Annotated in this window: 48 protein-coding genes (1 of these 48 only partly in view); 30 read left to right on the forward strand and 18 right to left on the reverse strand. The window is 67.9% G+C overall.

All coding sequences use genetic code 11. The features are described from left to right. From AWB94_RS23990 to AWB94_RS24020, 7 genes are all read right to left on the reverse strand, one after another. Positions 1 to 17: the 5' end (the start) of an endonuclease/exonuclease/phosphatase family protein gene (locus AWB94_RS23990; RefSeq protein WP_062658120.1), read on the reverse strand. It extends 907 nt beyond the left edge of the window; the window shows 17 of its 924 coding nt (coding positions 1-17); it begins with the start codon at positions 15 to 17; the stop codon falls past the left edge of the window. Then, on the reverse strand, positions 17 to 1,219 hold the full coding sequence (locus AWB94_RS23995; RefSeq protein ID WP_062658119.1) for an RNA polymerase sigma factor: 1,203 nt from the start codon (positions 1,217 to 1,219) through the stop codon (positions 17 to 19). The genes AWB94_RS23990 and AWB94_RS23995 overlap by 1 nt, the downstream gene beginning before the upstream one ends. A gap of 13 nt (positions 1,220 to 1,232) precedes the next feature. Further along, a complete protein-coding gene (locus AWB94_RS24000) occupies positions 1,233 to 1,928 on the reverse strand; it encodes a YciI family protein (protein WP_062658118.1) in 696 nt (231 codons plus the stop codon). Positions 1,929 to 2,019: 91 nt separating this feature from the next. Next, positions 2,020 to 2,916 carry an alpha/beta fold hydrolase gene (locus AWB94_RS24005; RefSeq protein ID WP_062658117.1) on the reverse strand — a complete coding sequence of 299 codons (897 nt, stop codon included), beginning with the start codon at positions 2,914 to 2,916 and terminating at the stop codon, positions 2,020 to 2,022. After that, positions 2,913 to 4,271, reverse strand: a complete 1,359-nt coding sequence (locus AWB94_RS24010; protein ID WP_062658116.1) for an ABC1 kinase family protein — start codon at positions 4,269 to 4,271, stop codon at positions 2,913 to 2,915. Before AWB94_RS24010 ends, AWB94_RS24005 begins: the two co-directional genes overlap by 4 nt. A 115-nt stretch (positions 4,272 to 4,386) precedes the next feature. Continuing rightward, a complete protein-coding gene (locus tag AWB94_RS24015) occupies positions 4,387 to 4,986 on the reverse strand; it encodes a DinB family protein (protein ID WP_062658115.1) in 600 nt (199 codons plus the stop codon). Positions 4,987 to 4,988: 2 nt separating this feature from the next. Next, complete coding sequence (locus AWB94_RS24020) at positions 4,989 to 5,519, reverse strand: DinB family protein (RefSeq protein WP_062658114.1); 531 nt, start codon at positions 5,517 to 5,519, stop codon at positions 4,989 to 4,991. A 61-nt stretch (positions 5,520 to 5,580) separates the two neighbouring features. Here AWB94_RS24020 and AWB94_RS24025 point away from each other — a divergent pair, with 61 nt between their 5' ends. The 11 genes from AWB94_RS24025 (at position 5,581) to AWB94_RS24075 (ending at position 24,353) form a co-directional block, all read left to right on the forward strand. Then, the gene (locus AWB94_RS24025) at positions 5,581 to 6,531 is read left to right on the forward strand and encodes a helix-turn-helix transcriptional regulator (protein ID WP_062658161.1); all 951 of its coding nucleotides are present in this window, start codon (positions 5,581 to 5,583) and stop codon (positions 6,529 to 6,531) included. A 10-nt stretch (positions 6,532 to 6,541) separates the two neighbouring features. Beyond that, positions 6,542 to 10,696: a glycoside hydrolase family 38 N-terminal domain-containing protein gene (locus AWB94_RS24030; protein ID WP_062658113.1), complete on the forward strand. Its 4,155-nt coding sequence runs from the start codon at positions 6,542 to 6,544 to the stop codon at positions 10,694 to 10,696. Further along, positions 10,693 to 11,256, forward strand: coding sequence for a DUF7158 domain-containing protein (locus tag AWB94_RS24035; protein ID WP_062658112.1), 564 nt, complete (start codon positions 10,693 to 10,695; stop codon positions 11,254 to 11,256). The genes AWB94_RS24030 and AWB94_RS24035 overlap by 4 nt, the downstream gene beginning before the upstream one ends. Before the next feature lie 16 nt (positions 11,257 to 11,272). Then, complete coding sequence (locus AWB94_RS24040; RefSeq protein ID WP_062658111.1) at positions 11,273 to 12,175, forward strand: ROK family protein; 903 nt, start codon at positions 11,273 to 11,275, stop codon at positions 12,173 to 12,175. 268 nt (positions 12,176 to 12,443) lie between these two features. Continuing rightward, positions 12,444 to 12,980 (forward strand): 50S ribosomal protein L10, encoded by a 537-nt coding sequence (gene rplJ / locus AWB94_RS24045; protein WP_062658110.1) that lies wholly within the window; start codon positions 12,444 to 12,446, stop codon positions 12,978 to 12,980. 32 nt (positions 12,981 to 13,012) lie between these two features. Further along, the gene (rplL, locus tag AWB94_RS24050) at positions 13,013 to 13,405 is read left to right on the forward strand and encodes a 50S ribosomal protein L7/L12 (RefSeq protein WP_062658109.1); all 393 of its coding nucleotides are present in this window, start codon (positions 13,013 to 13,015) and stop codon (positions 13,403 to 13,405) included. Between the two features lie 181 nt (positions 13,406 to 13,586). Continuing rightward, on the forward strand, positions 13,587 to 14,675 hold the full coding sequence (locus AWB94_RS24055; protein WP_062658108.1) for an ABC transporter ATP-binding protein: 1,089 nt from the start codon (positions 13,587 to 13,589) through the stop codon (positions 14,673 to 14,675). Between the two features lie 454 nt (positions 14,676 to 15,129). Next, on the forward strand, positions 15,130 to 18,624 hold the full coding sequence (rpoB, locus tag AWB94_RS24060; protein ID WP_084395325.1) for a DNA-directed RNA polymerase subunit beta: 3,495 nt from the start codon (positions 15,130 to 15,132) through the stop codon (positions 18,622 to 18,624). A gap of 59 nt (positions 18,625 to 18,683) precedes the next feature. Continuing rightward, positions 18,684 to 22,637, forward strand: a complete 3,954-nt coding sequence (locus AWB94_RS24065; RefSeq protein WP_062658107.1) for a DNA-directed RNA polymerase subunit beta' — start codon at positions 18,684 to 18,686, stop codon at positions 22,635 to 22,637. Positions 22,638 to 22,786: 149 nt separating this feature from the next. Beyond that, positions 22,787 to 23,536, forward strand: coding sequence for a deoxyribonuclease IV (locus tag AWB94_RS24070; RefSeq protein ID WP_062658106.1), 750 nt, complete (start codon positions 22,787 to 22,789; stop codon positions 23,534 to 23,536). 4 nt (positions 23,537 to 23,540) lie between these two features. Further along, the gene (locus AWB94_RS24075; protein WP_062658105.1) at positions 23,541 to 24,353 is read left to right on the forward strand and encodes a CE1 family esterase; all 813 of its coding nucleotides are present in this window, start codon (positions 23,541 to 23,543) and stop codon (positions 24,351 to 24,353) included. Here the strand turns inward: AWB94_RS24075 and AWB94_RS24080 are convergent. Next, the gene (locus tag AWB94_RS24080; RefSeq protein ID WP_062658104.1) at positions 24,338 to 24,670 is read right to left on the reverse strand and encodes a cupin domain-containing protein; all 333 of its coding nucleotides are present in this window, start codon (positions 24,668 to 24,670) and stop codon (positions 24,338 to 24,340) included. The genes AWB94_RS24075 and AWB94_RS24080 overlap by 16 nt on opposite strands. Positions 24,671 to 24,715: 45 nt before the next feature. Between AWB94_RS24080 and AWB94_RS24085 the strand changes: the two genes are divergently transcribed. From AWB94_RS24085 to AWB94_RS24100, 4 genes are read left to right on the forward strand one after another with little or no spacing between them, the layout of a single operon-like run. After that, a complete protein-coding gene (locus AWB94_RS24085) occupies positions 24,716 to 26,368 on the forward strand; it encodes an acyl-CoA dehydrogenase family protein (RefSeq protein ID WP_062658103.1) in 1,653 nt (550 codons plus the stop codon). Beyond that, positions 26,365 to 27,291 carry a crotonase/enoyl-CoA hydratase family protein gene (locus AWB94_RS24090; protein ID WP_409365983.1) on the forward strand — a complete coding sequence of 309 codons (927 nt, stop codon included), beginning with the start codon at positions 26,365 to 26,367 and terminating at the stop codon, positions 27,289 to 27,291. The genes AWB94_RS24085 and AWB94_RS24090 overlap by 4 nt, the downstream gene beginning before the upstream one ends. A 1-nt stretch (position 27,292) precedes the next feature. Then, positions 27,293 to 28,000: a PaaX family transcriptional regulator C-terminal domain-containing protein gene (locus AWB94_RS24095; RefSeq protein WP_201029578.1), complete on the forward strand. Its 708-nt coding sequence runs from the start codon at positions 27,293 to 27,295 to the stop codon at positions 27,998 to 28,000. Continuing rightward, on the forward strand, positions 27,997 to 28,794 hold the full coding sequence (locus tag AWB94_RS24100) for a crotonase/enoyl-CoA hydratase family protein (RefSeq protein WP_062658101.1): 798 nt from the start codon (positions 27,997 to 27,999) through the stop codon (positions 28,792 to 28,794). Before AWB94_RS24095 ends, AWB94_RS24100 begins: the two co-directional genes overlap by 4 nt. On the opposite strand, the gene AWB94_RS24105 is transcribed toward AWB94_RS24100, so the two are convergent. From AWB94_RS24105 to AWB94_RS24115, 3 genes are all read right to left on the reverse strand, one after another. Next, on the reverse strand, positions 28,791 to 29,195 hold the full coding sequence (locus AWB94_RS24105; protein WP_062658100.1) for a DUF3060 domain-containing protein: 405 nt from the start codon (positions 29,193 to 29,195) through the stop codon (positions 28,791 to 28,793). The genes AWB94_RS24100 and AWB94_RS24105 overlap by 4 nt on opposite strands. Positions 29,196 to 29,240: 45 nt before the next feature. Next, entirely contained in the window at positions 29,241 to 29,861 is a 621-nt protein-coding gene (locus AWB94_RS24110) for a M15 family metallopeptidase (protein ID WP_062658158.1), read from the reverse strand. 70 nt (positions 29,862 to 29,931) lie between these two features. After that, positions 29,932 to 30,303, reverse strand: a complete 372-nt coding sequence (locus tag AWB94_RS24115; protein ID WP_409365982.1) for a DUF3060 domain-containing protein — start codon at positions 30,301 to 30,303, stop codon at positions 29,932 to 29,934. A gap of 125 nt (positions 30,304 to 30,428) precedes the next feature. Between AWB94_RS24115 and AWB94_RS24120 the strand changes: the two genes are divergently transcribed. The 7 genes from AWB94_RS24120 to tuf all read left to right on the forward strand — a co-directional run bounded on the left by AWB94_RS24120 (position 30,429) and on the right by tuf (position 36,806). Continuing rightward, entirely contained in the window at positions 30,429 to 30,962 is a 534-nt protein-coding gene (locus AWB94_RS24120) for a DUF3558 domain-containing protein (RefSeq protein WP_062658099.1), read from the forward strand. A 1-nt stretch (position 30,963) separates the two neighbouring features. Continuing rightward, positions 30,964 to 31,488, forward strand: a complete 525-nt coding sequence (locus tag AWB94_RS24125) for a DUF3558 domain-containing protein (protein ID WP_062658098.1) — start codon at positions 30,964 to 30,966, stop codon at positions 31,486 to 31,488. A gap of 59 nt (positions 31,489 to 31,547) precedes the next feature. Next, a complete protein-coding gene (locus AWB94_RS24130) occupies positions 31,548 to 32,114 on the forward strand; it encodes a TetR/AcrR family transcriptional regulator (RefSeq protein ID WP_062658097.1) in 567 nt (188 codons plus the stop codon). 309 nt (positions 32,115 to 32,423) lie between these two features. After that, positions 32,424 to 32,798, forward strand: coding sequence for a 30S ribosomal protein S12 (rpsL, locus tag AWB94_RS24135; protein WP_019514018.1), 375 nt, complete (start codon positions 32,424 to 32,426; stop codon positions 32,796 to 32,798). Continuing rightward, entirely contained in the window at positions 32,798 to 33,268 is a 471-nt protein-coding gene (gene rpsG, locus AWB94_RS24140) for a 30S ribosomal protein S7 (RefSeq protein ID WP_062658096.1), read from the forward strand. The genes rpsL and rpsG overlap by 1 nt, the downstream gene beginning before the upstream one ends. Before the next feature lie 75 nt (positions 33,269 to 33,343). After that, positions 33,344 to 35,446 (forward strand): elongation factor G, encoded by a 2,103-nt coding sequence (gene fusA / locus AWB94_RS24145; protein WP_062658095.1) that lies wholly within the window; start codon positions 33,344 to 33,346, stop codon positions 35,444 to 35,446. 169 nt (positions 35,447 to 35,615) lie between these two features. Further along, positions 35,616 to 36,806 (forward strand): elongation factor Tu, encoded by a 1,191-nt coding sequence (tuf, locus tag AWB94_RS24150; protein ID WP_024454172.1) that lies wholly within the window; start codon positions 35,616 to 35,618, stop codon positions 36,804 to 36,806. Positions 36,807 to 36,942: 136 nt separating this feature from the next. On the opposite strand, the gene AWB94_RS24155 is transcribed toward tuf, so the two are convergent. After that, positions 36,943 to 37,635: a LuxR C-terminal-related transcriptional regulator gene (locus tag AWB94_RS24155; RefSeq protein WP_062658094.1), complete on the reverse strand. Its 693-nt coding sequence runs from the start codon at positions 37,633 to 37,635 to the stop codon at positions 36,943 to 36,945. A gap of 145 nt (positions 37,636 to 37,780) precedes the next feature. Next, positions 37,781 to 40,018, reverse strand: coding sequence for a sensor histidine kinase (locus tag AWB94_RS24160; protein WP_165605359.1), 2,238 nt, complete (start codon positions 40,016 to 40,018; stop codon positions 37,781 to 37,783). Positions 40,019 to 40,232: 214 nt separating this feature from the next. Between AWB94_RS24160 and AWB94_RS24165 the strand changes: the two genes are divergently transcribed. The 3 genes from AWB94_RS24165 (at position 40,233) to AWB94_RS24175 (ending at position 43,585) form a co-directional block, all read left to right on the forward strand. Next, positions 40,233 to 41,072 (forward strand): hypothetical protein, encoded by an 840-nt coding sequence (locus AWB94_RS24165; protein WP_062658092.1) that lies wholly within the window; start codon positions 40,233 to 40,235, stop codon positions 41,070 to 41,072. 353 nt (positions 41,073 to 41,425) lie between these two features. After that, positions 41,426 to 42,676 (forward strand): arginine deiminase, encoded by a 1,251-nt coding sequence (locus AWB94_RS24170; protein WP_062658091.1) that lies wholly within the window; start codon positions 41,426 to 41,428, stop codon positions 42,674 to 42,676. A gap of 54 nt (positions 42,677 to 42,730) precedes the next feature. Then, complete coding sequence (locus tag AWB94_RS24175) at positions 42,731 to 43,585, forward strand: mycofactocin-coupled SDR family oxidoreductase (RefSeq protein ID WP_062658090.1); 855 nt, start codon at positions 42,731 to 42,733, stop codon at positions 43,583 to 43,585. 4 nt (positions 43,586 to 43,589) lie between these two features. On the opposite strand, the gene rocD is transcribed toward AWB94_RS24175, so the two are convergent. Together rocD and ddaH are read right to left on the reverse strand one after the other, a co-directional pair. Continuing rightward, positions 43,590 to 44,792, reverse strand: a complete 1,203-nt coding sequence (gene rocD / locus AWB94_RS24180) for an ornithine--oxo-acid transaminase (protein WP_084395322.1) — start codon at positions 44,790 to 44,792, stop codon at positions 43,590 to 43,592. Further along, positions 44,789 to 45,634, reverse strand: coding sequence for a dimethylargininase (gene ddaH / locus AWB94_RS24185; RefSeq protein WP_062658088.1), 846 nt, complete (start codon positions 45,632 to 45,634; stop codon positions 44,789 to 44,791). Before ddaH ends, rocD begins: the two co-directional genes overlap by 4 nt. 113 nt (positions 45,635 to 45,747) lie before the next feature. On the opposite strand from ddaH, the gene AWB94_RS24190 reads away from it, so the two are divergent. After that, complete coding sequence (locus AWB94_RS24190) at positions 45,748 to 46,194, forward strand: Rv2324 family transcriptional regulator (protein WP_062658087.1); 447 nt, start codon at positions 45,748 to 45,750, stop codon at positions 46,192 to 46,194. Positions 46,195 to 46,239: 45 nt separating this feature from the next. Continuing rightward, positions 46,240 to 47,430 (forward strand): NAD(P)/FAD-dependent oxidoreductase, encoded by a 1,191-nt coding sequence (locus tag AWB94_RS24195; RefSeq protein ID WP_062658086.1) that lies wholly within the window; start codon positions 46,240 to 46,242, stop codon positions 47,428 to 47,430. Positions 47,431 to 47,479: 49 nt separating this feature from the next. On the opposite strand, the gene AWB94_RS24200 is transcribed toward AWB94_RS24195, so the two are convergent. Genes AWB94_RS24200 through mftR form a run of 3 tightly spaced genes read right to left on the reverse strand, consistent with a single transcriptional unit; the run spans position 47,480 to position 49,892 of the window. Next, positions 47,480 to 48,745 (reverse strand): VOC family protein, encoded by a 1,266-nt coding sequence (locus AWB94_RS24200; RefSeq protein ID WP_062658085.1) that lies wholly within the window; start codon positions 48,743 to 48,745, stop codon positions 47,480 to 47,482. Further along, positions 48,742 to 49,242 carry an RNA polymerase sigma factor gene (locus AWB94_RS24205; protein ID WP_062658084.1) on the reverse strand — a complete coding sequence of 167 codons (501 nt, stop codon included), beginning with the start codon at positions 49,240 to 49,242 and terminating at the stop codon, positions 48,742 to 48,744. The genes AWB94_RS24200 and AWB94_RS24205 overlap by 4 nt, the downstream gene beginning before the upstream one ends. Before the next feature lie 59 nt (positions 49,243 to 49,301). Next, positions 49,302 to 49,892: a mycofactocin system transcriptional regulator MftR gene (gene mftR, locus AWB94_RS24210; protein WP_062658083.1), complete on the reverse strand. Its 591-nt coding sequence runs from the start codon at positions 49,890 to 49,892 to the stop codon at positions 49,302 to 49,304. A 104-nt stretch (positions 49,893 to 49,996) separates the two neighbouring features. On the opposite strand from mftR, the gene mftA reads away from it, so the two are divergent. From mftA to AWB94_RS24225, 3 genes are all read left to right on the forward strand, one after another. Next, complete coding sequence (gene mftA / locus AWB94_RS24215; protein WP_064961342.1) at positions 49,997 to 50,092, forward strand: mycofactocin precursor MftA; 96 nt, start codon at positions 49,997 to 49,999, stop codon at positions 50,090 to 50,092. A 2-nt stretch (positions 50,093 to 50,094) separates the two neighbouring features. Further along, positions 50,095 to 50,394 carry a mycofactocin biosynthesis chaperone MftB gene (gene mftB, locus AWB94_RS24220; RefSeq protein WP_062658082.1) on the forward strand — a complete coding sequence of 100 codons (300 nt, stop codon included), beginning with the start codon at positions 50,095 to 50,097 and terminating at the stop codon, positions 50,392 to 50,394. Then, a partial coding sequence (locus tag AWB94_RS24225) for a radical SAM protein (RefSeq protein WP_337349981.1) occupies positions 50,391 to 50,618 on the forward strand: 228 nt, incomplete at its 3' end. The genes mftB and AWB94_RS24225, both read left to right, overlap by 4 nt.

Below are 50,618 nucleotides of genomic sequence, written 5' to 3' on the forward strand. Positions count from 1 at the left end.
ACCCCGACCACCCACATCAACCCTCGCACTCCCCGAGCCGCCGGCGCAGGAACTCCCGTGCCGGTTCGGAGGCATTGCGATCCAAGGCAATTCGATACCAGTGTGCGGCCTCGGGCTGTCGTCCGGCGCGGCGCAGCAGGTCGGCCCGGATCGAGGCGACCACGCTGGAGCGTGTCAGCCGGGGATCGTCGGCGATCTCGTCGAGCGCGGCCAGCCCGGCGTCGAAGCCGGAGCGCAGACCCACCGCCAGCGCCCGGTTGGCCCGGGCCATCGGGGAATCTGTGATCGCAATGAGCCGATCGTAGGCCGTGCAGATCACCGCCCAATCGGTGGACTCCCAGTCCGGCGCCGTGGCGTGCGCCGCCGCGATCACCGCCTGCGGCAGATACGGTCCCGCCGCCCCGGCGGCCAGCCGCAGCTGGTCCAGCCCGCGCGCGATCCGGCCCCGATCCCAACGGCACCGGTCCTGCTCATCGAGGGGAGTCAGCACGCCGTCGGCGTCCACCCGGGTGCTGCGCCGCGAATCGTGCAGCAGGGTCAGCGCGGCCAGGGCGTGGGTGTCGCGGACCGTCGGCATCAGCTCACACAGTTCACCGGCCAGCCGCACCCCCTCGTCGCATAGGTCGTCGCGGATCGCCGACGGCCCGCCCGTCGACCAGTAGCCCTCGGTGAATACCGAGTAGACACAGGCCAGCACGTGCGGGGTACGCTCGCCCAGCAGCTCGGCCGGGGGAACCCGCAACGGGATGTTGGCATGCCGGATCTTGGCCTTGGCCCTGGTGATCCGTTGTCCGACGGCGGCTTCGGACTGCATCAGCGCGCGGGCGATCTCGGGCACCGTCAGCCCCGAGATCAGCCGCAGCGTGAGGGCCAACTGCGAGGACGCGTCCAGCGCGGGGTGCGCGCAGGTGAACATCATCCGGAGCTCGTCATCGCGCACCGGGTGCACCGGCCGGTCATCGGTGGGGATCGGCATCGCGGCGAGTTCCTTTCCGGGGCGCGATGTTTCGCGTCGCAGCCGATCCAGCGCCCGGTTGCGCGCGACGGTCACCAACCAGCCGCCGGGGTTGGCCGGCGGCTGGTCGCCCCAGCTGCGCAGCGCCTCGGTGAAGGCCTCCTGGACGGCGTCCTCGGCGACGGTGAGGTCGCCGCACCAGCGGGCGAGCGCGGCCACCGCAGGCCCCCACTCACGACGGAAGACGCCGTCCAGGATGGTCATTCGGTGCGAGCTGTTACAGGCCGGCGATTCCGGCCAGCTGCCGCAGCAGCACCGAACCGGCAGGGATCATCGAGGCGACCTTGACCGCCTCGTCCTGGTCGGCGGCGCGGATCAGGTAGAAGCCGTTGGCCACCTCGGCGCCCTCGGCATACGGGCCGTCGGTCAGCAGCACCTGCCCGTCGCGCACCCGCACCGTCGTCGCCGTGGCGGGCGGATGCAGCGGCGCACCGCCCAGCACGTGATCGCCGATCGATGCGCCGGCTTCCTGGTGCAGGGCCACCCTGGCCTCGAACTCGGGGGAGCCGGGGACGTTGACATCCTCGGGCGCCTCCAGCAGCAGGCCCAGCCACGCCGCGCCGACGGGCTCGGTGGGGGCACCCCAGTGCACCATCGGCCAGACTTCGACGGCGCCGTACTGTGCGGCCGGGATGTCGCGGGCCAGGGCCAGCGCGTCGTCGAGGTTGTCGGCCTCCAGCACGTAGTAGCCGCCGGCCACCTCGGCCCCTTCGGCGAACGGGCCGTCGGTCACCACCGGATTACCGGGCCAGCCGGTGATCAGTTTGCCGTCCTTGGCCGCGCAGAGCGCGTCGCCGGCGCGGATGGCCGACCCGGCCTTGGCGTGGAACGACTGGTAGGCGGCCATCTCGGCGGCGCCCTCGGCGGGGGTCAGTGCACGCTCGGGGGTCAACAGCAGTGCGAAGTAGTACATGACGCCTCTTTCGGTAGGGGCGGGACCTGGTATCCCACTCTCTACCTGTCCGACGAACGGCGCCCGCCCAATCCGACAGATGGGCCGAAAATCAGTTCGCGAAGTTGGACTTCAGCTCGCCGATGATGTCATCCCACAGTGCTTCGGGCAGGTCATGGGCCATTCCGTCGATCAGCACCAGCCGGGCGCCCGGGATGGCGCGGGCGATCGCCCGGCCTCCGGACGGGCGCATCAGCTTGTCCGCCTTGCCGTGGATCACCACGGTCGGCACGGTGATCTGCCGGTTGTAGTGCCGCAGGCTGCCGCTGCCCATGATGGCCGCGAACTGCCTGCCCACCCCGGCCGGGTAGTACGAGCGCTCGTAGCTCTCGATGGCGTCGGCGCGGGCCCGTTCCGGTGGCGTGGGGAATCCAGGGCTGCCGATGGTGCTCAGCACCCGCACCGAGTTCTCGATGATGGCCTCCCGGGTGGCCTCCTTGGGCTTCTGCAGGATGGCCAGCAGTTGTTTGGGGCCGGGCGGGGGCAGCAGCGCCTGGTTGTTGCTGGAGAAGATGACGCCCAGGCTGTGGGTGCGGTGGGCGTGCCGGGCGGCGAAGACCTGGGCGATCATGCCGCCCATCGACGCGCCGACGATATGCGCCCGGTCGATACCGAGGTGGTCCAGCAGCGCGGCCGCGTCGTCGGCCATGTCCTCCAGGGTGTAGCCGGCCGGGCTCTTCAACCCGAGGAAGGACCGGGCCATCCGGGTCGGCAGCGCGGCGCCGCTGCGGGCGTGGGGCAGCTTGGTGGACAGCCCGATATCGCGGTTGTCGAAGCGGATGACGCGCAACCCCTGGTCGACCAGTTTCTCGACGAAGCCCTTGCGCCACAACAACAGTTGCGCGCCCAGACCCATGACCAGCAGGACGGCCGGGTCGTCGGGACTGCCGAAGTCCTCGTAGGCGATCTCGATGTCACCGTGGGTGGCGGTACCGGTACGGACGGTCATGCGCTGCCTTCTTCTTCGGCTTGTTTGTGCTCACGGCTGATCTCCACCATGAAATTGGCGAAGTACCCGGTGAACTGTGGGTCGCTCATCATCTGCCATCTCGGTGCCAGCAGTTTCATATAGCGCTCGACGTAGAGGAACTGCTTGCCGATCAGCACCAGCTCGCGCGGCAGCTTCACATCGTAGACGTCGGCCAGGGTCGAGAGCTGCTTGCCGATCTCGGCGTAACTCATCTCGCCGAGTGAGGACATCGTCAGCGGCGTGGCGAAGCGTTCCAGGTCCTTGGCCGCCTGCGCCTCCGGCTTGACGGTGCCCACCGCACCCATCAGCACCACGATCTTGCCCGCCGCGGCATGGTCCTTCTTCACCAGCAGCGCATAGACCAGCTCGCGCAGCAGCCAGCGGGTGCGCGGGTCGATACGGCCCATGATCCCGAAGTCGAAGAAGACGATCTTGCCGTCGTCGTCGACGTAGAGGTTGCCGGCGTGCAGGTCACCGTGGAACAGGCCGTGCCGCAGGCCGCCCTCGAACACGCTGAACAGCAGGGCCTTCACCAACGCCTCGCCGTCGAAGCCCTTCTTGCGGATGCTGGCGACGTCGTCGATGCGGGTGCCCTGGATGCGTTCCATGGTGAGCACGCGCTCGCTGGTCAGATCCCAGTACACCTGCGCCACCCGGATGTTCTCGCCCAGCGGGGAGGCGTGCATGTGCGCCACCCAGGCGTCCATGGATTGCGCTTCCAGGCGGAAGTCGAGTTCCTCGGCCAGGTTGTCGGAGAAGTCGGCGACCACGTCCTGGGCCGACAGCCGCCGGCCCAACTTGGCCAGCTCGACGATCTGCGCCCCACGTTTGAGGATCTGTAGGTCGGCGGCCACCCGGCGGCGGATGCCGGGCCGCTGGATCTTGACCACCACCTCTTCGCCGGTGTGCAGGGTGGCGTAGTGCACCTGGGCGATGGACGCCGACGCGAACGGGGTCTCGTCGAACGATTTGAACAGGTTCTGCGGTTCGTCGCCGAGTTCCTCCTTGAAGAGCTTGTGCACGGCGTCGGGGTCGGCGGGCGGCACCCGGTCGAGCAATCCGCGGAATTCCCGCGACAGCGGCTCGCCGAAGGCGCCCGGGCTGGACGCGATGATCTGGCCGAACTTGACGTAGGTGGGGCCCAGGTCGGCGAAGGCCTGGGGAACCTGCTTGATGATCTTCTGCTGCAGGCTGCCTTTGCCCAGGATGTTGCTGACGACGCGGGCGCCGGCCCGGGTGACCTGCCAGCCGGTAGCGCCGATCCGGGCGGCTTCGACGGGCAGCGGCACCCGATCGAGCCTGGCGACCTCGCGGTGCTTGGCTTGAGTGCTCATGCCTGCAGTGTCTCAAAACCGCCGGTAGCACCAAAACCTGCGGTGGGTTTCGGGCCGAGATCGACGAAATGGCGGTGCGAGAGGCGCCCGCTACCGCCATTTCGTCGTTCTCGACCTACACCGCGGCCGGGCGCCAGCGCTTGAGCCAGTCCGTCTCCGGCCACTCCTCGGCGGCGGCGAGCAACTCGTACATGGTGGCCCCGTCCACGCTCTCGCGGACGATGTCGGCATGCCCGGCGTGCCGGGACAGCTCCTCGACCAAGTGCAGCAGCACCCACCGCACCGACCAGTGGTCGATGTCTTGGGGGAACCATGGCACGTCGTGGGGCACCGGCACCGGCGCGTCCAGGTCGGCTTCGCCGAACACCCGTAAGGTCTCGGCGTTCTGCGCCACCAAGTCCTCGATGAGCCCGGCCAGCGTCTCGTCCTCGCGCATCACGTACTGGTCCTCGTACTCGGCCATCAGTTCGTCCATCGGCCGGGCATCCGGCGCGGGCATGGCCGGTGCGTGCTCGGCGCGTTCGGTCCAGCCCTTCTGACAGAAGGTGACGTGCTTGATCAGCCCGCCGATGGACAGCGCACTGACCGTCGGCGTGGTCCGGGCCTGCTCGTCGGTGAGGCCGTAGGACACCCCGAGGAACGCGTTCTGCTGGAAGGCCAAGAAGTTGATCAGGGTCTGGCGCTCGCCGGCGGCGGGATCGGGCATTCCGGGCATGTCTAGCTCTCCTTCTTGTTGGTGTGGATGTAAAGATCACGGATGCAAGCGATTTCGGCTCCGTGGTGGATCATCTCGCGGTTGATGTGCAGTACCAGCACGGCCATCGAATGGTCGGCATAGGCGCCCTCGGCAGGTCCGCAGGGTCGGGCCAGGCCGGCCTCGGTGAGCCCGCGCACTCCCGCGATCCAGCGTGCATAGGCGTCGTCGAGCTGGTCCAGCGCACCGGCCGCCGACGTCGCGTAGGGCCAGGACTCATAGTCCGCGGGCGGCCCGCCGAAATGGGAGTGGTTGCGCATGGCCAGCACCCCGACGATGACGTGCGCGAGCCGCCACGCGATGGTGGTGAACGGTTCCGGCCGCGGTGGCGGATAGGCGAAATCGACGACCGTCCCGGTTGCCCGGGGGTGCACCGTCCAGCAGCCCGGGACCGGCTCCCAGAAGTACTCGTCGTCGGTCAGGCCGTGCAGGCGTGGGCGCAGCTGATGCGTCCAGTGGAAATCCAGCTGGTCGGCCAGCAGTTCGGTGTCCATGGGACCACCTTGACAGGCTTATAGGACAGTTTCGGTCCTATGAATGAATCAGAATGGTGACATGAGTACCGCCAGGGTCCTGCAGCTGCTCGGTCTGCTGCAATCGCGCCGGGTGTGGACCTCCGACGAACTGGCCGAACGGCTGGAGGTCACCGCCCGCAGCGTGCGCCGCGATATCGAGCGGCTGCGTGACCTCGGCTATCCCGTGCACGCCAGCAAGGGGCACGGTGGCGGCTATCAACTGGGCGCCGGCGCCGCCCTGCCGCCGCTGCTGCTCGACCCGGACGAGGCCGTCGCGATGGCCGTCTGCCTGCGGCTGGCGGCCGGGGGCAGCGTCGCCGGTGTCGGCGAGTCGGCCCTGCGCGCGCTGTCCAAACTCGACCAGGTGATGCCCGCCCGGTTGCGATCGCAGGTGGCGGCCGTGCACGACACCACCGTCACGCTCACCTCGGCCACCGAGGACGTGGTCGACCCGGACATCCTGATGACCCTGGCCCGCGCGAGCCGCGACCACGAACACATCAGCTGCGGCTACGTCGACATCCGGGGCAACGCCACCCAGCGCCGCCTGGAGCCCTACCAGCTGGTGACCACCGGCCGGCGTTGGTATCTGCTGGCCTACGACCGGGACCGGGCGGACTGGCGCAGCCTGCGATTGGACCGGATGTCCGACGTCCGCGCGCTGGGCAGTACCTTCGTGCCCCGCGACGCACCCGATGCCGCCGACTACGTGCGCCGAGCGATCAGCTCGTCGCCGTACCGATACGTCGCGCGGGTGCGCTACCACGCCACCCAGGACGTTGTCGCCCAGACCTTTTCGGCCACCTCGGTGCAGATCGAGCCCGACGGCCCGGACGCCTGCATCGTGACCACCGGTGCCGACGACCCGGAGCGGATGGCGCTGTACCTGGCCATGCCGGGCTGCGAATTCGAGGTGCTCGATCCACCCGAGGTGATCCGGGCCGTAGGCGCCGCCGCCGAACGCCTCCGCAGGGCCGCTGCCCGAACGTAAGGTTCGCATCATGCGCCGCGGACGTGACGAGCCTTGCAACCCCGTCGCGGCCGAGTCCACCGAACTGTTCGTCGGGCCTGCCGACGCGCCGCTGCAGATCGTGCGCGTCACCTGCCGGGACGGCGCCGGTGCGGTGATCCGCATCGAGGGCGACGGACTGCGTGGCGAGGGGCCGGCCGCCGACGGCATCTGCGAGATCCCCGTGCACGTCGACGATCCGGTGCCGGGGCAACGCAGGCAGGCCCGCGCCGCCGGCCTGCCGTTCACCTTCGTCGTCGCCGAGCCCGGCTGGACCATGCACATGATCAGCCATTTCCACTACGACCCGGTCTGGTGGAACACCCAGGCGGCCTACACCAGCCTGTGGACCGAGGACCCGCCGGGCGCGTGCCGGCAGACCAACGGATTCGCGTTGGTGACCGCACACCTGGAGATGGCCCGGCGGGTTCCCGACTACAAGTTCGTGCTCGCCGAGGTGGACTATCTCAAGCCGTTCTGGGACACCCACCCCGAGGAACGCGCCGACCTGCGCCGCCTCATCGCCGACGGGCGGATCGAGATCATGGGCGGTACCTACAACGAACCCAACACCAACCTCACCAGCCCGGAAACGGCCATCCGGAACTTCGTCGCAGGCATGGGATTTCAGCGCGACGTGCTCGGTGCCGACCCCGCGACCGCCTGGCAACTCGACGTATTCGGCCACGATCCGCAGTTCCCGGGGATGGCCGCCGAGGCGGGACTGACGTCGAGTTCGTGGGCCCGCGGACCGCACCACCAATGGGGTCCGATGGCCGATCACGGGGACCCGGAACGCATGCAGTTCGCCAGCGAATTCGAGTGGACGGCGCCGTCCGGGCGCGGGCTGCTCACCCACTACATGCCCGCGCACTACGCGGCCGGGTGGTGGATGGACTCGGCGGCCACCCTCGCCGAGGCGGAGCGGCAGACCTTCGAACTGTTCACCCGGTTGAAGACGGTGGCGCTGACCCGCAATGTGCTGCTGCCCGTCGGCACCGATTACACGCCACCGAACAAGTGGGTCACCGAGATCCACCGCGACTGGAACGCCCGCTACACCTGGCCGCGGTTCGTGTGCGCGCTGCCCAAGGAGTTCTTCGCGGCTGTCCGCGCCGAACTCGACGCAAACGCAGAGCGGGCCCAAGTGCAGACCCGGGACATGAACCCGATCTACACCGGCAAGGATGTCTCCTATATCGACACCAAGCAGGCCAACCGGGCCGCCGAGAACGTGGTCCTGCAGGCCGAGCGGTTCGCGGTGTTCGCCGGATTGCTGTGCGGGGCCAGCTATCCGCAGGCAGCGTTGGAGAAGGCGTGGGTGCAGCTGGCCTACGGGGCGCACCACGACGCGATCACCGGCTCCGAATCCGACCAGGTGTATCTGGATCTGCTGACCGGCTGGCGGGACGCCTGGGAGTTGGGCCGCGCCGCCCGCGACAACGCGCTGGCCCTGCTCAGCGGCGCGGTGGATGCACCGATGGTGGTGTGGAATCCGTTGGCGCACCACCGAACCGATGTGGTGACCGCCCACCTCGAGCAACCCTTTCGCGGTGTGGTGCGCAACCGGCACGGCGAGGTGGTGCCTTCGGTGGCCGACGGGCACACCCTGAGCTGGCTGGCCTCCGACGTCGGGTCGCTCGGTTGGGATTCCTACCGACTGGACGACGACACCCCGGGGTCAGCCTGGGAACAACTGGCCGGCAACGAGATCGGCAACGACCACTACCGGATCCGGGTCGACCCGCAGCGGGGAGGTGCGGTGTGTTCGGTGCTTGCCGCCGGTCGAGAACTGCTCGCGGCCGGCCGGGTGGGCAACGAGCTGGCCGTCTACGACGAGTACGCCGCGCACCCCACCGCCGGGGAAGGGCCGTGGCATCTGCTGCCGAAGGGGCCGGTGGTGTGCTCGTCGGCGTATGCCGCGCAGGTCCAGGCCTGCCGAAGCGAGCTCGGCGAGCGCCTGACCGTGCACGGACGCATCGGCGAACTGTTGCGCTACACCCAGACGATCACGCTGTGGCGCGGCCTCTCCCGCATCGAATGCCGCACCGCGATACACGAGTTCACCGGCGCCGACCGGTTGCTGCGGCTGCGCTGGCCCTGTCCGGTGCCCGGCGCCATGCCGGTCAGCGAGGTCGGTGACGCGGTGATCGGGCGCGGCTTCGGCCTGCTGCACCGGCGTGGCGAACCGCACGCGGTGGATGCGGCGCAGCACCCGTCCACCATGGACAACCCCGCCTACGGTTGGTTCGGGCTGTCCTCGATGCTGCGGGTGCGCGTCGGGGCGGGCGTGCGCGCGGTGTCGGTGGCCGAAGTCGTCACGCCGGGCGAACAATTCGATACCCGAGATCTCATGGTCGCCCTCGTGCGCGCCGGGGTCACGGCCACCTGCAGCGCGGCCGGCCGGCCACGCTACGGGGACCTGTCGGTGGACTCCAACCTGCCCGACGCCCGCATCGCGGTCGGCTGCCCGGACGAGAACACGTTCACCGCGGCGGTGCTGGCCACCGCGCCCGAGCATCGCCGGGAACTGGATCGGCAACTGGCTGCCACCGGCACCGCCCGGGTCTGGGTGCCCGCGACGTCCGAACTCGCCGCGGTGTGGGTTCCCGGTGCCGACCTGCGCGGTGTCCGCAGCCTGCCGGTGCTGATCGTCGCCGGGGACGTCGACGCGCTGGTCGCCGATCTCGCCGACGCGGAGATCTCGGTGCCCCAGGACGCCCCGGCCGGGCTGACACCGTTCGAGTCGGTGACCGTGGCCCTGTGCAACCGCGGCGTGCCGGGGTTCGCCGTCGAACCCGACGGCACCCTGCACACCTCGCTGATGCGGTCATGCACCGGCTGGCCGTCGGGCACGTGGATCGACCCGCCCCGCCGCACCGCCCCGGACGGGTCGAACTTTCAACTGCAGCACTGGTCGCACACCTTCGACTACGCCGTGATCGTCGGCGAGGGGGATTGGCGCGATGCCGATATCCCACAGCGCAGCGCGGAGTTCGCACATCCGCTCATCGCGGTCCGCAACCGGCGGGCCGGCGCCGACGGCCTGCCCGCGCACGGTGCCCTCCTCGACGTCGATTCGTCCGGCGGCCGGGTCACCCTCGGTGCGCTCAAGGCCGCCGGCAATCCGTTCGCACGTGGATCGGCCGAGCCGGTGGACCCCGCTTCGATCACCCTACGGTTGGTCGAAACACACGGTCGCAGCGCGGAATTCGTGGTGCGATCCGGTATCTGCAGCGTCTCGCCGCTGGCCGCCGCGGACCTGCTGGAGCGTCCGGCCGGTGCGACGACGGCGGCGCTGCACGGCTATCAGATCGCCACTCTGCGCGGCCGGCTGGACGGCATCCGGATCGCCAACGCCGATCATCAGCCGCTGGCCCCGGACGCCGAGGACGCGCAGCCGCTCTATGCCCGGTATTGGCTGCACAACCGGGGCCCGGCACCGCTGGGCGGCCTGCCGGTGGTAGCGCACCTGCATCCCAGCCACGTGACGGCGGTGACGGATCAGGTTGTGCGGCTTCGGCTCACCGCGGCCAGTGATTGCACCGACACCGCCCTGCGCGGCCGGGTCCGGTTGGCGCTCCCGCCGGGCTGGACGGCCGAGCCGGGCGACTTGTCCTTCGTGCTGCCGCCGGGGGAGTACCTGGACGCCGATGTCGAGGTGACCCGCCCGCCGGACTGTCCGCCGGGCCTGTACCCGATCCGTGCTGAATTGGCCGCCCGCGGCCGTGCCGAATCGGCCGCCCGCGGTCGCGGGCTGCCCGCGGCCTGGCATCAGGTGGTCGAAGACGTGTCCCTGGTGTCGGTCGGCGCGCCGGCCGATGCGCAGGTGCTGCGGTTGCTCACCGGGCCGGAAGCGGTGCGGGTGCGGGCCGGGGAGCGCGGCCGCTTGACGGTCACGGTCGGCACCGACGCGCATGCCGACCTGGCCGTCGAAGCCCACCTGATCAGTCCGTGGGGCACCTGGGAGTGGCTGGGGCCGGCGGCCACCGGTGCCGAATTGCCGGCCGGTGCAACGCTGCGGCTGGATTTCGCCGTGGCGCCGCCGCCGTGGGTGCAACCGGGCCGATGGTGGGCGCTGATCCGGCTGGCCTGCGCGGGCCGGCTGGTGTACTCACCGGCGGTCGCCGTGGAGGTACTGCCGTGACGACGGTTGCCTGGGTGGCCGGCGACCCGATCGCCGAAACCGAGGTCGACGAACGCGAAAGGCGGCTGCGGGCAGGTCAGTTCGGCTCCGCCCTGCCTCGCCCGGGAACCAGCGAGGGCAGGCAGTTGCGGCGCTGGCTGACCCAACTGCTGGTCGCCGAGCGGGTGGTGGCGGGCCAGCCCGGCGCCGTCGACCCGCCCGCCGTGTACGAGGTGTTGCCCGACGCCGCCGCCCGGCTGGAAATCGGCAGCGTCGCCGCGGCGGTCCTGGATGACCCGCACGCCCGCGCGGTGTTCGCCCGCGTCACCGCCGCCGTCGATGTCACCGAGGCGGACGTCGCGGCCTATCACGCCCGCAACCCGGGGCGATTCGGTCCGCGCCGGACGGCCATCCCGCTGGCCCAGGCGCGGCCGGCGATCAGCGAGCATCTGCGCGCCGCCGCGCGGCGCCGGGCCTTCCGGTGCTGGCTGGACGGACAGGTCGCCGACCTGGTGCGGCTGGCACCCGGATACGAGCATCCCGGCGACCCCCGCCAGCCGGACAACACCCACCGGCACTGACAGAGATGGGCATCCGATGACTCTCACCCTGGCCGTCGACGTCGGCGGCACCAAGATCGCCGTCGGTCTCGTCGACGGCGACGGCACCCTCACCCACCGCGACCAGCGGCCCACCCCGGCCGGTGATGCCAACGCGGTATGGGCCGTCGCGGCAGACCTGATTCACCAGACGCTCCGCCGGGCCGGTGACACCGTGACGGCCACCGGTATCAGCTCGGCCGGCCCCGTCGACCTGGCTCAGGGGACCGTCAGTCCGATCAATATCGCTGCCTGGCAAGGCTTTCCGATTGTCGAGCGGACCCGGCGGCTCACCGGTGGTCCGGTGCGACTCGGCGGTGACGGGCTGTGCATGGCGCTCGGTGAGCAATGGCGCGGGGCCGGGGCCGGCGCGGCCTTCCTGCTGGGCATGGTGGTCTCGACCGGTATCGGCGGGGGATTGGTGCTCGACGGCGCCCCGTATGACGGGCGCACCGGCAACGCCGGCCACGTCGGTCATGTCGTCGTCGAGGCCGACGGGGCACCGTGCACCTGCGGCGGCCGGGGTTGTGTGGAGACCGTCGCCGCCGGCCCGCACCTGGTGCGGTGGGCCCGCGCCAACGGCTGGGCGGCGCCGCCCGGTGCCGACGCCAGGCAACTGGCCGAGGCCGCAGCCTCCGGTGACCCGATCGCCGTCCAGGCGTACCGCCGCGGTGCGGCGGGCGTGGCGATGATGATCGCCGGGGTGGCGGCGACGTGTGACCTGGACCGTGTCGTGATCGGCGGCGGGGTGGCCAAGTCGGGGTCGCTGCTGTTCGATCCATTGCGGGCCGCGCTGCGGACCTACGCCGGACTGTCGTTCCTCCGGGACCTACAGGTGCTGCCCGCCGCCCTCGGCGGTGACGCGGGGCTGGTGGGGGCGGCCGCGTTGGCCCGGGCCTGACGGCCGTTTTGGCCGATGGCGGGGGTATCGGCTACTCTTGTGCGGTTCCACCGAAGACCGTCGGTCACCGAATTCTGTTCGGTTGAAGGTCCGGATCTATCTGTTGTTCTTCGCGCAAGCGGCTCATCAGATGCCCGGCGGCCCACGCAGGAGGACGAGGTAACAGTATTTTTCTGCGCCCCGACCTGTCCTGTGTCGGGGCGTTCGTGATTTCTGGCCTTCGTGATCACCGGTTGGTGGACGTCCCAACCATCACGAGGAGGCAAGCATGGCCAAGGCTGACAAGGCCACCGCGGTCGCCGACATCGCCGAGAAGTTCAAGGAGGCGACGGCCACCGTCGTCACCGAGTACCGCGGCCTGACGGTATCCAACCTTGCCGAGCTGCGCAGGTCGCTGGGCTCCGGCGCGTCGTACACCGTCGCCAAGAACACCTTGGTGAAGCGTGCGGCATCGGAGGCCGGCATCGAGGGTCTCGACGATCTGTTCGCCGGCCCGACCGCCATCGCGTTCATCAACGGCGAGCCCGTCGACGCCGCGAAGGCGATCAAGAAGTTCGCCAAGGACAACAAGGCGCTCGTCATCAAGGGCGGCTACATGGACGGCAAGGCGCTGTCCGTGTCCGAGGTCGAGCGGATCGCCGACCTGGAGTCGCGCGAGGTGCTGCTGTCGCGGGTCGCCGGCGCGCTCAAGGCGAAGCAGTCCCAGGCCGCGGCGCTGTTCGTGGCGCCCGCGTCCCAGGTCGCCCGCCTGGCCGCAGCTCTGCAAGAGAAGAAGGCCGGCTCGGAAAACACCGACGCCGCCTGAGACCAACCACCAACAACAGATAAGGAAACACCATGGCAAAGCTGTCCACCGAAGAACTCATCGACGCCTTCAAGGAACTGACCCTGCTCGAGCTCTCTGAGTTCGTGAAGGTGTTCGAGGAGACCTTCGACGTCACCGCCGCCGCCCCGGTCGCCGTCGCGGCCGCCGGCCCCGCCGCCGGTGGCGCTGCCGCCGAGGCCGCCGAGGAGCAGTCCGAGTTCGACGTCATCCTCGAGGGTGCCGGCGACAAGAAGATCGGCGTCATCAAGGTCGTCCGCGAGATCGTCTCCGGCCTGGGCCTCAAGGAAGCCAAGGACCTGGTCGACGGCGCTCCCAAGCCGCTGCTGGAGAAGGTCACCAAGGAAGCCGCCGACGACGCCAAGGCCAAGCTCGAGGCCGCCGGCGCGACGGTCACCGTCAAGTAGTTTCGGTTCGTCGAGGGGCCGGGTCGGAAACGACCCGGCCCTTTGTCGTGAAGGTTGTCGCGCAACGGCGCGGCCGGCCGGTGACTTCCGTGTTGCTGAAATCCCACGTGCGCTACAGTGACTCAAGCCACAGGCGGGGGTAGGCAGGTGGCGCGGTGAGCCGTAGTCGGAAGGAAATCGTATGGGCGTCCAAATCGACGTGACCGGACTGAGCAAATCGTTCGGGTCGTCGAAGATCTGGGAAGACGTCACGATGTCGATTCCCGCCGGCGAGGTCAGCGTGTTGCTGGGACCGTCCGGTACCGGTAAGTCGGTGTTCCTGAAGTCGTTGATCGGTCTGCTGCGCCCGGAGAAGGGTTCCATCGTCATCGACGGGACCAACATCCTGGAGTGCTCGGCCAAGGAGCTCTACGAGATCCGCACCCTGTTCGGTGTGCTGTTCCAGGACGGCGCGCTGTTCGGGTCGATGAACATCTACGACAACACCGCCTTCCCGCTGCGCGAGCACACCAAGAAGTCCGAGTCCGAGATCCGCAAGGTCGTGATGGAGAAGCTCGAACTGGTGGGTATGCCCAATGACGGGCACAAGTTCCCCGGTGAGATCTCCGGCGGTATGCGCAAGCGTGCCGGCCTGGCCCGGGCGTTGGTGCTGGACCCGCAGATCATCCTGTGCGACGAGCCGGACTCGGGTCTGGACCCGGTCCGTACCGCGTATCTGAGCCAGCTGCTCATCGATATCAACGCCCAGATCGACGCGACCGTGCTGATCGTGACGCACAACATCAACATCGCCAGGACGGTGCCGGACAACATCGGCATGTTGTTCCGTAAGCATCTGGTGATGTTCGGGCCGCGTGAGGTGTTGTTGACCAGTGAGGAGCCGGTGGTCAGGCAGTTCCTCAACGGTCGGCGTATCGGCCCGATCGGTATGTCGGAGGAGAAGGACGAGGCGACCGCGGCGGCCGAGCAGGCGATGTTGGAGGCCGGCCAGCATGACGGCGGTGTCGAGGAGATCGAGGGTGTGCCGCCGCAGCTGACGGCGACCCCGGGGATGCCCGAGCGTCAGGGGGTGGCCCGGCGCCAGGCCCGGGTGCGCGAGATCCTGCACACCCTGCCCCAAGCCGCCCAGGCCGCGATCCTCGACGACCTGGAGGGCACGCACCGGTACAAGGCGCACGAGTTCGCCGAGGAGCACGTGCACCACGCCGCGCCGCAGGCCGCCGACGAGGAATTCCCGACCGCCTCCATCCCACGCGCCGTCGAGCGGTAGCCCACGCAACCCGGTTTCACCGCGGCGCGTCCAAGATGTGATCTTCATCACGGCTGTCTTGGGCGCGCTCGTGTCGGTGGGGACCATTACTATCCAAAAGTGCACAGCAAACCGCGTGTGAAGTCTTGACGGAAGCGCCCAAACGGGCCAGTCTGTTGGGCAGCATGTGTACACGGATTGCGGACGCCAGCCAGCGCCCCACCGCTATCACACGCGGTGGTTGAGGAATGCGCCTTCCTGCGCTATCGTTGGACGTTGCGCTGGCTGCATCCTGCCCACCCCTCATTTGCACCTGACATCGTGAACCTAGCCTGAGCCCTGCTCAGTGATCTGGTCGCGTGCCGTGCGTCCGAGGTTCGGACTGTGAGAACGCCAGCCGAACCGACGCAGATTAAAGCGGCACGAAGGAACAGGCGCCCAAGCTCATTGGGACCCTTCCAGAAGGTCGCATCAGTTGCTGGAAGGGTGCATCTTGGCAGTCTCTCGCCAGAGCAAGTCCGTTATCTCTAACTCCGTACCGGGAGCGCCTAACCGAATTTCATTCGCGAAGCTCCGGGAACCACTCGAGGTCCCGGGGCTGCTCGACGTTCAGATCGATTCTTTCGAGTGGTTGGTCGGCTCCGAGCAGTGGCGTGCCAAGGCCGTCGAGCGCGGTGACGTCAACCCGGTGGGTGGCCTCGAAGAGGTCCTCGCCGAATTGTCCCCGATCGAGGATTTCTCCGGCTCCATGTCGCTGAGCTTCTCCGATCCGCGCTTCGACGAGGTCAAGGCCCCGGTCGACGAGTGCAAAGACAAGGACATGACGTACGCGGCCCCGCTGTTCGTCACGGCCGAGTTCATCAACAACAACACCGGCGAGATCAAGAGCCAGACGGTCTTCATGGGTGACTTCCCGATGATGACCGACAAGGGCACCTTCATCATCAACGGCACCGAGCGTGTCGTGGTCAGCCAGCTGGTCCGCTCGCCCGGTGTGTACTTCGACCAGACCATCGACAAGGCCACCGAGAAGGACCTGCACAGCGTCAAGGTCATCCCGGGCCGCGGCGCCTGGCTGGAGTTCGACGTGGACAAGCGCGACACCGTCGGCGTCCGCATCGACCGCAAGCGTCGTCAGCCGGTCACCGTCCTGCTCAAGGCGCTCGGCTGGACCAACGAGCAGATCACCGAGCGCTTCGGCTTCTCCGAGATCATGATGGGCACCCTGGAGAAGGACAACACCGCCGGCACCGACGAGGCGCTGCTGGACATCTACCGCAAGCTGCGCCCGGGCGAGCCGCCGACCAAGGAGTCCGCGCAGACCCTGCTGGAGAACCTGTTCTTCAAGGAGAAGCGTTACGACCTGGCCCGCGTCGGCCGGTACAAGGTGAACAAGAAGCTCGGGCTGAACGCCGGGCAGCCGATCACCAATTCGACGCTGACGCCTGCGGACATCGCGGCCACCATCGAGTACCTGGTGCGCCTGCACGAGGGCCAGACCACGATGACCGCGCCCGACGGCGTCGAGGTCCCCGTCGAGGTCGACGACATCGACCACTTCGGTAACCGTCGTCTGCGCACCGTCGGCGAGCTGATCCAGAACCAGATCCGGGTCGGCCTGTCCCGCATGGAGCGCGTCGTGCGCGAGCGGATGACCACCCAGGACGTCGAGGCGATCACCCCGCAGACCCTGATCAACATCCGTCCCGTCGTGGCGGCGATCAAGGAGTTCTTCGGAACATCGCAGCTGTCGCAGTTCATGGACCAGAACAACCCGCTTTCCGGTTTGACCCATAAGAGGCGTCTGTCCGCTTTGGGCCCCGGTGGTCTGTCCCGTGAGCGCGCCGGCCTCGAGGTCCGCGACGTGCACTCGTCGCATTACGGCCGCATGTGCCCGATCGAGACGCCGGAAGGCCCGAACATCGGCCTGATCGGTTCGCTGTCGGTGTACGCGCGGGTGAACCCGTTCGGTTTCATCGAGACCCCGTACCGCAAGGTCGTCGACGGTGTCATCACCGACCAGATCGACTACCTGACGGCCGACGAGGAGGACCGCCACGTCGTGGCGCAGGCCAACTCGCCGATCGACGACAACGGCCGGTTCACCGAGGACAAGATCCTCGTCCGTCGTAAGGGTGGCGAGGTCGAGTTCGTCTCCGCCACCGAGGTGGACTACATGGACGTCTCGCCGCGCCAGATGGTGTCGGTCGCGACGGCGATGATCCCGTTCCTCGAGCACGACGACGCCAACCGTGCCCTGATGGGTGCCAACATGCAGCGCCAGGCCGTCCCGCTGGTGCGCAGCGAGGCCCCGCTGGTCGGTACCGGTATGGAGCTGCGCGCCGCCATCGACGCCGGCGATGTCGTGGTCGCCGAGAAGGCGGGCGTGGTCGAAGAGGTCTCGGCCGACTACATCACCGTGATGGCCGACGACGGCACCCGCCGCAGCTACGTGTTGCGCAAGTTCAACCGCTCCAACCACGGCACGTGCGCCAACCAGCGCCCGATCGTGGATCACGGGCAGCGGGTGGAGGTCGGCCAGGTGCTGGCCGACGGCCCCTGCACCGAGAACGGTGAGATGGCCCTGGGCAAGAACCTGCTCGTGGCGATCATGCCGTGGGAGGGCCACAACTACGAGGACGCGATCATCCTCTCCAACCGCCTGGTGGAAGAGGACGTGCTCACCTCGATTCACATCGAAGAGCACGAGATCGACGCCCGCGACACCAAGCTGGGCGCCGAGGAGATCACCCGGGACATCCCGAACGTCTCCGACGAGGTGCTGGCCGATCTCGACGAGCGCGGCATCATCCGCATCGGTGCCGAGGTCCGCGACGGCGACATCCTGGTCGGCAAGGTCACCCCGAAGGGCGAGACCGAGCTGACCCCGGAGGAGCGCCTGCTGCGTGCCATCTTCGGTGAGAAGGCCCGCGAGGTCCGCGACACGTCGCTCAAGGTGCCGCACGGTGAGTCCGGCAAGGTCATCGGCATCCGGGTGTTCTCCCGCGAGGACGACGACGAGCTGCCCGCCGGCGTCAACGAGCTGGTGCGCGTCTACGTGGCCCAGAAGCGCAAGATCTCCGACGGCGACAAGCTCGCCGGCCGCCACGGCAACAAGGGCGTCATCGGCAAGATCCTGCCCGTCGAGGACATGCCGTTCCTCCCAGACGGCACCCCGGTGGACATCATCCTGAACACCCACGGTGTGCCGCGACGGATGAACATCGGCCAGATCCTGGAAACCCACCTCGGGTGGGTGGCCAAGGCCGGCTGGAACATCGAAGGGTCGCCCGAGTGGGCCGGCAACCTCCCCGAGGAACTGCTGTCCGCACCGGCCGACAGCATCGTGTCCACCCCGGTGTTCGACGGTGCCCGCGAGGCGGAGCTGCAGGGTCTGCTCGGCTCGACGCTGCCGAACCGCGACGGTGAGGTCATGGTCGACGCCGACGGCAAGGCACGGCTGTTCGACGGACGCAGTGGCGAACCGTTCCCGTACCCGGTGACGGTCGGCTACATGTACATCCTCAAGCTGCACCACCTGGTGGACGACAAGATCCACGCGCGCTCCACCGGCCCGTACTCGATGATCACCCAGCAGCCGCTCGGCGGTAAGGCGCAGTTCGGTGGCCAGCGCTTCGGTGAGATGGAGTGCTGGGCGATGCAGGCCTACGGTGCGGCGTACACGCTGCAGGAGCTGCTCACCATCAAGTCCGACGACACGGTGGGCCGCGTCAAGGTGTACGAGGCGATCGTCAAGGGCGAGAACATCCCCGAACCCGGTATCCCGGAGTCGTTCAAGGTGCTTCTCAAGGAACTGCAGTCGCTGTGCCTCAACGTCGAGGTCCTGTCTTCTGACGGAGCCGCGATCGAGATGCGTGACGGTGACGACGAGGACCTGGAGCGTGCCGCTGCCAACCTCGGAATCAACCTGTCCCGCAACGAATCCGCTTCTGTCGAAGACTTGGCCTGATCGCGGCGGAGCCGCGGCGCTAATCAAGTTTCAACACCCGAAAGGGGAAAGGGAGTTACGTGCTAGACGTCAACTTCTTCGATGAACTCCGTATCGGTCTGGCGACCGCGGACGACATCCGCAACTGGTCCTACGGCGAGGTCAAGAAGCCCGAGACCATCAACTACCGCACGCTCAAGCCCGAAAAGGACGGCCTGTTCTGCGAGAAGATCTTCGGACCTACTCGCGACTGGGAGTGCTACTGCGGTAAGTACAAGCGCGTCCGGTTCAAGGGCATCATCTGTGAGCGCTGCGGCGTCGAGGTGACCCGCGCCAAGGTGCGCCGTGAGCGGATGGGCCACATCGAGCTGGCCGCGCCCGTCACGCACATCTGGTACTTCAAGGGTGTGCCGAGCCGGCTGGGCTACCTGCTGGATCTCGCCCCGAAGGATCTCGAGAAGATCATCTACTTCGCGGCCTACGTCATCACCGACGTCGACAACGAGATGCGGCACAACGAGCTGTCCACCCTCGAGGCCGAGATGGTCGTCGAGAAGAAGGCCGTCGAGGACCAGCGCGACGCCGACCTGGAGGCCCGCGCCCAGAAGCTCGAAGCCGACCTGGCCGAGCTCGAGGCCGAGGGTGCCAAGTCCGACGTGCGCCGCAAGGTGCGCGACGGCGGCGAGCGGGAGATGCGCCAGCTGCGCGACCGGGCCCAGCGTGAACTGGACCGGCTCGACGAGATCTGGACCACCTTCACCAAGCTGGCTCCCAAGCAGCTGATCGTCGACGAGGTGCTCTACCGCGAGCTGCAGGACCGCTACGGCGAGTACTTCACCGGTGCCATGGGTGCGGAGTCGATCAAGAAGCTCATCGAGAACTTCGACATCGACGCCGAGGCCGAGTCGCTGCGCGACACCATCAAGAACGGCAAGGGCCAGAAGAAGCTGCGTGCGCTCAAGCGTCTGAAGGTCGTCGCCGCGTTCCAGCAGTCCGGCAACTCGCCGATGGGCATGGTGCTCGACGCCGTTCCGGTGATCCCGCCGGAGCTGCGCCCGATGGTTCAGCTCGACGGTGGCCGCTTCGCGACCTCCGACCTGAACGACCTGTACCGCCGCGTGATCAACCGCAACAACCGGCTCAAGCGACTGATCGACCTCGGTGCTCCCGAGATCATCGTCAACAACGAGAAGCGCATGCTTCAGGAGTCGGTGGACGCGCTGTTCGACAACGGCCGCCGCGGGCGTCCGGTCACCGGACCGGGCAACCGTCCGCTCAAGTCGCTGTCCGATCTGCTCAAGGGCAAGCAGGGCCGGTTCCGGCAGAACCTGCTCGGTAAGCGCGTCGACTACTCGGGCCGTTCGGTCATCGTGGTCGGTCCGCAGCTGAAGCTGCACCAGTGCGGTCTGCCGAAGCTGATGGCGCTGGAACTGTTCAAGCCGTTCGTGATGAAGCGCCTGGTCGACCTCAACCACGCGCAGAACATCAAGAGCGCCAAGCGGATGGTCGAGCGGCAGCGTCCCCAGGTGTGGGATGTCCTCGAAGAGGTCATCGCCGAGCACCCGGTGCTGCTCAACCGCGCACCGACGCTGCACCGCCTCGGTATCCAGGCCTTCGAGCCGCAGCTGGTGGAGGGCAAGGCCATCCAGCTGCACCCGCTGGTCTGTGAGGCGTTCAACGCCGACTTCGACGGTGACCAGATGGCCGTGCACCTCCCGCTGAGCGCCGAGGCGCAGGCCGAGGCGCGCATCCTGATGCTGTCCTCGAACAACATCCTGTCTCCCGCGTCGGGCCGCCCGCTGGCCATGCCGCGTCTGGACATGGTGACCGGGCTGTTCTTCCTGACCACCGAGGTCGAGGGGGACACCGGCGAGTACACCCCGGCCACCAAGGATCAGCCGGAGACCGGCGTGTACAGCAGCCCGGCCGAGGCCATCATGGCGCTGGACCGCGGCGCGCTGAGCGTGCGGGCCAAGATCAAGGTGCGGCTGACGCAGCAGCGTCCGCCGGCCGCGGTCGAAGCGGAGCTGTTCGAGAATGGCTGGACCCCGGGTGACGCCTGGACCGCCGAGACCACGCTGGGTCGGGTGCTGTTCAACGAATTGCTGCCCAAGGGCTACCCGTTCGTCAACGCGCAGATGTTCAAGAAGGCGCAGGCCTCGATCATCAACGATCTGGCCGAGCGCTACCCGATGATCGTCGTAGCGCAGACGGTGGACAAGCTCAAGGACGCCGGCTTCTACTGGGCCACCCGTTCGGGTGTCACGGTTTCGATGGCCGACGTGCTCGTGCCGCCGCAGAAGCAGGAGATCCTGGAGCGCTACGAGGCCGAGGCCGACTCCATCGAGAAGCAGTACCAGCGCGGCAAGCTCAACCACGACGAGCGCAACGGCGAACTGGTGAAGATCTGGCAGCAGGCCACCGAAGAGGTCGGTAAGGCGCTCGAGTCGTACTACCCCGAGGACAACCCGATCATCACGATCGTGAAGTCCGGCGCCACGGGCAACCTGACCCAGACCCGCACGCTCGCGGGCATGAAGGGCCTGGTGACCAACCCGAAGGGTGAGTACATCCCGCGTCCGATCAAGTCCTCGTTCCGCGAGGGCCTGACCGTGCTGGAGTACTTCATCAACACCCACGGTGCCCGTAAGGGTCTGGCCGACACCGCGCTGCGTACCGCCGACTCGGGTTACCTGACCCGTCGTCTGGTGGACGTGTCGCAGGACGTCATCGTGCGCGAGCACGACTGTGAGACCGAGCGCGGTATCACCGTCACTCTCGCCGAGAAGCAGGCCGACGGTTCTCTGGTGCGCGACCAGCACATCGAGACGTCGGCGTACGCCCGCACGCTGGCCACCGACGCGGTGGACGCCGCCGGCAACGTCGTCGTCGCGCGCGGCCACGACCTGGGCGACCCGGCCATCGACGCGCTGCTGGCGGCCGGCATCACCGAGGTGAAGGTGCGCTCCGTGCTGACCTGCACCACCGGCACCGGCGTCTGCGCCATGTGCTACGGCCGCTCGATGGCTACCGGCAAGCTCGTCGACATCGGCGAGGCCGTCGGTATCGTCGCCGCGCAGTCCATCGGTGAGCCCGGTACGCAGCTGACCATGCGTACCTTCCACCAGGGTGGTGTTACCGGTGGCGCCGACATCGTCGGTGGTCTGCCGCGTGTGCAGGAACTGTTCGAGGCCCGCGTGCCGCGCAACAAGGCGCCCATCGCGGACGTCGCCGGACGCGTCCGTCTCGAAGAGACCGACAAGTTCTACAAGATCACCATCATTCCCGACGACGGCAGCGAAGAGGTTGTCTACGACAAGCTCACCCGCCGTCAGCGGCTGAAGGTGTTCAAGCACGAGGACGGCTCCGAGCGTCTGCTCTCCGACGGTGACCATGTCACCGTGGGCCAGCAGCTGATGGAGGGTGCTGCCGACCCGCACGAGGTGCTGCGTGTGCAGGGCCCGCGCGAGGTGCAGATCCACCTGGTCAAGGAGGTCCAGGAGGTCTATCGGGCCCAGGGTGTGTCGATCCACGACAAGCACATCGAGGTCATCGTCCGGCAGATGCTGCGTCGCGTCACGATCATCGACTCGGGCGCCACGGAGTTCCTGCCCGGCTCGCTCACCGAGCGCGCCGAGTTCGAGACCGAGAACCGTCGGGTGGTGGCCGAGGGCGGCGAGCCCGCGGCCGGTCGCCCGGTGCTGATGGGTATCACCAAGGCATCGCTGGCCACCGATTCGTGGCTGTCGGCGGCGTCGTTCCAGGAGACCACCCGCGTGCTCACCGATGCGGCGATCAACTGCCGCAGCGACAAGCTGCAGGGTCTGAAGGAGAACGTGATCATCGGTAAGTTGATCCCGGCCGGTACGGGCATCGCCCGCTACCGCGACATCCAGGTTCAGCCGACCGAAGAGGCCCGCGCTGCGGCGTACACGATCCCGTCCTACGAGGATCAGTACTACAGCCCGGACTTCGGCCAGAGCACCGGCGCTGCCGTGCCGCTGGACGATTACGGATACTCGGACTACCGGTAACCGCGTAATAAAGAGGGCCCCCGCGCTCAGCGCGGGGGCCCTCTTCGCGCCGACACTACGGTTTCTGCTGTGAATCGCGCTATTTCGCGCGATGAACCGTAGTCTCGGCGCGGAGGTGCTGCACTCGTGGGCCACCTAGACTGGACGACGTGCTGATCGGTTCGCATGTCGACAATGCAGATCCCCTGGCCGCCGCGACCGCTGACGGCGCCGACGCGGTGCAGTTCTTCCTCGGCAACCCGCAGAGCTGGAAGAAACCGGCGCCGCGTGAGGACGCCGAGATCCTGCGGGCCTCGACGGTGCCGCTCTACGTGCATGCGCCGTACCTGATCAACGTCGCCTCGGCCAACAACAAGGTGCGCATCCCGTCGCGCAAGATTCTGCAGGACACCTGCGACGCCGCCGCGGCCATCGGCGCCACCGCCGTGATCGTGCACGGCGGGCACGCCGACGACAAGGATCTCGACGCCGGCTTCGAGCGCTGGGTCAAGGCCCTGGACGCGCTGAACACCGACGTCCCGGTGTACCTGGAGAACACCGCCGGCGGCGACCACGCGATGGCCCGCCACTTCGACACCATCGCCCGGTTGTGGGACCGCATCGGGGACAAGGGAATCGGCTTCTGCCTGGACACCTGCCACGCGTGGGCGGCGGGGGAGGCACTGGTCGACGCGGTGGACCGGATCCGGTCCATCACCGGCCGCATCGACCTGGTGCACTGCAACGATTCCCGCGACGCCGCCGGCTCGGGTGCCGACCGGCACGCCAACTTCGGGCTGGGGCAGATCGACCCGCAACTGCTGGCCGCCGTGGTCAAGGCCGCCGACGCCCCGGTGATCTGCGAGACCTCCGAAGAGGGCCGCAAGGACGACATCGCCTTCCTGCGCGAGAACGTCTAGGGCTGTGCGGGCTGCCGCGCTGCTTGCCGTCGCGCTGCTGGTGGCCGGGTGCAGCGGTCTGAGCGCCGCGGCCGCGGGGTCGACGGTGCGCCACCTCGGCGACCGGACGTATCTGCTGTACATACCCGACGACCTGCCGCCGCAGGCCCCGCTCGTGGTGATGCTGCACGGCGGGTTCGGATCGGCGGCGCAGGCCGAAAGAACCTATGGCTGGGACCGATTGGCCGATACCGCGAAGTTCGCGGTCGCCTACCCCGACGGTCTGGGCCGGGCCTGGAACGCGGGCGGGGGCTGCTGCGGGCGCAGCGCCACCGACGGCGTCGACGACGTCGGGTTCATCACCTCGGCGGTGACGGATGTTGCGCGAACGGTGGATATCGATCCCAAGCGGATCTACGCCACCGGGATCAGCAACGGTGGTCTGATGGCCTACGCATTGGCCTGCAACGCGTCGGTGTTCGCCGCGATCGGACCCGATTCGGCGACCCAGCTGGACCCGTGCCCGTCACCGCACCCGACGTCGGTCCTGCACATCCACGGCACCGCGGACCCCCGGATCCGTTACGACGGCGGTCGCGGTGACGGGTTCGTGCATATCGACGGGCCGCCCGTCCAGGAGCTGAACGCGTTCTGGCGCAATGTCGATCAGTGCGCCGCGCCCGTGGTCACCGTCGATGGGTCGGTCACGACGTCGGCGGCCGACTGTGCCGACGGACGCGGGGTGACGCTGATGACGGTCGCCGGCGGCGGCCACGAATGGCCGCCGTTCGCCACCGAACGCCTATGGCAGTTTTTCGCCGCTCATCCGGCGAGGTAGACCTTCCGCAGGGTCTCGGTGACCGTCCACACCGTCTCGGTCCCGGCGGCCAGGCGCACCACGTCGCCCGGGGCGAGCGTCAACGGTGCTGTCCCGTCGGCGAATTCGACGGTCGCCGCACCGGAGAGCACGACGAACACCTCGTCGGCCTCGACATCGGGCATCACCCCGGGGGTCATCTCCCAGACGCCGATCTCCAGGCCGCCGAGTTCGGTCAGCGTGTGCACGCCGGTGCGGGCGGAGCTGTCGGGGACGGGCTCCAGGGTGAGTTCCAGGTCGGTGGCGCGGAGGGCGGAGTTCGGCTTCACCGCGCTCATATTACAGATCTTGTGCGACTGTCGAAAAAATGTAACAGTGAAGACATGCGAGATACCCATGTCGTGACCAATCAGGTCCCGCCGCTGGAGAACTACAACGCCGCCACCTTCCCCGCGCTGGCCGAGGCGCTCATCCGCGAGGGTGGCGAATGGGGCATCGACGAGGTGCACGAGGTCGGTGCGCTCGGCGGCAGTCGGCAGGCCCAGCGCTGGGGCGAACTGGCCGACCGCAACGTGCCGATCCTGCACACCCACGACCGTTACGGTCATCGCATCGACGAGGTCGAATACGACCCGGCCTACCACGAGCTGATGAACGCGGCGATCACCCACGGCCTGCACGCCGCGCCGTGGGCCGACGACCGGCCCGGTGCGCACGTGGTCCGGGCGGCCAAGATGTCGGCCTGGACCCCGGAGCCCGGGCATGTCTGCCCGATCTCGATGACCTACGCCGTCGTACCCGCGCTGCGCTTCAACCCCGAACTCGCGGCGATCTACGAACCGCTGCTCACCAGTCGCGTCTACGACCCCGAACTCAAGGTGCCGGCCACCAAGGCCGGGATCACCGCGGGCATGTCGATGACCGAGAAGCAGGGCGGTTCCGACGTGCGCGCCGGCACCACCCAGGCCACCCCGAACGGCGACGGCAGCTACACCCTGGTCGGGCACAAGTGGTTCACCTCGGCGCCGATGGGCGACATCTTCTTGGTGCTGGCCCAAGCTCCCGGCCGGGGCGAGCGCAGCGACGGGGGAAACGGCGGCTTGAGCTGCTTCCTGCTGCCCCGCGTGCTGCCGGACGGCACCCGCAACCGGATGCTCATCCAGCGTCTCAAGGACAAGCTCGGCAACCATGCCAACGCCTCCAGCGAGATCGAGTACGACGGTGCCACCGCCTGGCTGGTGGGCGAGGAGGGGCGCGGGGTCAAGACCATCATCGAGATGGTCAACCTGACCCGGCTGGACTGCACGCTGGGCAGCGCCACCAGCATGCGCACCGGACTGACCCGCGCCGTCCATCACGCCCAGCACCGCAAGGCGTTCGGCGCCTATCTGATCGACCAACCGCTGATGCGCAATGTGCTGGCCGACCTGGCGGTCGAGGCCGAGGCCGCGACCATGCTGGCGATGCGGATGGCCGGGGCCACCGACAAGGCCGTGCACGGCGACGAACGCGAATCCCTGCTGCGCCGTATCGGTCTGGCCGCGGGCAAGTACTGGGTGTGCAAACGCGCGACGCCGCACGCGGCCGAGGCCATGGAGTGCTTGGGCGGCAACGGCTACGCCGAGGAGTCCGGCATGCCGCGGCTGTACCGGGAGGCGCCGCTGATGGGCATCTGGGAGGGCTCGGGCAACGTCAGTGCCCTGGACACGTTGCGCGCCATGGCAACCCGGCCGGAGTGTGTGGAGGTGCTGTTCGACGAGCTGGCCCAGGCTTCCGAACCGCGCTTGGACGCCCATGTGGCCGCGCTCAAGGCGCAGCTGAGCGACTTCGACAACATCGAGTACCGGGCCCGCAAGATCGCCGAGGACATCAGCCTGGCGCTGCAGGGCGCGCTGCTGGTCCGCCACGGCCATCCGGCCGTCGCCGAGGCATTCCTGGCCACCCGGCTGGACCGGCAGTGGGGCGGGGCGTACGGCACCCTGCCCGCCGGGCTGGACCTGGCCCCGATCCTCGAGCGTGCCCTGGTGAAGGGGTGAACGACTCGAAGACGGCGCCCTTGAGAACGATGACCTACGAGGTCACCGACCGGGTCGCCCGCATCACCTTCAACCGGCCGGAGAAGGGCAACTCGATCGTCGCCGAAACCCCGCTGGAACTCGCGGCGTGCGTCGAGCGGGCCGACCTGGATCCGGCGGTGCACGTGATCCTGGTATCCGGGCGGGGTGACGGGTTCTGCGCCGGATTCGACCTGTCCGCCTACGCCGACGGCACCTCATCGGCCGGCGGCGACGGCCGTTACGACGGCACGGTGCTGGACGGCCGAACGCAGGCCGTCAACCACCTGCCGGACCGGCCCTGGGACCCGATGATCGACTATCAGATGATGAGCCGTTTCGTCCGCGGCTTCGCCAGCCTGATGCGCGCGGACAAGCCGACGGTGGTCAAGATCCACGGCTACTGCGTCGCCGGCGGTACCGATATCGCGCTGCACGCCGACCAGGTGATCGCGGCGGCTGACGCCAAGATCGGCTATCCGCCGATGCGGGTGTGGGGCGTGCCCGCGGCCGGTCTGTGGGCGCACCGGCTCGGTGACCAGCGCGCGAAACGGCTGCTGTTCACCGGCGATTGCATCACCGGGGCGCAGGCCGCCGAGTGGGGCTTGGCGGTGGAGGCGCCCGCGCCGGACGACCTGGACGAGCGGACCGAACGCCTCGTCGAACGCATCGCCGCGATGCCGGTGAACCAGCTCATCATGGCCAAGCTGGCATGCAACACGGCGCTGCTGCAGCAGGGCGTGGCCACCAGCCAGATGGTCAGCACGGTGTTCGACGGTATCGCCCGGCACACCCCCGAGGGGCACGCCTTCGTCGCCGACGCGACCGCGCACGGTTTCCGCGAGGCGGTGCGCCACCGCGACGAACCGCTGGGGGACTACGGTCGCCGCACCTCCGGGGTGTGAGATGCTGCGGCTGACGGCCAGATCCGTGGTGCTCAGCGTGCTGCTCGGCGCACACCCGGCGTGGGCGACGACGGCCGAATTGATCCGGCTGACATCGGATTTCGACATCAAGGAGCCCACGCTGCGGGTGGCGCTGACCCGGATGGTCGGCGCCGGGGATCTGGTCCGCTCCGACGACGGCTACCGGCTGTCGGAACGCCTGCTGGCCCGGCAGCGTAGGCAGGACGACGCCATCGCGCCCCAGGTACGGAACTGGGACGGGGACTGGCTCACCCTGGTCATCACCGCCGTCGGCGCCGATGCGCGCAGCCGAGCCGAGCTGCGGAACACCTTGGTGCACAGCCGGTTCGGTGAGCTCCGTGAAGGTCTGTGGCTGCGGCCCGACAACCTGACCCAGCCGGTGCCCGCCGGCGACCGGGTACGGGTGCTGCGCTCCCGCGACGACGACGCGGCCGGGCTCGCAGCACTGCTGTGGGATCTGCCGGCGTGGGACCGTACCGGGCGCGCCCTGCTGGACGACATGGCGGGCGCCCGCGATATACCGGCCCGATTCGTGGCAGCGGCCGGCATCGTCCGGCACCTGGTGACCGACCCGGTCCTGCCCGCGGAGTTGTTGCCCGCCGGCTGGCCGGGTGACGCGCTGCGCAGTGCCTACCAGGAATTCGCCGCCGAGTTGGCGGCGCTACGCGACAAGGTGGAGGCGACGTGACAGGTTCGGCGGGCAGGAGCGAAGCGACCGGGGGAGGGGTCCGCGTCGAGCGCAACGGACCGGTCACCACGGTGATCATCGACCGGCCGAAGGCCCGCAACGCCGTCGACGGTCCCACCGCGGCGCAGCTGTACGCGGCGTTCGACGATTTCGACAAGGACGACTCGGCGGCCGTCGCCGTGCTTTGGGGTGACAACGGAACCTTCTGCGCCGGAGCCGATCTCAAGGCCTTCGGCACTCCGGAGATGAACCAGACCCACCGCAGCGGTCCGGGGCCGATGGGGTCGACGCGGATGGTGCTGTCCAAACCGGTGATCGCCGCCGTCGCCGGCTACGCCGTGGCCGGTGGGCTGGAACTGGCATTGTGGGCCGACCTGCGGATCGCCGAACAGGACGCGGTGTTCGGGGTGTTCTGCCGGCGCTGGGGTGTCCCGCTGATCGACGGCGGCACGGTGCGGCTACCCCGGCTCATCGGGCAGAGCCGTGCCATGGATCTGATCCTCACCGGGCGGGCGGTCGACGCCGCCGAGGCGCTGGCGATCGGGCTGGCCAACCGGGTGGTCCCCACCGGTGACGCGCGCCGGGCCGCCGAGGACCTGGCCGCCGAACTGGCCGCGCTGCCGCAGCTGTGCCTGCGTGCCGACCGGCTCTCGGTCCTACGCCAGTGGGGTGAATCCGAGGAGGCCGCAATGGATTTCGAGTTCGGTAGCCTGCAGCGGGTGGCCGCCGAATCGGTGGCCGGGGCCAAGCGGTTCGCCGACGGGGCCGGCCGGCACGGCGCCCGGGCCGATTAGCCCTTGCTGATCTTGTTACCCGACCCCAGGTCGTCGACCTTGGGGCTGCCGTCCTTGTAGACGACGGTGTTGTTCAGCCCGACCACGCTGATCTCGCTGTCGACATGCTCGAAGGTCAGCTTGTTGTCCGCCCCGCCGATGTTCACGCTGGAGCAGGTCCCCTTCACGGTCAGCGTGTTGTTGGAACCGCCGATGTTGAGGGATTTGCCCTGGGCGCAATCGATTTCGGCGGAGGTGCCGAACGAGCCGTAGTTGATGGTGTTGCCGATCTCCACCTGCGCGCCCGACGTGCCCGCGGTGGCGGTCGGCGCGGGCGTGTCGGAGTTGTCCGCGCCGCAGCCCGCCAGGCCCGCGGTCAGCAACGCCGCGACGGCCCAACCAACGATGTGTACGGATCGCATGTTTCCCTCGATTCTGGTCCCGATCCAGCCGACGACACCTCCAGCCTAGGTGACCGGCACGTTGATGATGGGCCGTCGCTCGCCCGCACCGGGACCGTCGAAATGCCACCATTCCCCGGCATACGGGGCGAATCCGCCCGCCGTCATCGCCGCCCGCAGCACCGACCGGTTGCGCTGCGCGACCGCACTCACCCCGTCGGTGGCATAGGCGTTGGCCACCGGGGTGAAATCGTCGAAACCCGTGCCCATATCGGTCAGCCCGGTGCTGCTCGCCGTCGTCACATCCACCGACCGGCCCGATTCGTGGCTCTTCGAGTACGGTCCCGGCTTGGCCACCCAGGCCGGGTTGGACACCACGTCGAACATCCGCACCTGCACGTCGTGCGGCCGGTAGCAGTCCCAGAACACCAGCACCAGCCCGTCGGCGCGCAGCCGGGCGGCGGCGGTTGCCAGACCGTCGGCCAACGATTCGTGCACCAGGCAACGCGCTCCGGCCGGATACAGGGGCTCCCCGACGAAGTTGTCCGCGGTGGCGTAGCGCAGGTCGACGACGGCGTCGGGCACTATCGAGCGCACGTCGATGAAGCCGACCGCCCGGGCCGCATCCGACAGTGGGGGCACCGCGGGCCCCGGGAACCCTGGAACCGTCGTCGACACCGGTCTCACCTCGAGCGGGGCCGGCGCGCACGCGGCCGCACAGCACACCAGGAGCAGGCCGAGCAGCTGTCGCACAAGGTCACGCGCGGTTGATGCGGTTGGCCATCCCGAGCTCACGGCCGCGGTCGATCACGGCGGGGTCCCCGGAGTGGTAGATCACCGTCTGGTCGTAGCCGTACACGGTGATGTCGTTGACCACGTTGTCGGCGATCACGATGTTCGACGATCCCTGCAGCGCCACACCCCAGCAGCTGCCCTTGGCGTTGATGGTGTTCCCGGTGCCGGTGACGAACAGCGTCGCGTTGTTGCAGTCCAGCGTCTGCTCCACACCCTGGCCGGTGATGTGGGTGTCGCCGTTCTCGGCGCCCGCGGGTGCCGCCGCCGAAGCCATGGCCGCCGCAACCACCGCAGCACATGCCACCGCGGACCGCAGGATCGTCTGCACCGTCACCTTCGCCACCTCCCTTTGCCTGAGAAGAGTACGTTGCCGCGACCACGGTAGAACGTGTTATCGCCGGTTGCCGGATCGGCGGGATGGGGTCGCCGCGGGCGTTGTCCCTCGGTAGCGTGAGCTCGATGCGTCGGCATGGCAATCGGGCGGTGGTGGGGGTGGTCGTCGCGGCCCTCTCGCTGGCCGGATGCAATCAGACCGTCGGTGGCACGGCGCGGTTGGCCACCCCGGGCGGGCCGGCCGACGACCGCAGCTACGGGTACGCGGACAACCGCTGCGGCCTGCTACAGGACAGCACGGTGTCCCAGACCCTCGGTGCCGACAAGGTCGTCCGCCCGTACAGCGGGGCGGTGTGCCAGTACGTCCTGGACCGCCGCAGTGCGGTGATCGACGTGGTGTTCGCCTGGTTCGACACCGGCACCCTCGACCGGGAGCGCGCCCTGGCCGCCGACCGGGGTGCGCAGATCACCGACACCGTCGTCGAACGCCACAACGGCTTCCTGGCCAGGCGCGACGGCGTGGGTGTCGCGTGTGCTGCCACCGCTGCCGGCGGCGGCGGAGTGCTGAGCTGGTGGGTGCAGTACCGTCACCAGTCCACCGGTGACCCCTGCCCGGACGCGGAGAGGCTGTTGTCGGCGACCCTGAAATCGGATCTCTGACATGCGGGCGGCGTCGATCGTGCTGTGCACGGCGGCCACGCTGGTCGCCGGCTGCGGCGAGGCGGGGGAGCGGACCCGGCCGAGCACCCCGGCACCGTCGGCCGCCGAGCAGTCGGGCTTCCGTGGCACCGATTGCAACGGCATCACCGACGCGGACATCGCCGCGGCGGCCGGCAAGGCGATGTTCGGTGCGGCCGTGGTCAGCGATGCCGGCTGCTTCTGGCAGGAGAACACGCTGATCGGCTCGTTCGGGGCCGGGATGGGCATCTCCACCTGGTGGTACCGGGGTAGCGACATGGACACCGAGCGGCGCCTGGAACAGCAGGCCGGACGCACCCTCGTCGAACTCGCGGTGGACGGCAACCAGGGGTTCAAGGCGTTCGACGCCAACGCCTGCAGCATCTACGTGGCCAAGGGCGACGACGTCATCACGTGGTCCATCCAGACCATGAATCCGGCCATGCTGCCCGACCTGTGCACGATCACCGAACAGCTGGCCCAGCTCAGCCAGGACCGCGTGAACTAGAGTCCTTCGTTGACCCGAGAGCCGGGACCCGGCACGAACGAGCGAAGGATCAAGAGAAAATGGCAGCGCGAGTGACCAAACTCAGTCGCGATGCCATCGTGAACGCGGCACTGGTGTTCCTGGACCGTGAAGGCTGGGATGCCCTGACCATCAATGCCCTGGCCACCCAGCTCGGCACCAAGGGCCCGTCGCTGTACAACCACGTGCAGAGCCTGGACGACCTGCGCCGTACCGTCCGGATGCGGGTGATCGACGACATCATCGGCATGCTCAATGCCGTCGGTCAGGGCCGTACCCGGGACGACGCCGTCGTCACGATGGCCAGCGCCTACCGCAGTTACGCCCACCACCACCCGGGCCGGTACTCCGCCTTCACCCGGATGCCGCTGGGCGGTGACGACCCCGAGTACACCGCCGCCACCAGGGCCGCGGCGGGTCCCGTGCTGGAGGCGCTGGCTTCCTACGGGATCGACGGCGACAACGCCTTCTACGCCGCCCTGGAATTCTGGTCCGCATTGCACGGCTTCGTGCTGCTGGAGATGACCGGGGTGATGGACGATATCGACACCGACGCCGTCTTCACCGACATGGTGCTCCGGCTGGCGGCGGGGATGCAGAAGCGTTAACGTCCTGTTCCAGCCCGGGTCTGACCTGCGATAAGGCCGTTACGCACGGGTTTGGTCGCGCGCGGGCACCCCTGGTATTGTGGATCCCCGTGCCTGGTCGACAGGGCCGCATGCTGCCGGAAAACGGTCGGTATGCCTGTGCGCCGGGCGGATTCGTATGTCTGCAGGCATCGGAATGCTATCGATCGGATGGGTTTCTGGTGCGTGCGACACGCCCGGTCGCGGGGTAAGCGGCGGGGCGGAAACAGCAGTACAGAGACTTACGCACAATCGAGACAGCAGTAACGAAGCAACACAGAAAGCCGGTACATGCCAACCATCAACCAGCTGGTCCGCAAGGGTCGCCGCGACAAGGTCGCCAAGGTGAAGACCGCGGCGCTCAAGGGCAGCCCGCAGCGCCGTGGCGTGTGCACCCGCGTGTACACCACCACCCCGAAGAAGCCGAACTCGGCGCTTCGTAAGGTCGCGCGTGTTCGCCTGACCAGCGCGGTCGAGGTCACCGCGTACATCCCGGGTGAGGGCCACAACCTGCAGGAGCACTCGATGGTGCTGGTGCGTGGTGGTCGTGTGAAGGACCTCCCCGGTGTGCGCTACAAGATCATCCGCGGCTCGCTGGACACCCAGGGTGTCAAGAACCGCAAGCAGGCACGTAGCCGTTACGGCGCGAAGAAGGAGAAGAGCTGATGCCGCGCAAGGGTCCCGCGCCGAAGCGCCCGTTGGTCAACGATCCGGTCTACGGGTCGCAGCTGGTCACCCAGCTGGTCAACAAAGTCCTGCTGGACGGGAAGAAATCGCTGGCCGAGCGCATTGTTTATGGTGCGCTGGAGCAGGCTCGTGAGAAGACCGGCACGGATCCGGTGGTCACCCTGAAGCGCGCCATGGACAACGTGAAGCCGTCCCTCGAGGTGCGCAGCCGCCGCGTCGGTGGCGCCACCTACCAGGTGCCGGTCGAGGTGCGGGCCGAGCGCTCGACCACGCTGGCCCTGCGCTGGCTGGTCAGCTTCTCCAAGGCCCGCCGTGAGAAGACCATGATCGACCGCCTCGCCAACGAGATCCTCGATGCCAGCAACGGCTTGGGTGCCGCCGTCAAGCGACGCGAGGACACCCACAAGATGGCCGAGGCGAACCGGGCCTTCGCGCACTACCGCTGGTGATCTGAGCGCCGGCTCGAAGCCGAGCCGGCGTGCACACCAATAGCACCAACCAAGCGAAAGAGTGGGAATCTAGCCGTGGCACAGGACGTGCTCACCGACCTCACGAAGGTCCGCAATATCGGCATCATGGCGCACATCGACGCCGGCAAGACGACGACGACCGAGCGCATTCTCTTCTACACCGGTATCTCGTACAAGATCGGTGAGGTGCACGACGGTGCCGCCACGATGGACTGGATGGAGCAGGAGCAGGAGCGGGGTATCACCATCACCTCCGCCGCCACCACCTGTTTCTGGAACGACAACCAGATCAACATCATCGACACCCCCGGCCACGTCGACTTCACCGTCGAGGTGGAGCGCTCGCTGCGCGTGCTCGACGGTGCCGTCGCCGTCTTCGACGGCAAGGAAGGCGTCGAGCCGCAGTCCGAGCAGGTGTGGCGTCAGGCCGACAAGTACGACGTCCCGCGCATCTGCTTCGTCAACAAGATGGACAAGCTGGGCGCCGACTTCTATTTCTCGGTGCAGACCATGAAGGACCGCCTCGGCGCCAACGTGATCCCGATCCAGCTGCCGATCGGCTCCGAGAACGAGTTCGAGGGCGTCGTCGATCTGGTCGAGATGAAGGCCAAGGTGTGGCGCGGCGAGACCAAGCTCGGTGAGAAGTACGACGTGGTCGACATTCCGGCTGATCTGCAGGAGAAGGCCGAGGAGTATCGCACCGCGATGATCGAGGCCGTCGCCGAGACCGACGAGGCGCTGCTGGAGAAGTACCTGGGCGGCGAGGAGCTCACCGTCGAGGAGATCAAGGGCGGCCTGCGCAAGCTGACCATCAGCAGCGAGGCCTACCCGGTGCTGTGCGGCTCGGCGTTCAAGAACAAGGGCGTACAGCCCATGCTCGACGCCGTCATCGACTACCTGCCCAACCCGCTGGACGTCCCGGCCGCCGAAGGCCACGTCCCGGGCAAGGAAGACGAGATCATCTCGCGCAAGCCGTCGGCCGACGAGCCGTTCTCCGGGCTGGCGTTCAAGGTCGCCACGCACCCGTTCTTCGGCAAGCTCACCTACGTCCGGGTGTACTCGGGCAAGGTCGATTCCGGTGCGCAGGTGATCAACTCGACCAAGGGTAAGAAGGAGCGGCTGGGCAAGCTGTTCCAGATGCACTCCAACAAAGAAAACCCGGTGGACACGGCCAGTGCGGGCCACATCTACGCGGTGATCGGCCTCAAGGACACCACCACCGGTGACACCCTGAGCGACCCGAACCAGCAGATCGTGCTGGAGTCGATGACCTTCCCCGATCCGGTGATCGAGGTGGCCATCGAGCCCAAGACCAAGAGCGACCAGGAGAAGCTGGGCACCGCGATCCAGAAGCTCGCCGAAGAGGACCCCACCTTCAAGGTGCACCTGGATCAGGAGACCGGCCAGACCGTCATCGGCGGTATGGGCGAGCTGCACCTGGACATCCTGGTGGACCGCATGAAGCGCGAGTTCAAGGTCGAGGCCAACGTCGGCAAGCCGCAGGTGGCGTACAAGGAGACCATCCGCCGCGCCGTGCAGAACGTCGAATACACCCACAAGAAGCAGACGGGTGGTTCGGGCCAGTTCGCGAAGGTCATCATCAACCTCGAGCCTTTCGAGGGCGAGGACGGCGCGACCTACGAGTTCGAGAACAAGGTCACCGGTGGCCGTATCCCGCGTGAGTACATCCCGTCGGTGGACGCCGGTGCGCAGGATGCCATGCAGTACGGCGTGCTGGCCGGCTACCCGCTGGTGAACGTCAAGGTGACGCTGCTCGACGGCGCCTACCACGACGTCGACTCGTCGGAAATGGCCTTCAAGGTCGCAGGTTCGCAGGCGCTGAAGAAGGCGGCCCAGTCCGCGCAGCCGGTGATCCTCGAACCCATCATGGCCGTCGAGGTCACCACGCCCGAGGACTACATGGGCGACGTGATCGGCGACCTGAACTCCCGCCGTGGCCAGATCCAGGCCATGGAGGAGCGCAGCGGTGCGCGTGTCGTCAAGGCGCAGGTGCCGCTGTCGGAGATGTTCGGCTACGTCGGCGACCTCCGGTCGAAGACCCAGGGCCGGGCCAACTACTCCATGGTGTTCGACTCGTACGCCGAGGTTCCGGCGAACGTGTCGAAGGAGATCATCGCGAAGGCGACGGGTCAGTAAGCATCCAGGCGCTCCAGCGCTGAGGAGTGGAGCTGACCCGGAGGCGAGCCATCGGATCAGCGAAGGCAACGGGTCAGTAGTCTGTGATCCGCTCCGCCTCGGCGGAACCACAACTGAAAACATCAACACTGCTTAGTACAAGCACCAACAAGTCCAGGAGGACACCACAGTGGCGAAGGCGAAGTTCGAGCGGACGAAGCCGCACGTCAACATCGGGACCATCGGTCACGTTGACCACGGCAAGACCACGCTGACTGCAGCAATCACCAAGGTTCTGCACGACAAGTACCCCGATTTGAACGAGTCGCGCGCATTCGACCAGATCGACAATGCGCCCGAGGAGCGTCAGCGCGGTATCACCATCAACATCTCGCATGTTGAGTACCAGACCGACAAGCGCCACTACGCCCACGTGGACGCCCCCGGTCACGCCGACTACATCAAGAACATGATCACCGGTGCGGCCCAGATGGACGGCGCCATCCTCGTGGTGGCCGCCACCGACGGCCCGATGCCGCAGACCCGCGAGCACGTGCTGCTGGCCCGTCAGGTCGGTGTGCCCTACATCCTGGTCGCCCTGAACAAGTCGGACATGGTCGACGACGAGGAGCTCCTCGAGCTCGTCGAGATGGAGGTCCGGGAGCTGCTGTCGGCTCAGGACTTCGACGAGGACGCCCCCGTCGTGCGCGTCTCGGCCCTGAAGGCGCTCGAGGGTGACCCGACCTGGGTCAAGTCCGTCGAGGACCTGATGGACGCCGTCGACGAGTCGATCCCGGACCCGGTCCGCGAGACCGACAAGCCGTTCCTGATGCCCGTCGAGGACGTCTTCACCATCACCGGTCGTGGCACCGTGGTGACCGGTCGCGTCGAGCGTGGCGTGATCAACGTCAACGAAGAGGTCGAGATCGTCGGCATCCGTCCCGGCACCACCAAGACCACGGTCACCGGTGTCGAGATGTTCCGCAAGCTGCTCGACCAGGGCCAGGCCGGTGACAACGTCGGTCTGCTGGTTCGTGGCGTCAAGCGCGAGGACGTCGAGCGCGGCCAGGTCATCGTGAAGCCGGGCACCACCACCCCGCACACCGAGTTCGAGGGCAGCGTCTACATCCTGTCCAAGGACGAGGGTGGCCGCCACACGCCGTTCTTCAACAACTACCGTCCGCAGTTCTACTTCCGTACCACGGACGTGACCGGCGTGGTGACCCTGCCCGAGGGCACCGAGATGGTGATGCCCGGTGACAACACCGACATCTCCGTCAAGCTGATCCAGCCTGTCGCCATGGACGAGGGTCTGCGGTTCGCCATCCGTGAGGGTGGCCGTACCGTCGGCGCCGGCCGGGTTACCAAGATCATCAAGTGATCTGAGTTCTGCTGCGAGAGCGGCGCCCACCTATGCGGTGGGCGCCGCTTTCGTTTTCCCTGTCGCCGCCCAAACTGACCTTCGGGCCGGTTTGTGCGAGTGGAATCGGGCGGACGTCGATCTGGGCGCGGGAGTTTCATAGGTCGTCGATGCTGAGGATGCCGTCCTGGACGGCCCTGGCGATCAGTGCCGCCTTGGTCGGCGCCGGCCGGCCGACGGCCGCGTACTTGGCCCGGGCCCGCTGCAGATGGGTGCGGACGGTGGACGGTTCGATGAACAGCCGCTTGGCGACGAATTCCTTGTTCTCGGTCTGGAACCAGGCGATCAGCACCTCGCGTTCCCGGGTGCTCAATCCCGGACGACCGACCGTGCGGTCGTTGAACAGGGCCTTTGCCATCCGCGGACCGACGTACGGGGTGTTCGAGTGGGCGGCGTAGATCGCGTCGAACAGGTGCTGCTTGTCCTCACCCTTGGCCAGGAAGGTCATGGCGCCGGCGTCCAGACTGCTCAGGATGACCTCGTCGGTGGACATGTGCGAGTAGACGATGACACGATGCCCCGCCGCACAGACCTCCCGGAGGCTTTCGAATTCGGGCCGGTACCGCTCGTACTGCAGGTCGAAGAGCACGACCTCGATGCTGCCGTCGGCCTGCGGGTGTTCGGCGAGGAACGACGAGGGGTCGGGGTAGTTGGCGACGAGATCGATCGGCGGATCGGTAGCGCTGAACCAGGCCTTGACGCCGGCGTGAATGACGTCATGGTCATCGATCAGCGCCACCGGGATGGCCACCCCGGCATCGCAGACCCCACGCTCTTTGGCTCTATCCATGCAATTCACCTGAGATAGATGACACCACCGATTCGACACCCCCGCAATTCTTCGGATCAGGACTCTACTCGCAGACAATGCCCGGATGGCCCGAATTAGCAACCCTGGCTAACCATATTGACGTATGGGAAGATAATAGCCGGGCTCAGGCGATGCTGTGCTGGTGGGCCTCGGCAACCGTCGGTGAGCCCGGAAGCCGATGGTGCACGCTGATCCACACCGTGTCGCCGATGGCCGTGACCTCGATGCGGGGTTCGGTATCGGATGAATGCGCCGGGGGGCCTCCGGCGGTGTCACAGATGATGCTGGCGATCAGTTCACCGCCGGCCACCGTCAAGCCGATCCTGGCGTGCTCCTTGGCATGCGCCAGCGCCGTCCGCAGCGGCGCCAGGATCTGGCGCCGAGTGTCGTCGTCCAGTTGTGGCAGATCGTTGTCGGCGTTCATGGTGACGACCACCCCGCGCCGGTCGGCCGCATCGACGGCCGTGCGCAACTCGGCGACGAGGGGATGGCTGAAGGTGCGCGACTGAAAGATGTAGAGCCGCAACCGGCGCGATTCCAGCCGGGCCCGCTGCCTGGTCTCGGTGTCGACGGCGCCGGTGCTCAAGGTCTGCAGCAACGGGAACACGCCGCGGATGAGTTTCGACGTCCGGCGCACATAGTCGTCATGCAGGGCCTCGGCGATGCGGTGCCGGTCGGCCATCGCCCAGCGCTGGCGGATCTCCTCGGCCGCCGCGACGGTCGCGTTGCGCAGCAGTTCCGGGAAGGCCAGCGCGAACATCTGCATCAGGGCGATGCCCGCGGTGTACAGGGCCAGGTTGAATGCCATCTCGATACCCGGCTGCCGTACGAAGGTGAGGATCGCGGTGCCCAGCCAGAAGGCGAGCATCGTCGCGGCGGCATACCGGATCCGCCAGCGCAGTAGGAAGGGCAGCACGCACAGCCCGGACGCGACCAGCGGCCACTGGGCTGGGCCGCCGAGCAGCTCGGCGGGCAGCGACAGCGACTGCGCCACGATGACCGCGGCCATCACCGTCAGGGCGGGGATGGTGAGGTTGGGACCCCGGTCGAGCACCCTGGGCACGCCGGCGATGGCGACGAGGGCGGCCAGCCCGCCCAGCACGAATTGGGCCAGCGGCCGCTCGGTGTGGGCGGCGGCGTACGGCACCCCGACAATCAGCTGGACCAGCCCGAAAACCACGATGCCGAGCCCGAACTGGATGAGCACCCGCTCGGTGAGATGGTCGATATCGTCGAAGATCGGGTTGATGGTCGCGGAACACGGAGCCTGGTCCCAGGTCAGCGTCACCCTGGTTCCGGTGCCCGGCAGCGAGATGATCGTCGCCCTGCCGTCGATGCGGCGCATCCTGGCGACGATCGATTCGGCGACGCCGTGGCCGAGGGTGGTGGTGTCCGGGTCGAAGCCGACGCCGTCGTCGATCACGGTGATGATTCCGGGCGCGACGTCGATCTCGATGCGCGACGCGTGGGCGTGCCGTTCGGCGTTGTTGAGCGCTTCGCGGACCGCGGCGAGCACCGTGCGGGCCGTGCGCCCGCTCAGGACGAGGCTGGGCAGACCGGACAGCTCGATCTGTGCCGGGAGGTGCGAGACCTCGCGCCGAATCGCGGCGACGATGTCGGTATCGGGCATGGGTTCCGAACGCGCGGGCCCGCCGGTGAGTAGCTCCAGATCCCGGCGGGCTTGGGCGGCAATGCGATCCGGTGAGATGTCGGCGCCCTCGCCGACGAGGTACAGGGTCGACGCGGCGGTGTCGTGCACGAGCGCCAGGTGTTCGAGTTCGTGGTCGCGCACGGCGGCGGCGATGGCGTCCCGCAGTGCCGCGTCGTGATTTTCGGCGCGGGCCTGGTCCAGCTGCCGGGCGATGGCCAGCCCGGTGGCCAGCAGTGCTGCCACGATGGCCCATTCGATGCCGACCATGTAGAACAGCATCGGAACCTGCGCGGCGCCATGCCATCCGACCAGCTGTGCGCAGCCGAAGGCATACGCCACGGCGATCAGCGCCGATGCCAGAAAGCTGATCCGTGGGGGATTCGCCATGGTGAAGGCGATGACCGCCGTGCCGGCGATCACCTGGGGCACCGAGTTGATGTACAGACTCTCGGGCCGCGGGTCGAACAACGGAATCGCCGCCGAGACGATCAGCACGTAACAGAAGTCGGCCAGCTGGAACGGGAGTGCGCGCGATCGTGTGCACAGTCGGTACGCGGCCCAGCTGCCCACCAGGCCGAGCAGGATTGCCCCGGTCGCACGTTCGGGGGTACCGGGAAGCAGGAGTGTGCTGGCGACGGCGACCAGGGCGACGGCGTTGAGCAGGATGATGGCAAGGTCCTGGCCGCGCTGGATCACCTGTCGCTCAGACACGTGGACACCCCGACTGTCCGGTCCCCGCTCAAGCACATGCAATTTTAGGCATGAAGGGGGATGGCAGGGTCCGTCAAATGGGGGACATCGCCGGCATTGTTTGCCGACGCAAATACAGTTGCTCGTGGGAAGTGCCCAAATGATTTCGGCGCTCCGCCAAAATGTGCTGGATGGCGTTAATCTGACCCCGTCCATTTCGAACGGAGCGTGGCGCATGGTGTGGCGATACGTGAAAGCGCAGCTGATGGTGCTGCTGTGCGGTGGCCTGGTCGGACCGATATTCCTGGTTGTGTATTTCGCCACCGGCCAGAGCTATTTGCTGAAGTGGATGTTCTGGGCCGGCCTGCTGGTCACCGCCGCCGATGTGCTGATTGCCTTGGCGCTGGCCAACTTTGGCGCCAAGTCCGCCGCCCGCACCCAGGCCCTGGAGGCCACCGGCGTGCTCGCGCTGGCGCAGATCACGGGTATGAGCGAAACCGGTACCCGGATCAACGACCAACCGTTGGTGAAACTCAATCTGGCCATCTCCGGCCCCGGCATCGCGCCGTTCAGCGCCGAGGACCGCGTGATCGCCAGTGTCACCCGGTTGGGCACCCTCACCTCACGCAAGGTCGTGGTGCTGGTGGACCCGGCGACCAATCAGTTCCACATCGATTGGGAACGCAGCGCCTTGGTCAACGGCCAGGTTCCGGCGACGTTCACCATCGAGGAAGACCGCCGCACCTACGATCTGTCCGGGCAAGCCGGCCCGCTGATGGAGATCCTGCAGATTCTCAAGGCCAACAACATCGGCATGAACAGCATGATCGACCTGCGCAGCAATCCTTCCGCCCGGGCCCAGGTGCAGGCGGTGGTGCGCCGCGCCGGCGCGCAGCAGCAGGCCGCCGCGCCGACCGCCGCCGCGGCCCCGCCACCGGCGTCCTACGCCCCGCCGGCGCCCCCCGCCCCGTCGGCGGCTCAGCGCCTGCAGGAACTGGAGACGTTGCGCGCCACCGGGGCGATCTCGGAGGGCGAATACGCCAGCAAGCGCCAGCAGATCATCGCGGAGCTGTAGCGAGCTCAGGTACGCGTGACAGCCCGTCCCCGCGGGTCCGTGCGCGGGTGGCACCTCGTGCCGGGTGCTCACCTGACCACCGTCGGCGCATTGCTTCCTGCCCGCCCTGCCTACGCGCGACGCCGATGGCGACCCGCGAAACTTGCGGTGACCGAAGGTCATTGGTCCCGACCGCCGCCGCATCGTCCTTCTGGTGCACGCCGCCGGCTGGGATCACCCGGCGCTGTCCTGGTGTAAGTGAAAGCGCGCCGGGAGCCTGCCGAAGTTATCCTGCTGGTGGTCATCGTGGCCGGGGCCATCGCGGGAATCCACGGACTCGTCTCCGGGTCCATCCAGATCTGAAAGGACCAGTCATGACGCGACCTTCGGCCGCATACGGAGTGCACTCCGAGGTGGGCGCCCTGCGCAAGGTGCTGGTGTGCTCACCGGGTCTGGCACATGAGCGCCTGACTCCGACCAACTGCGACGACCTGCTCTTCGACGATGTGCTGTGGGTGCAGAATGCCCGCCGAGACCATTTCGACTTCATGGACAAGATGCGTGATCGCGGCGTGGAAGTCGTTGAGCTGCACCATCTTCTCACCGAGACCATGGCGATCGCCGAGGCCAGAACGTGGCTGCTGGACCGCAAGATCGTCGCCAACGAGGTCGGGCTTGGCCTGGTGGACGACACCAGGGATTTCCTGGATTCGCTGCCACCGCGCCGGTTGTCGGAGCTGCTCATCGGTGGCATGTCCATCCGGGATCTGCCGGCCGACGTGCGGACCGGGTACCGGACGTTGGCCCGAGAGGACAGCGGTGTCACCGAATACCTGATGCCGCCGCTACCGAACACCCTCTACACCCGCGACACCACCTGTTGGATCTACGGCGGACTGACCCTCAACCCATTGTTCTGGCCGGCGCGGCATGACGAGACGCTGTTGATGAAGGCCATCTACCAGTTCCACCCCGACTATGTCGGTTCGACGGTGTGGTGGGGCGACCCCGAGAAGACCTGGGGGCTGGCCACTCTGGAGGGCGGTGACGTGCTCGTCCCCGGTAACGGCGTCGTGCTGATCGGGATGAGCGAGCGTTCGTCGCGGCAGGCCATCACCCAGGTGGCCGCGGGGTTGTTCGCCGCTGGTGCGGCCGAGAAGGTGATCGTGGCCGGCATGCCGAAGCTACGCTCGGCCATGCACCTGGATACCGTCTTCACCTTCGCCGACCGTGACGTCGTCACGGTCTATCCCGGCATCGTCGACGGCATCGCCCCGTTCACGTTGCTGCCAGCCGACCGCCCGGGCACCGGTGTGGAGGTGATCGAGGAGACCAAACCGTTCATCGAAGTGGTTGCCGCGGCGTTGGGACTGGCCGAACTGCGGGTGGTGGAGACCGGTGGTACCCGCTACGACGCGGAGCGACAGCAGTGGGACAGCGGTAACAACCTGGTCGCCGTGGAGCCCGGCGTCGTCTTCGCCTATGACCGCAACACCCATACCAACGCGTTGCTGCGCAAGGCCGGCATCGAAGTGATCACCATCGTCGGCGCCGAGCTGGGACGGGGCCGAGGTGGTGGTCATTGCATGACGTGCCCGATCATCCGTGACCCGATCGATTACTAGAACACGTTTCAGTCCGGCTGCTAGCCTGGGCCCGGGCTGACGAAAGGACCGGCGATGGCAGCGGCGAACGGATCGCTCGAGGGACGTGTGGCGTTCGTGACCGGGGCCGCGCGCGGCCAAGGACGGGCCCACGCGATTCGGTTGGCGCAGGAAGGCGCCGACATCATCGCCGCCGACATCTGCGCGCCGGTCTCGGACACCATCACCTACCCGGCCGCCAACCCCGAGGATCTCGCCGAGACGGTGCGCGGCGTCGAAGCGGCCGGGCGCAAGGTGTTGGCCCGCGCCGTCGACGTGCGGGATCTGGCCGCCCAGCAGGAGCTGGTGGCCGACGGCGTGGAACAGTTCGGCCGGCTCGACGTCGTGGTCGCCAACGCGGGCGTGTTGAGCTGGGGTCGGGTGTGGGAACTCACGCCGGAACAGTGGGACACGGTGGTCGACGTGAACCTCAACGGGACCTGGCGCACCATCAAGGCGGCGGTTCCGGCCATGATCGAGGCCGGGAACGGCGGCTCCATCATCATCGTCAGCTCCTCGGCAGGCCTCAAGGCCACCCCGGGCAACTCGCACTACGCGGCGTCCAAGCATGGCCTGGTCGCGCTCACCAACTCGCTGGCGCTTGAGGTGGGGGAGTTCGGCATTCGGGTCAACTCCATCCACCCGTACTCGATCGACACCCCGATGATCGAGCCCGAGGCCATGGCCGCGATCTTCGCGAAGTTCCCGAGCTTCTTGCACAGCTTTGCCCCGATGCCCTACCACAAGGTGACCGACGGCAAGAACGAGGGACTGGCGGCGTTCATGGAGCCGGCGGAGGTCGCCAACGTGGTGGCCTGGTTGGCCGGCGACGGTTCGGCGACGCTGTCGGGCAGCCAGATCGCCGTCGACCGGGGTGTCCTGAAGTACTAGTGGGTTACCGTCCGGCCAGGACCTCGGCGAATTGTGCTACCGCCCAGTCGATTTCCTCGGCTGTGATGACCAGGGGCGGGGCGAACCGCAGCGTGTGGCCGTGGGTGTCCTTGACCAGCACGCCGCGCTCGGCCAGCCGCACACTGATCTGCTTGCCGGTGCCCAGTCGCGGATCGATGTCGACACCGGCCCACAATCCCTTGCCGCGCACCGCGAGTACTCCCGCACCGCACAGTTCCGTCAGTCGGGCGTGCAGCAGTGCGCCCAATTCCGCCGAGCGCGCCTGATATTCGCCGCGTTCGAGCATCGCGACCACCGTCGAGCCGACGGCTGCGGCCAGCGGGTTGCCGCCGAAGGTGGAGCCGTGCTCGCCGGGATGCAGCACACCCAGGATCTCCTCGTCGGCCACCACGGCGGACACCGGCACCACCCCGCCACCCAGCGCCTTGCCCAGCAGGTACATGTCGGGCACCACGCCCCAGTGGTCGCAGGCGAAGGTGCGCCCGGTGCGCGCCAGCCCGGACTGGATCTCGTCGGCGATCATCAGCACATTGCGTTCGGTGCACAGTGCCCGCACCCGGGGCAGGAAATCGTCGGGCGGCACGATGATCCCGGCTTCGCCCTGGATGGGCTCGAGTAGCACGGCGACGGTGTTCTCGTCGATCGCCGCGGCCACCGCGGCGGCGTCACCGAACGGCACCGACCGGAAGCCGGGGGTGAAGGGGCCGAACCCGGCGCGCGCGGTGTCGTCGTCGGAGAAGCTGACGATGGTGGTGGTGCGGCCGTGGAAGTTGTTCTGCGCCACCACGATATTGGCCTGACCGGCCGGGACGCCCAACACGTCGGTGCCCCACTTGCGGGCCACCTTGATACCGCTCTCCACGGCCTCGGCGCCGGTGTTCATCGGCAGCACCATCTCCTTGCCGCACATCCGGGCCAGCGCGGTGCAGAAGGGGCCCAGCCGGTCGGAATGGAACGCCCGGCTGACCAGGGTGACGGTGTCCAGTTGGGCGTGGGCGACGGCGGTGATCTCCGGATTGCGATGGCCGAAGTTGACCGCGGAGTATGCGGCCAGGCAATCCAGATAGCGCCGGCCCGTCACGTCGGTGATCCACACGCCGTCGGCCGATGCCGCGACCACCGGCAGCGGGGCGTAGTTGCGCGCGACATGGCGCTCGTCGATGGTCATGTGCTCCAGCACCGTCATGAGAACACCTCCAGTGTGCAGCATTTGACGGACCCGCCGCCCTTGAGCAGTTCGGACAGGTCCACCCCGATCGGCTCGAAGCCGGCAGCCGACAACTGATCGGCGAAGCCGGTCGCCGCGGCCGGGTGCACCACGTGACGACCGTCGGAAACGGCGTTGAGGCCCAACACGTAGGCGTCGGCGCTGTCGACCAGGATGGCGTCCGGGAAGAGCCGTTCCAGGGTGGCGCGGGCGGCGTCGGTGAACGCCGGCGGGTAATAGGCGATGAGGTCGTCGGTGAGTGCGGTCAGCGCGGTGTCGAGATGGTAGAAGCGTGGATCGACCAGTTCAAGGCCGATCACCGGCATACCGGTGATCGCCGCGATCTCGTCGTGCGCGCGTACGTCGGTGCGAAAACCGTAGCCGGCCAGGATCTTTGAGCCGACGACCAGAAGATCGCCCTGACCCTCGTTGACGTGGCGGGTCTGCACCGGATGGTGCCCCCGATCGGTCATCCATGCGGCGTAGGCCGCGGCCTCGTCGGCCCGCTGCGGGTAGGCGAACCGGGCGACGATGGCCTGGCCGCCGACGATCAGCCCGCCGTTGGCCGCGTAGACCATATCGGGCAGACCCTGCTGCGGGTGGACCAGATCGACGGTGTGGCCCAGGTCGAGGTAGACCCGGCGCAGATTCTCCCACTGCTCGACGGCCCGTGCGGTGTCCACCGGTGTCGAGGTGTCCATCCACGGGTTGATGGCGTAGTCGACGGCGAAATGCGTTGGGGCCGTCATGGCGTAGTGGCGGGTACGCGCGGAGCGGGTCGGGCGCAGGGCAGAGTGGCTGGCGACCTCGGAAATCGTCATGAATCAACGGTATATGCAGCGTAGGATGCAATCAATCGCTATCTATTGTGTGTTCGCCGGCGATCTATTGTCATCACAACCGAAATTCGGTGTTCTGTTGCGTGAGGAGGGGTATGGACCGCCTGGACGAGACCGACGAGCGCATCCTGGCCGAGCTGACCGACAACGCCCGCGCCACCTTCGCCGAGATCGGAGAGCGGGTCAATCTCTCGGCACCGGCGGTGAAGCGACGGGTGGACCGGCTGCTCGATCACGGGGTGATCCGCGGTTTCACCACCGTCGTCGACCGCAACGCGCTGGGCTGGGGCACCGAGGCCTATGTGCAGGTCTACTGCCACGGCACCATCGCGCCCGCCGAGTTGCGCCGGGCCTGGATCGACATCCCCGAGGTGGTCAGCGCGGCGACGGTGACGGGCACCTCGGATGCCATCTTGCACGTGCTGGCGCGCGACATGCGGCACCTGGAGGAGGCACTGGAACGGATCAGGGCCAGTGCGGACATCGAACGCAGCGAGAGCATCGTGGTGCTGTCCAACATCATCGAACGTGCCCGGGCCTGAGCGGTACCGACGGGGTAGGCAGGCCGGGGGAGCGCGTCATCGTGTATGAAGACCCACGTGACAAATAATGGTGGAATCGTCATTGTCGGTGGTGGACTGGCCGCGGCCCGCACCGCCGAGCAATTGCGGCGCGCCGAATACACCGGACCCATCACCATCGTCAGCGACGAAACGCACCTGCCGTACGACCGGCCGCCGCTGTCCAAGGAGGTGCTGCGCAATCCCGAGCACGACGTCGTGCTCAAGCCGCAGGAGTTCTACGACGAGAACAACATCACCCTGCGGCTGGGCTCGGCGGCGACGTCGGTCGACACCACCGCACAGACGGTGACGCTGGCCGATGGCTCGGTGCTCGGCTACGACGAGCTGGTGATCGCCACTGGTCTTGTGCCCAAACGGATTCCGTCATTTCCCGATCTCGAGGGCATCAGGGTACTGCGTTCCATCGACGAGAGTGCGGCGCTGCGTGCCCACGCGGCCACGGCGCGGCGGGCGGTGATCGTCGGCGCCGGATTCATCGGCTGTGAGGTGGCCGCCAGCCTGCATCAGCTCGGTGTGGACGTGGTGATCGTCGAGCCACAGCCCACCCCGCTGGCGTCGGTCCTCGGTGAGCAGATCGGAGCGCTGGTGACCCGGCTGCACGAGGCCGAGGGCGTTCGGGTGCGCTGCGGCGTCGGGGTCGCCTCGGTGGTCGGGACCGACGAGGTCGAGAAGGTGGTGCTGTCCGACGGCACCGAGCTCGACGCCGACCTGGTGGTCGTCGGCATCGGCTCGCATCCGGTCACCGGGTGGCTGCAGGGCAGCGGTATCGAGGTCGACAACGGTGTCGTGTGCGACGGTGTCGGCCGCGCGAGCGCCCCGCACGTGTGGGCCATCGGCGATGTGGCGTCCTGGCGAACCGAGGTGGGACACCAAGTGCGCGTGGAACATTGGAGCAACGTGGCCGAGCAGGCCCGCGCGTTGGTGCCCGCGCTGCTCGGCCAGGAGCCGGCTTCCGCGGTGACCACCGTGCCGTACTTCTGGAGCGACCAGTACGACGTGAAGATCCAGTGTCTGGGTGAGCCGGCCGCCGGTGACACCGTGCACATCGTGGAGGACGACGGCCGCAAATTCCTGGCCTACTACGAGCGTGACGGCGTGCTGACCGCCGTGGTCGGCGGCGGGATGCCCGGCAAGGTGATGAAGGCACGCGGCAAGATTGCGGCCGCGGCGCCGATCACCGACGTGCTCCCGTGATGTGTGGAGCCGCACCCGTGATCATTACGGGTGCGGCTCCACACATCGCTCAATGCTCGCCGAGGTAGAACCGCGCGCCCTGGTCGTCGGTGCACAGCGCCGACATGCCGTAGGACTGCGACGACGGTTCCTCGATGACGCTGCCGCCGGCTTCGCGCACCCGTGTCACGGCCGAATCGATATCGGCGACGGTCCACATCGGCACGGTCCGTGCGACCCGGGCCCCGCCGGCGGCGCCGGCCATCGGATGGGTCTGCAGCACCCCCCAGCCGTCCTCGACCCGGCCCGGTTCGAACGACCAGTTCAGCACCCGGCCGTAGAACGCCTTGAACTCAGCCGAATCCGGCACCTCGTAGGTGATGTAGGACAGTTCACCCGGTCCGGTGCCGTTGAGCGCGGGCCGCGGGGTGCCGGCGGTGTCGTGGTACACCGCGAACGGGGTGCCCAGCGGGTCGGTGGCATCGAGCACCGTGCCGAACTCGCGGTCCTGCGGCTGCCCGGCCGTCCCGCCGGCGGCCGTGATCGCCGCCCTGGCCGCGTCCAGATCGTCGACGGCGTAGCAGCAGAACAGGGTGCTGGGCCCCGGTGTTTCATGGATGCCCATCGACAAGCCGGTGCCGGTGACGTGGTTGCCTTCGTAGGACCAGCCCAGCACGTGGGCGTAGAACGCGGCCGCGCGGGCGGCGTCCGGGGTGTTCACCGAGACATAGCCGACATCACCGTGCCGGATGGTCACCGCGGCGCCGGTGCGTGGGCCCGCCAGCATCCAGCGGTGCCCGAACGGGTCGACGATCGCGGCGTTCCGTGCTCCGTGATCCTCGTACGGTTCGCGCTGCACCCGTGCACCCCGTGCGCGGGCCCGCCGCAGCGTGGCGTCGGTGTCGGCCACCCGCAGTAGCAAGCTCACCGAAACCGACTGTGGTGCAGGGGCTCGCAGGCCCAGCTCGGGATACTCGTCGGCCAGGTAGACCGTCGCGCCGGCCACCGACAGCTCGGCATGCCCGATACGGCCGTCGTCCATGACCACCGGCGCACCCACCACCTCGGCGCCCAGTGCGGCGGCATACCAGTCCAGCGCCGCCCGGGCGTCGGCGACCGCGAGATAGGGGATCACCGTGCCGGTGCCGGGTGGGGCGGGCTCAGCCAGTTCGGCAAGCAGGGAATCGGTTCCGCTCATCTCAACTCCTTCGGCGCCCGGGGGTAGGGACAGGGCGGCAACCAGGCGGGCGCGTAGCCGGGCCGCGAAGGCGGGATCGGGGGTGACAGGCAGGTCGTCGCCGTAGAGCGCGGTCAGTGGATCGCGGCTGTTGTTCATGGCGTGCCTCCCTCCGGGTAGTTCGATCTGAAAGCGCGGCGGGCCCGCACCAGCAGGGCCTCGGTGGCGTGCACGGTGCGTCCGATCAACTCGGCGCACTCGGGTACGGATCGGTCGTCCAGATAGCGCAATGCCAGCACCGTGCGATGCTGTTCTGGCAGCCGAGCCAGCACGGCCTCGGCGACGATGCGGTCCAGCTCGGTATCCCAGTCGTCCACCGGGTCAACCGGTTCTGGTACGTCACCGATCGGCACGGCGAAGCGACGCCGATAGTGGTCGGCCAGTTTGTGCCGGGCCACCCCGATCAGCCACGGCACGCTCACCGTCGGCGGTGACGGTCTTCTGGCGGCATCCATGGCCGCCAGAAACGTCTCCGAGGTCAGGTCCTCGGCGGTGCCGCGGTCACCGCAACGCCGGACGAAATACCCGTACACCGCGGGCAGGGCCTCGTCGTACAGCGTCAACAATGCCCTGGCGGCATCAGGTTGGGCGCTCACACCCTCATCGTCGTCGCGGCGGCCCGAACTCCGACGGGGTTGACCGAAGTTTTTTTCGGTCAGCCGTGCGAGTCGAGCGTGCGCAGGCCGTGGCCCACCACGTCGAACGCGTTGCCCAGCGCGTCGGCCAACGACACCGATTCGTCGGCCAGCCACTGTTCATAGGCCGTCAGTGCCACACCCAGCGCCGTCCACGCCACCGTCTGAGGCACCAGGTCGGCCGGCTTGCGGCCCAGCCGGCGTGCCACGAAGGCGGCGATCACCTCGCGCCACCCGGCGTACATCGTCATCGAGTACGCCTGGAGCGCATCGGTCTCCAGGATGACGCGCATGCGCTGCCGGTGCTGTGGCATCTCCTCGGCGCCGAAGTCATTGAACCTCAACAGCGCCGCGCGCAATGCTGCCTCCAACGGCACCTCCTGGGGCACGGCGTTGAGCACGTCGCGCAGGTCCTGGAGGTGGGCGTCGAAATCGGCCCACGGGATGGCGTTCTTGGACGAGAAGTAGCGGAACAGGGTGCGCCGCGAGATCCCGGCAGCAGCGGCGACATCATCGACGCTGACGTCGTCGAAACCACGGGTGGCGAACAGTTCCAGTGCCACGCCGCTGATGTATTCCTGGGTGGTGGAAGGGCGGCGTCCCACACTCATCGATCAGACCCTTCCATTTCGGCACTCGATGCCATATTGTGTGCGGCGTGGGTCACAGTCGTAGGACCCCGCGATCACTCTCACGGTAACGAAAGGGGCAGTCCATGGAACCCAATCAGCACGTTGCGGCCGAAACCGATCTAGTCACCGAGTCTCTCGTCGAAGAGGTCTCGATCGACGGGATGTGCGGGGTCTACTGACCATGTCGGCACCGACAGCCCCGGTGACCGCCTTCGATCCCGGGCAACCCTGGGCCCTGCACCACCAGGTGGCGGTGCGGCCAGAACCGTTCGGGGCCTTGCTGTATCACTTCGGCACCCGCAAGCTGTCGTTCCTGAAGAACCGGACCATCGTCGAGGTGGTCAGCTCGCTGGCTGACCACCCCGACGTACGGTCGGCCTGCCGCGCCGCCGGAATCGACGACGCCGCCCACGGCCCCTACCTGCACGCGCTGAGCGTGCTCGTACAGTCCCACATGCTGGTCCCGAGGGAGAATCAATGACGAGTGTGGCCCCCGTGCCCCGGCTGGTCGATCAGTTCGAGCGCGGCTTGGATGCCCCGATCTGCCTGACCTGGGAGCTGACCTATGCGTGCAACCTGTCGTGTGTGCACTGCCTGTCGTCGTCGGGTCGCCGCGATCCGCGTGAGTTGAGCACGCAGCAGTGCAAGGGCATCATCGACGAGTTGGAGCGCATGCAGGTGTTCTACGTGAACATCGGTGGTGGT

Source organism: Mycolicibacterium canariasense (genome assembly GCF_002101555.1).
Taxonomy (GTDB): Bacteria; Actinomycetota; Actinomycetes; order Mycobacteriales; family Mycobacteriaceae; genus Mycobacterium; species Mycobacterium canariasense.

Coding starts and splice junctions, on each gene's coding strand:
- mftA (WP_064961342.1), top strand. CDS start 49,997: ATGGAACCCAATCAGCACGTTGCGGCCGAAACCGATCTAGTCACCGAG.
- AWB94_RS24190 (WP_062658087.1), top strand. CDS start 45,748: ATGGACCGCCTGGACGAGACCGACGAGCGCATCCTGGCCGAGCTGACC.
- AWB94_RS24165 (WP_062658092.1), top strand. CDS start 40,233: ATGGTGTGGCGATACGTGAAAGCGCAGCTGATGGTGCTGCTGTGCGGT.
- AWB94_RS24020 (WP_062658114.1), bottom strand. CDS start 5,519: ATGGACACCGAACTGCTGGCCGACCAGCTGGATTTCCACTGGACGCAT.
- AWB94_RS24030 (WP_062658113.1), top strand. CDS start 6,542: ATGCGCCGCGGACGTGACGAGCCTTGCAACCCCGTCGCGGCCGAGTCC.
- mftR (WP_062658083.1), bottom strand. CDS start 49,892: ATGAGTGTGGGACGCCGCCCTTCCACCACCCAGGAATACATCAGCGGC.
- AWB94_RS24105 (WP_062658100.1), bottom strand. CDS start 29,195: ATGCGATCCGTACACATCGTTGGTTGGGCCGTCGCGGCGTTGCTGACC.
- AWB94_RS24015 (WP_062658115.1), bottom strand. CDS start 4,986: ATGCCCGGAATGCCCGATCCCGCCGCCGGCGAGCGCCAGACCCTGATC.
- AWB94_RS23995 (WP_062658119.1), bottom strand. CDS start 1,219: ATGACCATCCTGGACGGCGTCTTCCGTCGTGAGTGGGGGCCTGCGGTG.
- rplL (WP_062658109.1), top strand. CDS start 13,013: ATGGCAAAGCTGTCCACCGAAGAACTCATCGACGCCTTCAAGGAACTG.
- AWB94_RS24080 (WP_062658104.1), bottom strand. CDS start 24,670: ATGAGCGCGGTGAAGCCGAACTCCGCCCTCCGCGCCACCGACCTGGAA.
- AWB94_RS24000 (WP_062658118.1), bottom strand. CDS start 1,928: ATGTACTACTTCGCACTGCTGTTGACCCCCGAGCGTGCACTGACCCCC.
- rplJ (WP_062658110.1), top strand. CDS start 12,444: ATGGCCAAGGCTGACAAGGCCACCGCGGTCGCCGACATCGCCGAGAAG.
- AWB94_RS24170 (WP_062658091.1), top strand. CDS start 41,426: ATGACGCGACCTTCGGCCGCATACGGAGTGCACTCCGAGGTGGGCGCC.
- rpsL (WP_019514018.1), top strand. CDS start 32,424: ATGCCAACCATCAACCAGCTGGTCCGCAAGGGTCGCCGCGACAAGGTC.
- AWB94_RS24095 (WP_201029578.1), top strand. CDS start 27,293: ATGCTGCGGCTGACGGCCAGATCCGTGGTGCTCAGCGTGCTGCTCGGC.
- rocD (WP_084395322.1), bottom strand. CDS start 44,792: ATGACGGTGCTGGAGCACATGACCATCGACGAGCGCCATGTCGCGCGC.
- AWB94_RS24200 (WP_062658085.1), bottom strand. CDS start 48,745: ATGAACAACAGCCGCGATCCACTGACCGCGCTCTACGGCGACGACCTG.
- AWB94_RS24055 (WP_062658108.1), top strand. CDS start 13,587: ATGGGCGTCCAAATCGACGTGACCGGACTGAGCAAATCGTTCGGGTCG.
- AWB94_RS24195 (WP_062658086.1), top strand. CDS start 46,240: ATGAAGACCCACGTGACAAATAATGGTGGAATCGTCATTGTCGGTGGT.
- AWB94_RS24085 (WP_062658103.1), top strand. CDS start 24,716: ATGCGAGATACCCATGTCGTGACCAATCAGGTCCCGCCGCTGGAGAAC.
- AWB94_RS24005 (WP_062658117.1), bottom strand. CDS start 2,916: ATGACCGTCCGTACCGGTACCGCCACCCACGGTGACATCGAGATCGCC.
- AWB94_RS24010 (WP_062658116.1), bottom strand. CDS start 4,271: ATGAGCACTCAAGCCAAGCACCGCGAGGTCGCCAGGCTCGATCGGGTG.
- AWB94_RS24175 (WP_062658090.1), top strand. CDS start 42,731: ATGGCAGCGGCGAACGGATCGCTCGAGGGACGTGTGGCGTTCGTGACC.
- AWB94_RS24125 (WP_062658098.1), top strand. CDS start 30,964: ATGCGGGCGGCGTCGATCGTGCTGTGCACGGCGGCCACGCTGGTCGCC.
- ddaH (WP_062658088.1), bottom strand. CDS start 45,634: ATGACGATTTCCGAGGTCGCCAGCCACTCTGCCCTGCGCCCGACCCGC.
- AWB94_RS24155 (WP_062658094.1), bottom strand. CDS start 37,635: ATGGATAGAGCCAAAGAGCGTGGGGTCTGCGATGCCGGGGTGGCCATC.
- AWB94_RS24040 (WP_062658111.1), top strand. CDS start 11,273: ATGACTCTCACCCTGGCCGTCGACGTCGGCGGCACCAAGATCGCCGTC.
- AWB94_RS24025 (WP_062658161.1), top strand. CDS start 5,581: ATGAGTACCGCCAGGGTCCTGCAGCTGCTCGGTCTGCTGCAATCGCGC.
- mftB (WP_062658082.1), top strand. CDS start 50,095: ATGTCGGCACCGACAGCCCCGGTGACCGCCTTCGATCCCGGGCAACCC.
- rpsG (WP_062658096.1), top strand. CDS start 32,798: ATGCCGCGCAAGGGTCCCGCGCCGAAGCGCCCGTTGGTCAACGATCCG.
- AWB94_RS24120 (WP_062658099.1), top strand. CDS start 30,429: ATGCGTCGGCATGGCAATCGGGCGGTGGTGGGGGTGGTCGTCGCGGCC.
- AWB94_RS24130 (WP_062658097.1), top strand. CDS start 31,548: ATGGCAGCGCGAGTGACCAAACTCAGTCGCGATGCCATCGTGAACGCG.